This window comes from Arenibacter sp. F20364 (assembly GCF_023015905.1).
Classification (GTDB): Bacteria; Bacteroidota; Bacteroidia; order Flavobacteriales; family Flavobacteriaceae; genus Arenibacter.
On sequence record NZ_JALKBD010000033.1, the window covers coordinates 1 to 49,586 of the forward strand.

The window sequence follows — 49,586 nt, forward strand, 5'->3', positions numbered from 1 at the left end:
ACAGGAGATACGGGAGCCACAGGAACCCAAGGTCCGACCGGAGCCCAAGGCCCAACAGGAGATACCGGAGCTACAGGAGCACAGGGTCCGACTGGAGCCCAAGGCCCAACAGGAGATACCGGAGCTACAGGAGCACAGGGTCCGACTGGTGCCCAAGGTCCAACAGGAGATACTGGAGCTACAGGAGCACAGGGTCCGACTGGTGCCCAAGGTCCAACAGGAGATACTGGAGCTACAGGAGCTCAGGGTCCAACAGGAGAAACGGGTGCTACAGGAGCACAGGGTCCGACTGGTGCCCAAGGCCCAACGGGAGCTACAGGAGCACAGGGTCCGACTGGAGCCCAAGGCCCAACAGGAGATACCGGAGCTACAGGAGCACAGGGTCCAACTGGAGCCCAAGGCCCGACTGGAGCTAAAGGTGATACAGGGGCGCAAGGTCCAGCAGGTCCTGCCGGATCGGATGGTATTGATGGTGCTGTAGGTCCACAAGGTCCAACCGGTGCTCAGGGTCCAACAGGGGCAACGGGGTCGCAAGGTCCTACTGGGGCAACTGGTCCAGCGGGGGATCCGGCTACCGATGATCAAACATTGAGTATTGCAGGCGATCAATTGAGCATATCCGGCGGTAATACCATTACAGTGCCTACGGCCGATGGAACAGAGACTATTGTGACAGCTGGAAATGATATTAGTGTAAGTGGGAATGGTAGTAGTGCTACTCCATATGTAGTTGCTAATACAAGACCTAATATCTTTTATCCTCCTTCCATTGCGGTGGATGCCTCTTCAACAGGCACGGGTAGGACAATTAATCTGCATACTCAATATACGGCTCAATTTGGATCGCCTATGGTAGCAAGTAATTTAGCCCCAGGGGCCATACCAACCTATGCCAATACTGATCTGTATTACTATGTCACTTTTTATGATGATACGGTATTTGATAATGTAAGCGTAGATGAATTTGGGGTAATGACCTATGATGTTATTGCAACACCAACAGATTACAATTCGCTTATCAACGTAGTATTTGTAGTAAAATAGTTTATATAAACCAACTAGGTACAACAGGAGTTTGAAACCAAAACACATATATAGATTTCTTTTTGTCATCCTTGTAACCATATTCTTTGGTGCTAATAGGGCCAATGCGCAGTTTTTGTTGCAGGCACCCAACAGTACCGATGAACATAATTACAAATGGTATGAGGCTTCCGATACTTCTACGGTTTTGGGTACCGATTTTTTTTACGAGGTAACTTCTTCCGGTATTTATTTTGCAACTTATGACGGGACTCTATGTGGATCTAATGCTACTGGTTATTTTATAGTAACAGATTGTTCGAGTCCGGATAATGAGGTAACAATGGATATATCCAATAATGTAAATGCCAGTGCCACCATAAGTTGGTCTCCGGCCGTTAGCGGGGATCAACTTAGGCCTACGGTTATAGCCACACAGAGTGTAGTGCGCTATACCGCCACCGTTACCAAAGCAGGGAACTCCTTTGACTTACCGAATTTTACAGTGGTTTGTTTGCAGCAATCAAGTGTTTTAGTGGATGATTACATCACCGTTAATGAAGATTCATCTGTGATAGTACCCATTTTTGATAATGATAGCAATTTACCCACTACCGGTATTTTGACCACGTCAAACCCCTTTAACGGGAACGTTCTTATTGATGATAATAGCACACCGAATAATCCATCGGATGATATCATAACTTTTGTTCCAAATCCTAATTACAATGGTCCAAGTACCTTTACCTATACCATTTGTAATTCTTTGGGAGATTGTAGTACAGCTACTGTAGATGTGGACGTACTTCCCATTGTTGATGCTTTTGATGATTCTGTGGCTACCTTGGAAAATATGCCCGTGGATATTGATATTTTGGTAAACGACAATGATATCCCTGTCTTGGGAACTATAACTACCACAAGTCCATCCAATGGCAACGTAGTAGTTAATAATAATGGTACCCTTAATGATCTTAGGGATGATACAGTAACATATACTCCCAACAATGGTTATGTGGGCAGTGATCTTTTTACCTACACCATATGCGATGATCAGTCAAACTGTAGTACGGCCAACGTCAATATATTGGTTAATCCACTTGGAATTGTGGATATTGACAGTGATGACGATGGAATTTTGGACAGTTTCGAAGATCTTAATTTGGATGGTGATAATGATCCCTCTACGGACCCAACGGATTCCGATGGTGATGGTATAGCTGACTACCTGGATATTGATAGTGATAATGATGGTTTACCGGATAACGTTGAAGCCCAAACTACTCAGGGGTATATTCCGCCAAGTGGTGTGGATGCCAATAATAATGGCTTGGACGATGCTTATGAAAATAATGGAAATCTTGGCTTGTTCCCAATAGACACGGACGGGGATAGTTTGCCAGATTACTTGGACGAGGATAGTGATAACGATAATGTTCCGGACAGTATTGAAGGACATGATCATGACCACGACGGAATTCCGGATGTAGTTTATATTGGTTCGGATAAGGATAATGATGGTCTGGATGACGGTTATGAAGGTAGTACAACTATAGACACGGATGTTAATGATGAAATTAATGATCCTTATAATGATCTACCCAATACCGATGGGGATGATGAAGTAGATTTCAGGGATAACGATGATGACGATGATGGAATACTTACTATAGATGAAGACGAGAACGGGGATGGAAATTACGCCAATGACGATTTTGATGGGGATGGAATACCGAATTATCTGGATTCAGATTTAATTGTACTGGACCAAGGAGTAGAAGTGTTTAATGTGATAACACCAAATAATGATGGTATCCATGATGTCTTGACCATAAGGGGAATTGAAAATTATCCAAACAATACCATCAAAATATATAACCGTTGGGGAGTATTGGTTTATGCAACCAAGGCCTATAACAATGATTCCAACTATTTCGACGGTACTTCTGAAGGCAGGGTAACTGTTGCAAAAGATAATCAATTGCCGGTAGGAACTTATTTCTATATATTGGATTATACCCCATCCGTCGGAGGAAAGATGACGACCCTTACTGGATACATATACATAAACAGATAAATGATGCCAAATCTTATAAAAAATATACTAGATTCCAATCAGCTGTTGTTGTGCCTGTTTGCTGTAGCCATGTTGGTCAGTAACACGGTACAGTCCCAACAGGATGCGCAATATACCCAGTATATGTACAATACGGTAAGTGTAAACCCTGCCTATGCCGGTTCCCGGGGCCATATCAGTATTGCAGCATTACATAGGTCCCAATGGGTAGGTTTGGATGGTGCCCCAACTACCCAGACTTTAAATTTACATTCCCCTATAGGGTATAGGGGAGTAGGTTTGGGAATTTCTATTGTGAACGACAAAATTGGTCCCACTTCTGAGACTTATTTTGATGGAGATTTTTCATACACCATTTATACTTCCCAAGAAGGAAGGTTAAGTTTTGGTTTAAAAGCCAGTGCACACATGCTGGATATACGTTTCTCCGAGTTAAATCAGGATTATACGAACCCAGGTGGACCTGACCCCACTTTGCAACAGGACGTAGATAATAAATTCTCCCCCAATATCGGAGCTGGAGTGTACTATCATACCGAGAAGTTTTATGCGGGTTTGTCGGTGCCTCGATTTTTACAGACCACACATTTTGATGGCGAAGCATTGTCTACAGCAAAGGAACAGATGAATTTGTATCTGATAACAGGATATGTATTTGATTTGAATACCAACTTAAAATTTAAACCCGCTATTTTATCCAAAGTAGTACAGGGTGCCCCGATACAACTGGATCTTTCGGCCAATTTTATGCTCAATGACAAGTTTATTGTTGGTGCCGCCTACAGATGGGATGCGGCATTAAGTGCCATGGTAGGTTTCAATATTTCCAATAAATTCCTTATCGGAATGGCTTATGACAAAGAAACTACAGAGTTGGGACAAGCAACCTTTAATGATGGATCCTTTGAGATTATTTTGCGCTACGACTTCATCAAGGAGCTAGGTAATTTAAAATCGCCAAGATTTTTCTAAAAATCCAGTGGGGATTCTATTAAAAGAATTTTTTTCTACAATTTTACTCGAAAATGGCCTTGGGTAACATAGATAGCCCATCCATTTTACTCCCCTGATCGTTGGGTTGGCTTCCTGGAAGGCTATTCAATGTTGTGATGTGTATTTTTTTCCTTGGCCCATTTGGTCAATTTTTTTTAATGGGAATGAAGGAAAACCTTCCGAAAGTATTTAATTTTTATGACGCACTTAACCCTTATTTTTAGGGAAAGGTTTTATTTTTACAAAATGGAAGAGGAAAACGTTATTCTTGTTAATGAATCTGATGTTCAAATTGGTCTGATGCCCAAAATGGAAGCCCATGAAAAGGCTTTGCTTCATAGGGCATTTTCTGTTTTTATAATGAACGATCGAGGGGAAACAATGATTCAGCAAAGAGCAGGTCATAAGTATCATTCCCCCCTTTTGTGGACAAATACCTGTTGTAGTCATCAGAGGGAGGGGGAATCCAATATTCAGGCAGGGAAAAGAAGATTGAAAGAAGAAATGGGATTTGAGACCGAACTGAAGGAGTTGTTTTCCTTTATTTACAAAGCTCCCTTTGATAACGGTCTTACAGAACATGAATTTGATCATGTAATGATAGGGCACTACAATGGGGAACCAAATATAAACCCGGATGAGGTGGCGTCATGGAAATGGATGAAACCTGTAGACATTAGGCAGGATATGCTTACCTACCCTGAGAAATATACAGCTTGGTTCAAAATTATTTTCGATAGGTTTTACAATCATATTTCACAATACAATACAGCTATATGAAAGTTAAGGTAAGTAGAAAAGCTCATTTTAATGCTGCTCACAGGTTGTATAGACCAGACTGGAGTTTTGAAAAAAATGATACTGTTTTTGGGTTATGCAATAACCCAAATTTTCATGGGCATAATTATGAGCTGATAGTAAGCGTTACCGGAGAAATAGATGAAGAAACGGGCTTTGTCATAGATATGAAAGTCCTAAAGGATCTTATAAGGGAAAAAATTGAAAAGCAACTGGACCATAAAAACCTCAATGTGGAGGTGGAATGGTTTAAGACCGTGAATCCCACTGCAGAAAATATAGTGGTTTATATTTGGAACCAGCTTAGGCCCTTTATTAAGGCTTCAAACGAGTTGGAGGTTGTACTATACGAAACGCCAAGAAATTATGTAACCTTTTCAGGATAGCATAGCATAGAACTATAATTATCAAACTCAACTGGAAAAAATTACGAAACTTCCTTCCAAACAGATTAATCAAATTAACAAATAGAATACAAATACCTAATACCAAACAGCATGAAATTATATCCTTTAAAATTCAACCCTATTCTTAAAGAGCGACTTTGGGGCGGTACCAAGTTAAAAGATGTTTTGGGAAAACCCATAGAAAATGACATTACAGGTGAAAGTTGGGAGCTTTCTACAGTGGAAGGAGATGTGTCCATAGTAGCGAACGGTGAATTTTCTGGTAATTCCTTGCAGGATTTGATCAACAACTACCCTGAAGAATTATTGGGTAAAAGTGTTTATGCCCGATTTGGTACCGAGTTCCCAATTCTTATCAAATTTATTGATGCCAAACAGGATTTGTCCATCCAATTGCATCCCAATGATGAATTGGCCAAAAAACGCCACAATTCCTTTGGAAAAACGGAGATGTGGTATATTATGGACGCGGATGAAGGTGCGGAGTTAATAGTGGGGTTTAACAAAGATGTAACCAAGGAAGAATATGCTAAGAGCATTGAGGAGGATACACTATTGGGCCTTTTGAACTACGAAAGTGTAAAGGAAGGGGATACTTTTTTTATAAACACTGGTAAGATGCATGCAATCGGTGCTGGAGTTTTGCTGGCAGAGATTCAGCAGACTTCGGATATTACCTATCGTGTCTTCGATTTTAATAGGAGAGACAAGAATGGCAATCTAAGGGAACTACACACCGATTTGGCCCTGGACGCCATAGATTACACTAAGAAAGATGATTTTAAGGTGAAATATTCGGATAAACAGGATAGTGTGAATAATATGGTATCCTGTCCATATTTTAATACCAATATATTAGAGCTGACCAAGGATATGGAATTGGATGTTGAAAAAAGGGATTCCTTTACCATCTACATGTGCGTAGGGGGCAAGGCGACAATTTCAAACGAATTTGGCTCCGTATCCATAAAAAAGGGGGAGACCACTTTAGTGCCTGCACAGTCCAAAAAAATAAATATAATAACAACGAGTGCAAAACTTTTGGAGGTTACTATCTGAAAATGATTACTTTTGCAAAAAAAATTTACCAATGGCAAGTATAAGAGATTTAAAGAAAGACATTAATTACGTTTTAGGAGATATTATTGAAGCGGTGTATTTAGTGGAAGCTTCTGGAAATAAGCAAAATTCAAAAGAAGGTAATGCAATAATAGATAATGCAATAGAAGTCTTTGACGAGTTGATAGCGAAAGTAAACCAGAAGTCAGTGGAGAACAGACCGGCCCATTTAAAATCCGTTAAAGCGGAATTGGAAACCAAAGCAGGTTCTTTAATTGAACAACTTAATAAATTAGGGTAGTATTTCCCTTAATAGGTATTAAAAAAAAGCATCCAATAAATGGATGCTTTTTTTATTGTTCAGTTTCCTTTTTGAGGTTTTCTATATGTTCTTTTAATTCCTTGCCGTATTTGGAATTGGCTACATCAACAGAGAGCGTATTGTTTATGGAATCCAAATATTTTAAGTTGGCATCTGCAACTTCCTTCACGGCGATGTAGGGTGCTACATATGAATCTGCATTGTTCAACGCAAAATTAATGGCATAAAGGTATCCTCTCTTGACATTTTTGTCGGACAAATTTTGAAGGGAATCAAAAGCTGAGGAATCACCTAGGGTTTTGGGATCCATACTCAATCTTGCGTATTCCAAATCCTTAGTGTTGAACTTGGACATTACCTCCAGATATTCCTTTAGCTTGTCATTACTCTTAGATCCCTCAATTTTAGCATTCAGGTCAAAAGTATTCCAATTCGTATTAATGGTTATATTTCCAGGTTCCCCAAAGAAAGTAATTCGGTCATTAATACTGTTGTTGTCCTTTTTGTCCAGATATAAGTAGTATAATTCGGGACTTTTCAATTCGGTGGAAAAGGTAAAATTACCATCCCCGTCTACGACAAGCGAATCTACTGTGACCAAGGTAGTGTCAGCAATGTGCTGTAGGTATAGTGTTCCCTTTTTCAAACCCTTTACATTTCCGGTAACGGTCATCGTATTTTCGGTACTACCTGCACAAGAGGCAATAGTTATTGCCAGTACAGCGACCATTATAATTTTCTTCATAGTAATTTTTTTGAAGCGCAAATATCATTAAAGTTTATGGAATTTTAAACTTTTGATGCAATTTCCATAAGAATTGTACAAAGTATGGCTCCACCTGTACCTACCACATAGCCAAAAACGGCCAATAACACACCGACCGAAGTCAATGATGGGTGGAATTCCGCAGCAACCACTGGGGCCGAGGCAGCACCTCCTACGTTGGCCTGGCTACCCACGGCAAGAAAGAAATAGGGAGCCTTGATCAATTTGGCAACAACGATCAATAAAACCGCATGAATAGTGATCCATACAAAGCCTATGGCAATTAGGCCGGGATTTTCAAAAACCTTGCCCAAATCCATCTTCATGCCAATGGTGGCCACCAGGATGTAGATAAATACACTGCCCAATTTACTGGCACCGGCACCTTCATAGTTTTTAGCTTTGGTAAAGGAGAGTACTATCCCCACTACGGTTGCCAAAACGACCATCCAAAAGAAATTGGAACCTAAAAATGAAAGAAAACTTTTATTATCGCTTACACTTTCATAAGTGCCGGTCAAAAATGAACTGATATAATCCCCCAAATAATGGGCAATTCCAACCCCGGTAAAGGCAAAGAACAGCATCATCATATAATCCTTTAAAGTAGGGACCCTGGTTATTTTCTCCGTGAACGTGGATACTTTTATTCTAAGTTCTTCTATAGCTGAGGTGTCCGCCTTGAGCCAACGGTCTATTTTTTTTGTTTTTCCTACACCCAATAAAATAATAGCCAGCCAAACGTTGGCAACCACTATATCGACCAAAACCATTCCCCCATATTTGTCCGGATTATATTGGTATATTTCCAGCATAGCCGCCTGATTGGCGCCTCCTCCTATCCAACTACCGGCAATAGTGGCCAAACCTCTCCAAGTGGCATCAAAATCGTTTCCGCCAACGGTTTCTGGAGAGAATATGGATATTATCAAAATGGCCAATGGACCTCCAATTATTATCCCAAACGAACCGGTCAGGAACATGATCAACGCCTTAGATCCCAAATTGGCTATGGCTTTAAGATCAATACTTAAGGTCATTAAAATTAAGGCCGCCGGCAGCAAATACCTACTGGCCATAAAATAGAGACTGGAGGTCTCGTCCGATATTAGACCACTACTAGCCAAAATGGAAGGTAGTACATAGCACATGAGAACGGCGGGTACTATATTATAGAATTTGCTCCAAAAACCGGTTTTTATGGAAGAGGTGTAAAATATAAATCCTAGACAAAGGGTAAGAAGTCCAAATACAACAGTATCGTTGGTAATAATTGGTTCGTTCATAAAGAAAACAATTCAATAGGGTTTTACAGTTGCGCCAAATATAATCAAATTAAAATATGCTGTTTTATATAATGGGCCACGCCGTCCTCGGAGTTTTTAAGGGCAAGGTCGCTGGCGATCTGTTTGACTTCATCCCTAGCATTGGCCACTGCTATTCCACGACCCACATTTTGGAGCATTTCAATATCATTGTAGTTGTCGCCAAAGGCAATGACATCGTTTAGACTTTCATGGTCCTGTAGCAAAAGTTTAATGGCGGTTAGTTTGGAAACAGATTTTGGTGCAATTTCAATCAGGGTATCATTGGATCGATATAGATTTAAGGTTTGGGAAAAATTCTTAAAAAGTATTGGAAAAATTACGTCTGTATTTTCTTTGTTCCCCATCAGCATTATCTTGTGGGCGCCCATTTTTCTGTCCGTCCAGTCCTCAATGGTGTCTTTGGTGTCCCTGTAGGTGGGCAGGGTTTTTGTATATTTTATCTCTTTTTGCACCCGCTCAGAGTCTATTTCTACATACCATTCCATTTTGGAATAGAGGCCTAGCTTTATTTCAACCTTGTCGGCCATGTCATAAATTGAAGCTATTTGGGGCATATTGATAAAAGTGGAGAATAATTCTTTTGCTCCATGGAGTACCAAGGCCCCATTGTAACATATGATGGGTTCATTTTCAATACCCAAGTTTTCTTGAATATAGGTCATGGACTGGGGCATTCTGGCAGAAACCAATATAATTCTAAGATGTTCTTTTATTCTTTTGATTTCCGAAATCGTAAAATCGGAGACATTATCCTTATAAGTCAATAGGGTGCCATCCAGATCGGAACATAATATTTTGAAATCCATAGTGGGGAATTGGGTTTGGGTTTTTAGAATTTACTCGGCATCAAAGATATGCTTTAAGTAGAAAATAGGTTGTGGAAATTTTTCAATGGCGCTTGCCCTTATAATCTGAATTACGTAAAAGACCTAATCTTCCTTTTGCTTGGGGGCACGTTTGGCTTCTTTGAGTTCCTTCATTAACATCCATTCTATTTGTCCGTTTACACTGCGAAATTCGTCCGAGGCCCATTTTTCAATGGCTTTCAGCATATCTTCATTTAACCGCAATGCAAAAGCTTTCTTTTTACTCATATGATCTGTTTTTACACCCTTACATAAATTATTGAAAAAACGGTGAAAGGGTTAACGAAAGAATTATATGACTCTTCATTCTTCCTAGGCCAGTATGGTCTGTTCGTTCTCGAACTCGGAATTCAATATTGTATTTTTATGTTATGGGCTTAAAATGTTCTCCCGTACTATATACCAAAGATAGCCAACAGTAGGGAAACCAAACACCCTTGCCCAATATTTGGCTTGTTCTTGTACATAGGAATGGTTAATGATTCAGTGTCCCGGCGTTGACAATGGGAGAAGCATCCTTATCGGAGCAAAGGACCACCATAAGATTACTAACCATAGCTGCTTTTCTTTCCTCGTCCAGGTCAACAATTTCTTTCTTGCCTAAATGATCAAGGGCCATTTCTACCATACTTACGGCACCTTCCACTATTTTATGGCGTGCGGCCACTATTGCCGTGGCTTGTTGTCTTTTCAACATGGCGTTGGCAATTTCCTGGGCATAGGCCAAATATCCAATCCTGGCTTCCAATACCTCTATGCCTGCCATGGCCAATCTTTCCTGAACCTCTTTTTCCAAGGCTTCGCTTACTTCATTGACACTGGAACGTAAGGTAATATCCTCGGTATGGCCCTCATCGGCAAAATTGTCATAGGGATACATACTGGCCAATTTACGCACGGCGGCATCGGTCTGCACACGTACAAAATTTTTATAATCGTCCACTTCAAAAGCAGCCTTATAAGTATCGGTAACCCGCCATACCAATATGGTACTGATCATAATAGGATTTCCTAGTTTATCATTCACCTTCAGCCGCTCACTGTCGAAGTTACTGGCACGAAGGGAAATTTTATTTTTGATGTAAAATGGATTGACCCAGAAAAGACCATTTTTCTTAATGGTACCCATATACTTTCCAAACAGTAGTAGGACCCGGGATCCGTTTGGATTTACCAAAACAAACCCACGTAATGATATTATAAATATGAAGAAGAGGGGCAACGCCAGTGGTACTCCACCAGCTACTAGCACAATGGCAAAAATGAGGAGCCCTAATAATACCAGTAGCATAATATAGCCATTGGCGGGAATAATGTTTTTTTCTTGTTTCATGATAAATTTATTATGATATTAAAATGATATCATAAAGATATGAAAAAATATCAATCGTAAACAAGTCTATGGTAAAAAATAGGTCTTAGGCTTTAATGTCCGTTTTAAAATCTTTTGTTTTCTTCTTTTTCGGGTTCTTGAAAAGCCTTTTAAAAAAACCATCCCTTTTTACGGGGTCACAATCCAGTTGGTTCATCACCTCGGAACTTGGAGCGGGAAATTTTGCCTTGGTTAAGTAATTGAAAGAATTATCAGCGTTCAATTTCTGCATCCACAGCGCAAAAATGGGCAATGCCGCATTGGCTCCCTGACCCAGGCTAGTACTGCTAAAGCCAATTTCATGGTTGTCCAATCCTACCCAGGTTATATTAAGTAGCTTAGGGGTCAAAGCTACAAACCAGGCATCCTTGTTGTTTTGTGTGGTTCCGGTTTTTCCGGCAATGTCGTTCTTAATGCCATAGGTAGAACGAATTCGGGCGGCAGTACCGCTATTCACTGTTGCCTTCATCATCTCTAACATGATTTGGCCCGTTTCTTCCGAAAAGGCTCTTTTTTTAGATACAATTGGTTTAAAGGTCTCGATTATGGAGCCGTTTTCATTGGTAATTTTTTCAATTAGGAATGGAGTTACAGATTTGCCATTGTTCAGAAAACTGGCATATGCACCCGCTAGTTCGTTTATTTTTATCTCGGCTGTGCCTAAAGCCAGCGATGGTAAGGAGGGTAAGGGCGTTGTAATGCCCATTCTCTGTGCTTGCTGTATCACTTTGGGAATGCCTGTTTTTTCCAACACTTTTACCGCTACGGTATTAACAGAATTACTCAGGGCCTGCTCCATGGAGTAATTTAGGTAGGCCTCGTCCTTTTTTCCGGAATTACTAGGGGACCAGCCTTCCATATTTTTATAAGCTACCTCCTGGGCCGAAAAGTAAGTGCATGGCATTATACCATTTTCAAGCGCGGCGGTATAAACTATAGGTTTAAATGCAGATCCTACCTGTCGCCTGCTCTGTGAAATATGATCGTATTTAAAGTGTTTGAAATTGATTCCTCCCAGCCAGGTTTTAACGGCCCCAGTTTTGGGATCCATGGATAGGGAACCTGTATTTAAGAACTTTAGATAGTGCAATAAACTATCTATAGTGCTGGCAGAACCTATTTTATCCTCATTCCAATCACTTAACTGCATTTCTTTTTTTAAGTTCATCGAATCCATTATCGCACTTTCGCTCATGCCTTCATTCTTCATTTTTTTGTAGGGCTCTGAACGCTGTATAATTTTATTGATAAGCTTTTTGTCGCTTATCCAGGGTGCCCGTTTGCCGTAACTTTTTTCAAAACTGTTTTGGAGTCCTTTCATATGCTGTCTCATGGCTTCTTCCGCCAATATTTGCATTTTGGAATCCAATGTGGTGTATATTTTTAGTCCTGAAGTGTAAATATTGTAATCCTGTCCCTTTTCCCTTTGTGCTTTGGCCCAACTTAACATTTGTTTTCTTACCTCTTCCCTGAAATAAGGAGCTATGCCCTCATTATAATCGTATTCCCTATAATTAAGTTGTAATGGCAGTAACTTAAGGCTATCAGTTTCTTTTTGCGAAATAAAATTATTGGAATACATGGACTGCAATACCAAATTACGTCTGTGTAAGCTGTTTTTTGGAAATACGCGGGGGTTATAACCATAGGTGGCCTTTAACATGCCTACAAGGGTAGCGCTTTCCTGCAACTCAAGTTCCTTTGCTGATTTATTGAAGAATTTTAACGAGGCACTTTCTATTCCAAAAGTGTTGTCGCCAAAGGAGACTGTATTCAAATAAAGCATCAGAATTTCTTCCTTTGAATAGATGGATTCCAATCTGGAAGCTATAATCATTTCTTTCAACTTTGATATGGCCAGATTAAATTTTCCGGATCTTTCCCGGGGATATAAATTCTTTGCCAATTGTTGGCTAAGGGTGCTACCGCCTCCGGCAGATTGATCCTGCATCAGTATGGTCTTAAAAGCCACTCGCAGCAGGCTCCTATAATCTATCCCTGAATGATCATAAAACCGCTCGTCTTCAATGGCCACCAAAGCCTTTATTAAGTTTTTGGGGACCATCTCAATTTGTATGGGTTGTCTGTCAAAAAGAAAGTATTTTCCAATAAGAACGCTATCCGTAGAATAGACTTCGGAAGCTCTTTGGTACTTGAAATCCGAAAGTTCCCGCTTATTGGGAAGTTTTCCCCATGCGCCCAAATAAATGCCTGTTATTAACAAGAATATACCACTCCCGACTATCAAAATGGTAATGATTCCCAATCTTAGGAATGGATTTTTTATTTTCTTGAACATCAATTTTTATAATTAAGCCTGCAAGATCAAATTAATAAATTAAAAGGAAGAACTTCTTAACAAATCCTTAATTTCCAATTCGCTATTTTTGCACACTATTTTCAGGAGTTAACGATTGTTTGAATTATTTGGCTTATAAAAAGTCAACATTGCAGGGATATATGAAAAAAATTACGGTATTGTGCTTACTTATTTTTCAACTTAGCTTTGGCAACGATATGGAATGGTCCAAGACGGGACACAGGACTATAGGGGAAGTAGCACAGCAACATTTGACGGGGAGGACCAAAAAGGTTTTAAAGAAGCTTTTAAATGGTCAAAGTTTGGCTTTGGTTTCCAATTATGCCGATGAAATTAAGGCAGATCGTAGCTTTTCCAAATTTGGGCCATGGCATTATGTAAATTACCCGGCAGACAAAAAGTATACAGATGTTCCACCTAGTGAAGAAGGAGATGTAATTATAGGAATTGAAAAATGTATAGAAATTGTTCAGGACAAGAACAGTAAGGCAGATGATAAAGTATTTTATCTAAAAATGTTGGTCCATTTAATAGGTGATCTGCACCAGCCTATGCATGTGGGCAGGTTAGAGGATAAAGGAGGTAATGATATCCAAGTACAATGGTTTGGAAGAGGTACTAACTTACATAGGTTATGGGACTCCAATATGATAGATGATTATGGAATGAGTTATTCGGAATTGGCAAATAATTTACCGGAACTTACCAAGGCCCAGATTAAAAATATGCAGATGGGCAATATATATGACTGGATGGAGGAATCCCAGGATATAGCCAATGAGCTTTATGATTCAGTAGCGGTAGGTGAAAAATTGGGGTATGCTTATAGTTATAAATACTGGGTCACCGTAGAGAAACAATTGCAAAAGGGAGGCTTGCGTTTGGCCAAGGTATTGAACGACTTATTTTCATAGATCAATAACATGAAATTTATTGCGAACCTTAAGGCCTTTAGAGCTTGGGGTCAAGCCTTTAGTAAGGTGCACCACTATTGTTGTATTATTCTTTAAATCAGTGAATTGGTTGAATAGGTTTCTGCTTATAAACGAAAAAAACATCGTTTTTGACCAATTTTTATATTAATTGGCAAAGAAATTGAGTTAGTATTATTGAAGTTGGGTGTGAGGAGACTAACGTAAATGCCTGGTAGGTTAGGGGCAGTATCCAATGGAAATAATAAAGGCATAAAAAAATCGGTTTTCGCAACCGATTTTTTTATTTAATGACCCTAAAGGTAATATTAATTCTTTCCTGTACAGTTTTGGCGGTTTTTGGAATTTGGTGGTACCAACAATGCTGGGTTTCTCCTTTCATAAGAAGTAAACTTCCGTGTTCCAATAATAATTTTTGCTTTAAATCCTTTTTTAATTTATGCTTTAGGTGAAAGTATCGTTCCTGTCCAAGGGTTATTGAAGCAATTATGGGGTTTTTACCCAAAGTCTTCTCGTCATCTGCATGCCAACCATTGCTATCCCTGCCATTTCTATAGAGATTTAATAAACAACTTGTAAAGCGTACATCTATTTCCATTTGCAGCTTATTCCTTAATTCCATTAATTCGTCTGTAAACCTATGTGGATACATGGTAATATTGGAGTAGGAATAGGGTTTGTCGTTGTCCCCAAATAGGGCGGTCAACCTAGGCTGGGGATAGGTTTTGCCAAACACCGTAATATTATCCTGCTGCCAAGGGGTCGTTTCTTTAAGTATCTTAAAATATTGATCCGCTTCGCTTGACTTTAAAAAATTGGGATAATAACTAATATCACTATCAGGGAGTTGAAGTTCGGTTTTGTTGGCAAATAATGGGCTCACGACTGAAGTACACTTTTCAGCTCGTTTCTATATTCTGACGGATTTTGACCAGTAAAGGCTTTAAACGACTTGTTGAAATGCGAGAAATTGTTAAATCCACTTTCAAAACATACCTCTGTTATACTGATGGGCTTTTCTGCCAGTAATTTGGAGGCATGTACCAATCTACACTCATTTACAAACTGCACAAAGGTCTTATTTGTTATTTTTTTAAAGTATCTGCAGAAAGACGGTACTGTCATACTCACCAAATCAGAAATCTCTTCCAAGGTTATTTCTTCCTTAAAGTTTGTTTTCACGTAATTAAAGACAATATTTATTCTGTCATTGTCCTTCACTTCCGTTTGAAGTGAAAAACCTTGGGCATTCAATACTTGATATTCCTTGGAGTTACCCAACTCATTTAAGATGTTCAGAATGGACAGCAGACGTTGAAAATCGGTCTGATATTCCATGATTTCGATTTTTTCTCCAATTTTTTTCTTGGTACTACCGGTGAAGGCCACCCCTCCACTTGCAATTTGAAAAAGGCTTTGAATTTTTCTCATCTCCGGAATGTTGAAAAAGTCGTTACCCAAAAAATCCTGCTTCATTTGTACCACACTTTCGCTTTTGTTGCCAGTAAGTACATCTGTAAATCCACAATGAGGCAAATTGGATCCAATCAAAATCAGATCGCCATCCGTATAATAGGAAACATGGCTTCCAATTTGTCGTTTTCCGGAACCTCCGTTAACATAAACCAGTTCAATTTCAGGGTGATAATGCCAAACCCCTATTTTATTAGGGTTGTGTTCATCAAATTGTTGATAGGTATAAGAATGACCGAAATCAGGTTCTATTACCTCAAATGCAGGTTTAGGTATCATATGATAATTTCATTAGGTATAGTAAAGATACTATAGCTATTTTGGACAATTCTGTGCAAATTTAACTTAAATATGTCCAATATTAACCCCTTAACATTTATTTAATATTGCATGATGGTAAAATAGAATAGAAACTGGAGAATTCTGGAGTAGTGGGAGGAGTAAACCCGGTCTATATTTGCCTTATAAATGATTTATTAATATTAAATCCTAAATGTTATGAAAGCAATTTTAAAATTAACAGCAGTGGCAGCCTTATTACTAAGTAGTACTGTGGCAATGGCCAACGATCCAGGAATGTACTTGACAACAGTTAAAGAGGCAAAAAGATTGGTCCTTAAATTAAATAAGCAAACTGAATCTTCTATCTTGACTTTGACCGATACGGATATGCACCAAATATTCGTAGAGAATATTAAGGAAGACGAAGATTACACTAAAAAGTTCGACTTATCAAAATTGGAAGAAGGTCTTTACTACTTAAAGATGGAAAGCCTTATCAGGACTGTAGAGTTTACTATTAGTGTTGAGGATTCCGAGGTAAATGTTATTGCTCGTGACGAGGTAACAAAACCATTCTTCAGGAAAAATGGAGATGTACTTTATTTAAATTACTTGAACCAAAAGCTAAATCCTGTAGTTATCAATGTTGTGGACAGTTCTAACAGACTTGTATTTACACAAAAATTTGATAAGGATTTGGTTGTAGGAAAGGTTTTTAACTTTACCAATGCTGTAAAAGATGAATATACAGTATCTGTAAGTGAAGGTACCACTACTTATTTCGAAACTATTTCTGTGAACTAAATTACCTAAAGTAAATATTACAAAGCGTAAAAAAATAGGGGCCATTTGGCCCCTATTTTAATTTGCTATTGTACGTATTTTTTAAGTCGCTCCCTTTTATATTCCGGAAGGGAATCATTGTTTATCGCTTTTTGAAGCAGCACAGGGTCTTTTTGCTTTGCAAGTATTATTTGAAAGCATTCCTTAACGGTAAGCGTGTTTTTGGATCTTTCCAGCAATTCAATTTGATCTCCTTTTTTTACCATGCCTTCCTCTAAAATACGGACATAGGTTCCGGAATACCCATAATCTATGAATTGTTTTAAAATTTTGGCATCTCCAAAGCGAACACCCAACTTATAACAGGGCTCTCTGGGTTGTGAGACCTGAACCACAGCGTTTCCAATTTTATAGATATCGCCTATTCTTATTATAGATTCATCCAAACCTTCAACGGTAAGATTTTCTCCGAACATCCCCCAATCCCAATTTAATTCAGGATAAATTCCTTTCCAATACGGGTAGCGATCTGATGCAAATAGATAACAGGCTTTGTTAATTCCGGCATGATGCTCCCTGTCTATAACCGTATCCTTATGAACATCAATTTTGCCTAGAAAAAGCGATTCGTCCTTAGGATATTTAAATATCCCTGTTTGCTCCTCCCTTCCATTCCAAAGAAAGGTGGTGGCTTTTCCGATATTTGTAGAGATAATTTTCATGTTATAAAGATAGAAAACCATCTTAAATAAATACGATGGTTCAGTATGTCTTGGAAGGGAATACTCAATCCATTTCCTTATCTATATTTTTTGTTATGTTATACCCAATAAAGAGCGCGACACCAGCTAGAAGAAAAATACTTCCGGGGAAGGCCACTTCTTTTCCAACATTTAGGTTTTCACTTAAAAATCCTGCCACAATGATACCCAAACCAATTCCCATGAGCAATAAGGCTAGATTTAAAATCAGAATCTTCCATATTGGGGCAGTTCTTTCCCTTTTTCCCCTAATAAAAATACTGGCGTCCGCACCTTTTTCTATAAGTGCAAGGCGTTCCTTGTTCCTAGTAGAGAAATAGAGGTAGGATATTCCAAAAATTACAATAAATAGACAAATAAAAACAAATCCTGGTCCTATCATTTTGTTGAATTTTAATTGATTAATTTTAATGTGTTTTAGCGTATGACGATACATTATTAAGGATGGTTACAATTTTTTCTGAATATTTTCTTGATAATTTTGTAACCCAAAGCTTAAGAGGTACGTCATATGTCCAATATGTCCACATACGACGACCAACAAATAATAGACCGGATTTTAAGTGGTAATGCCAATAGTTTTGCACTGTTAGTGGATCGCTACAAGGATTTGGTATTTTTATTGGCTTTACGGATGATGAAAAATAGGGAGGAAGCGGAGGAAGTTGCCCAAGATACCTTTTTAAAGACTTATAAATCCTTAAATAAGTTTAAGGGGGAATCAAAGTTTTCCACTTGGATTTATAAGATTGGATATAATACTTGTTTGGATAGATTAAAAAAAAGTAAAAAAGAGCAACATTTGGTGCGGATCGATCAGTTTACTGTCAACCAAATAAAAACTTTGGATTCAGCCTTGGAATATATGGAACTTGAGGAACGAAGGAAGGTGATTCAAGATTGTTTGGATTTGTTGCCAAGTGAGGATAGTTTTTTATTGACCTTGTTTTATTATGATGGAAGGTCATCGGAAGAGATTTCCAAGATTGTAGATCTTACAACGACCAATGTAAAAGTTAGGTTGTTTAGAAGTCGAAAAAAATTGGCAACAATTCTCAAGAATCGACTGGAGCCTGAAATAATTGAGAACTATGAAAGATGATACCATAGAAGCGGAACTGGACAAATTAATGGGCAAGATTCTCAAGGATGAAGCCTTGGATCCGCCTTCACTGGATTTTACGGCTGGAGTAATGGCTTGTATTCAGGCGGTGAAGGATAATCCTACTACTGTATATGAGCCTTTGATTTCCAAAAAGGCTTGGGGAATTTTAAGTGTTGGACTTTTGCTGGTCTTCGTATATCTATTATTTAAGGAAGATTCTAGCACGGGTAGTATGTGGCTTAATAATTTTGAAATACCTCAATTGAAACTTCCCAACGTATTCGTTAGCTTGCCCATCATCGCAATTTCGGATACTTTGGTATATGGTATTTTGGCTTTCACTATATGTGTATATGTACAAATTTTTGTTCTAAAAAAATATTTGGATAGACGGTTTTAGTGTAGGCTCCATTATATTTCAATATAGTAATACGCCCAGTACATTAGAACAAATTGAAGTGGAATTCTCAGTATTAGGATCCACTTTGGGATTCCTGCAGATTCTTTTTCACCCCTTAACATATAAAAGTGGACCAAAAGAAACACGACCAACATTAGAATGATGCCGATTACAGCCATATTTTTGGTGGTTGGAAAGCATAGAGCCAGGCCCAATAGAATTTCGGCCATGCCACTAAGGGATACTAGAAGTTTGTGATTGGGCAAGTATCTGGGCATAATCCGTAGATACACTTTGGGAACAATAAAATGCATTGTTCCGGCCAATACATACATAGATGCTAAAAGGTAGAGGTGCCACGGGTAGTCCATTTGGTAAAGGTATAAATAAAAGAAGCTGAATTACTAGGGTAATTCAGCTTCTTAATTTTTAAAAAGCAAGTGATTACTTCACCATTTCATAGCTTCTTTTAATGAACTTTGTAAGTTCTTCGCCTTTTAAAAGACCTTTGGACAAACGTGCCAGGTCTAGGGACTGGTTAATAAGCCGCTCCTTCTTTTTGGCCGTCTTTGTATTTAGTATTTCAGAAACCAACTCATGATTGGTGTTCACTACCAAATTGTACATTTCGGGCATATTTCCCATACCGAACATTCCACCGCCACCTGTTTGCTGCATTTCTTTCATACGTCTCATAAATTCTGGTTCCGTGATAATGAACGGAGAGGAACTGCTATCCATGGCTTCCAATTGAATGGTATAGCTTTTATTGTTGATAGCGGTCTCAATATCGGTTTTTAAGGTCTCTTTTTCCTCATCGGACAATTTGGAGATTTGGGTATCCTCTTTTTTGATTAGATTGTCCAAATGATCTGCGTCCACACGTGCAAAGGAAATTTTCTCCTTAGAGGTTTCCAGTTTTTGCATTAAGTGCGATACTATTGGGGAATCTAACAATAACACTTCAAACCCTTTGGCCTTGGCCGCCTCTATATAACTATGCTGCTCTTCCTTGTTGGAGGCATAAAGTATTACCAATTTATCATCCTTGTCCGTTTGATTGGCCTTTAACTTCTCCTGTAGTTCTTCAAAAGTATAGTAGGTCCCGTCTACAGTTGGATAGAGAGCAAATTTGTCCGCTTTTTCAAAGAATTTGTCTTCAGAAAGCATTCCGTATTCAATGACGATTTTAATATCGTTCCATTTAGCCTCAAAATCTTCCCTATTGTTTTTAAACAGGGAGTTTAATTTATCGGCGACCTTACGGGTGATATAGGTCGAAATCTTCTTCACCGCACCATCGGCCTGTAAGTATGATCTACTAACGTTCAATGGAATATCCGGAGAATCTATAACCCCTCTCAACATGGTCAAAAACTCAGGAACAATTCCCTCTACGTTGTCTGTGACAAAAACCTGATTTTGGTATAATTGAATTCTATCCTTTTGGGTATTTAAATCATTTGTCAGTTTGGGGAAATACAATATCCCGGTCAGATTAAAAGGATAGTCTACGTTTAGGTGAATGTGGAATAAAGGCTCCTCAAATTGCATTGGGTATAGTTCCCTGTAGAATCCTTTATAGTCCTCATCCTTTAATTCCGTCGGCTGTTTTGTCCATGCAGGATTAGGGTTGTTGATTATGTTGTCAACCTCCTTTGTAGGTGCTGGATCTTCTTCTTTTGCGCCTTCCGGTTTTGGGAGTGTCTCCGTGGTTGTCCCAAACTTAATAGGGATAGGCATAAACTTGTTGTACTTTTTAAGTAGGGTGCCAATTTTACCCTCATCCAAAAATTCTGTGGAATCATCGGCTATATGGAGTATTATTTCCGTTCCACGGGTGGTTTTTTTAGCCTTTTTTAAAGTGAAATTAGGAGATCCATCACAGGTCCAATGTGCAGCCGGCTCGTCTTTGTAGCTCTTGGTGATAATCTCAACTTTAGCGGCAACCATAAATGCCGAATAGAACCCAAGGCCAAAATGACCTATAATACCGGAGTCTTTTGCGGAATCCTTGTATTTGTCCAGGAATTCCTCAGCCCCAGAAAAGGCAATTTCGTTTATATATTTCTGTACTTCCTCCTCGGTCATACCCACGCCTTCATCAATAATATGGATCTTTTTACCTTCCTTATCGATCTTTACTTCAATAAGTGGATTTCCATATTCAACTTTGGCTTCCCCTATGGTGGAAAGGTGCTTTAGTTTTAAGGTTGCATCCGTTGCGTTCGAAATAAGCTCCCGTAAAAATATTTCATGGTCGCTGTATAAGAATTTTTTTATGAGCGGAAATATGTTCTCTACGGAAACATTGATCTTGCCTGTGGCCATACTTCTAATTTTTTTAAGTTTTACGACTTACCACTGTCAAAAAAAATACCAATGTTGGCAGAAGTGACAAACTGACATTTTTTGGAAGCTGTTCTAATGCCCTAAATGTCATTGCGGATAATGAAATTTCAATCATGGCCTTATGATTATTATCAGGAAACATGCGTATATTTTTATTTATATTGGATGGCGCTAAATTTATTTCTCATATTTTAGATTTTATTTAAAAAAAAAAGGGGCGGTTGCTCCGTAAAACTTAATTTTCCAATACATGTTCAATTCAAAAATAACAGGTCTGGGTTACTATGTACCCAAAAATGTAGTTACCAACGATGATTTGTCTAAAATAATGGACACCAATGATGAATGGATCCAGGAGAGGACCGGTATCCAAGAAAGGCGCCATGTTGTTAAAGGTGATGGGGATACCACTACCACTATGGGCGTAAAGGCCGCCAAAATTGCGATAGAACGCTCTGGAATCAATAAAAATGATATAGACTTTATTGTCTTTGCTACCTTAAGTCCCGATTATTATTTTCCTGGCCCTGGGGTCCTAGTACAACGGGATTTGGATATAAAAACCGTTGGTGCCTTGGATGTACGCAACCAGTGCTCTGGATTTGTATATGCCCTGTCCGTCGCAGATCAGTATATAAAAACGGGTATGTACAAAAATATTTTGGTAATCGGATCCGAACTGCATTCCCACGGACTTGATATGACCACTAGGGGTAGGGGAGTTTCGGTAATTTTTGGCGATGGAGCCGGAGCTGCAATCCTTAGTAGGGAGGAAGATACCAAAAAAGGCATACTGTCCACCCATTTGCATTCCCAAGGTGAACATGCGGAGGAATTGTCACTTATAGCGCCCGGCATGGGAAAGCGTTGGGTCAATGATATTCTGGAGGATAATGACCCCAATGATGAGTCCTATTTGCCCTATATGAACGGTCCGTTTGTTTTCAAGAATGCTGTAGTCCGATTTAGTGAAGTGATCATTGAAGGATTAAAAACTAATAATCTGGAGGCAAAGGACATAGACATGTTGGTTCCTCATCAGGCCAATCTAAGGATATCCCAATACATTCAAAAAAAGTTTGGTCTTGACGATGATCAAGTTTTCAACAATATTATGAAATACGGGAATACTACTGCTGCTTCAATACCCATAGCTTTGACCGAAGCTTGGGAGCAGGGCAAAATTAAATCTGGAGATTTGGTAGTGTTGGCTGCCTTTGGAAGTGGATTTACTTGGGGCAGCGTCATAATAAGATGGTAGAAGTTTTAGAAATTGGAATTTATGGGACTATAAAAACAAAACCCGGAACAAATGTTCCGGGTTTCTCTCATTGATAGACTATACTAAACACTAACCATTAACTATAAATATATAGCGTTATCAATGACCAAAATCTTTATGTACTTATTAAAGTACGAATATTCTCTTACCTGCTTACAACTATTAACACACTTTAACTTCAAAATAGCAGTGTGTTAACACCTAATTTTTGGGTGTCGTTCCTAACAAGAAATAAACCAGTAAATTTTAATTGCATTGTGGCTATAGAACTGGGGGAACTATGCCTGGGACAAAATAAGGACTAATTATTTTATTATCAAAGCATGTATGTCACAACTTTATCATAATTTTCTATAATGCGGCTTTAATACTATTGATTTTATGGGGCTAATATGCATTTACAACTGTAATCAGTGAGGAATATGAGCTTAATTTTATGTCTGTAAATTGCTATAAATCAGTGTTTAGTGTAATTTTTGTAAGATTATATGTTATTGGCCTTGTTGCTACTTCCTAATTATTGGCTTATTGGATAAGAGTTTTTAGATTTAAAAATAATTGGAAAGGTGGTTAAGCGATAAAGGGTTATTTGTATCGATAAGCGGTAACTGGGCAAAGAAAGGCTTTGCAAATTTTATGGTGGGAATAGGATTTGTTATCCTTCATTCGGAAGCACATATCCCAAAATGTAATTAAAAGGAAATGTTTTGTAGTAGATCCTTTGCGGTTTACTTTCTTTAAGTCTGCAAATTTACTTTTGGAGCGAATGCCCTAATATAATGTTATAAAATTGTAATTTTGTGGATATGGAATTTTCATCTAAATTATTGGAAAATGCGGTCTATGAGATGTCCCAATTACCGGGTATAGGCAAACGCACGGCATTGAGGTTGGTCCTGCATCTGTTAAAACAGCCAAAGGGGCAAACGGCCAGATTGGCCGATTCCTTGGTCAATTTGAAAGACAATATCAAATACTGTAAAAACTGCCATAATATTTCCGATGTTGAGGTTTGCGAGATTTGTTCAAACCCCAGGAGGGAAGAAAGTGTTGTTTGTGTAGTGGAGGATATTCGTGATGTAATGGCTATAGAGAATACAGGTCAGTTTTTAGGTCTTTACCATGTTCTGGGCGGGAAAATTTCCCCCATGGAAGGAGTTGGCCCTCAGGACTTAACTATTTTTTCTTTGGTTGACAAAGCAAAACAGGGAAAAATAAAAGAATTGATTTTTGCATTAAGTTCTACCATGGAGGGGGATACCACTAACTTTTATATTTACAAGCAATTGGAAGGGTTGGGTATTAAAACTTCGACCATTGCAAGGGGTATTGCAGTAGGGGACGAATTGGAATATGCCGATGAAGTCACTTTGGGAAGAAGTATTCTCAATAGAATTCCGTTTGAGAATTCATTAAAAGTTTAAACGTCATTACTAAAAAGTATGAATAAAAGTGAAAAATATGGTCTTTTATTTGTTAGTTTTGCAAATTATTAATCATAATTAGTGTATTAAATAAGGATATGTCAAAATTTGAGCTAAAATTGCCGCAAATGGGAGAGAGTGTTGCCGAGGCCACATTAACCTCATGGCTGAAAGAAGTTGGCGATACCATAGAGATGGACGAAGCTGTTTTTGAAATTGCCACTGACAAGGTAGATTCTGAAGTTCCTAGCGAGGTAGATGGCATTTTGGTTGAGAAATTATTCAATATAGATGATGTAGTTAAGGTGGGCCAGACAGTCGCCATAATAGAAATAAACGGAAGTGATTTTGATTCTGATCATGATCATGACAGCCATGTTGCTACTGTAAAAGATGATGCTCCCAACAAAGCGGCCGAGGAATTGGAGGTTGCGGTAATGACTGCCAAAGAAAGTGTCAGCGCTCCGGTAATGGATTACAGTAGTACAGATAGGTTTTATTCTCCTTTGGTAAAAAATATAGCGAAGCAGGAGGGAATAACTATCGCTGAGTTGGATACTATTAGTGGTACGGGAAGTGAAGGCAGGGTGACCAAAAATGATATATTGGACTACTTGGCTGGTGGAAAGACAGGCGCAGCTAAACCTTTTGAGGAAAAAGAGGAAAAAATGGTAGAGGATGAAGTGCCCGCAGTCGAAAAAGTGGTACAGTCAAGCAATCTCGCTCCTATTAAAAAAGAGGAAGTAAAGCAAGAAGATGTTAGGCAGGTTCCGGAGAAGGAACAGCCCAGCAATGGGGACGAATATATTCCTTTGACACGTATGGGCAAATTGATCGTACAGCATATGACCGCAAGTGTCAATACCTCTGCCCATGTGCAAAGTTTTGTTGAGGTAGATGTGACCAATGTGGTAAATTGGCGAAATAAGGTCAAGGATGCCTTTGAAAAGAGGGAAGGCGAGAAGCTTACTTTTACCCCCATCTTTATGGAAGCTGTGGCCAAAGCATTGAAAAAGTACCCCATGGTCAACATATCCCTTGACGGAGATACCGTAATAAAGAAAAAGAATATAAATATTGGAATGGCCGCAGCCTTGGCCGATGGAAATTTGATTGTTCCGGTGATTAAAAATGCCGATCAGTTAAATCTGGTGGGTATGGCAAAGGCAGTAAACGATTTAGCCAAGAGGGCCAGAAACAATGCGTTAAAACCGGATGAGGTAAAGGACGGTACTTATACCGTGACCAATGTTGGTACCTTTGGCAGCGTTTTTGGTACGCCGATTATCAATCAGCCACAGGTGGGGATACTGGCTTTGGGGGCTATACGTAAAATGCCGGCCGTAGTAGAAACCAAGGAAGGCGACTTTATTGCTATCAGAAGTAAGATGTATTTGTCCCATAGTTATGATCATAGGGTGGTGAACGGGGCCTTGGGCGGAATGTTCGTAAAGGCCGTTGCCGATTACCTGGAGGCTTGGGACTTAAATAGGGAAGTTTAGGTGGAAAGGTAGCACCGATTCCCAAATTCTAATTACACAATGGAAACCTATTGTACTGTGTTTATATGACACAATACAATAGGTTTTGGTTATATTATAGGAATCTTTCGTTTTTATATGGTCCTTCCGATATATTTGGTTTTTAAACTAATTACATGAAATTAAAAGAGAATCCTCGCGGGCTGATTAAAAAAGTAGTTTTTTACATGGCACTGTTACTTCCCATTTGCTCAGTGGCACAAAAGGCATCCTTGAAATTGTTTACCAGCTGTAATTGTGATAGGAATTATATAAGGCAAGAGCTGGATTTTACCAGTCATGTTCGCGATAGGGCTTTGGCCAATGTTACCTTGTTTATCTATGATATAGTTAATGGTAGCGGGGGGCGTAATTATAATCTGGAATTTCAAGGTTTTGGGGATTATGAGGGTATTACCAATAAAATGACCTATGAAACAACGGCTAATATGACTTCGGACGATGTTAGAAAAGGGTTATTGTCAAAAATAAAGTCTGGGCTACTAAAGTATGTTATGGTGTCGGATCTAGCCGATAAAATTGATTATACCATATCCCAAAAAGGTCTTGCAGAGCGATTGGATATAGATTTTGACGACCCTTGGAACAATTGGATTTTCGAGATTAGGGGTTCATTGAATTTGGATAAGGAATCAAGCAGGAATGAGTTTGAGTATGAAATAGGTTTCGAAAGTGATCGCGTTACCGAAAAATGGAGAATTAGGACAGACGTGCAGATGAATCAATATAGAAGTAGATTTGAAAATGATGGGGAGGAATTTACCAGTAGTAAGGAGGAGTACAGTGGTTATGGCAGTGTAGTGCGCAGTTTATCCGATCATTGGTCTACGGGTATATTTGGGGGTGTCCAACACAATACTTACACCAATATAGATCTAACTTTGGATCTTCGGCCGGCCATAGAGTATAATATTTTTCCATATCGTGAAGTTTTACGCCGCGAAATTGTATTTGCCTATAAAATTGGATATCTCTACAATAATTACATCGAAAATACTATTTTCGGGAAGGATCAGGAATCTTTCTTTAATCATTCTATGAATGTCCAAGTTAGGTTCAGGCAACCTTGGGGAAATATTTCTTCTGTTTTTTCCGCTTCCAGTTTTTTGAACGATTGGAATAGAAATCGACTCCGAATGAACAGTTGGTTATCTGTAAGAATATTAAAGGGGTTGGCCGTCAGATTTTCCGGAGACCTTAAATTTATTAAGGACCAAGTCAATTTGCCTGCAGGTTCGGCATCTATTGAAGATGTGCTTCTACAGCAAAAGCAGATTGCCACCAATTATGAAATGGGGTTTGGGGTCGGATTAAGCTATACCTTCGGTTCGGCCTTTAACAACGTAATAAATACCCGGTTGTAGTGAGACGGCTTTTTAAAGATTGGCCCGTTAGCAACTTGAGGCTGGTTAGTTGCTATAAAAACAATAGTTTTGACGAATAATAATGGTAATTCTTTTTCCGTACATTCAGTAAAACTATATTTGCACAAAGAACCTACAACATGCAATTAAAGCTTACAAGACCAATCTGTTTTTTCGATTTGGAGACCACAGGTACTAATGTTGCCAAAGATAGAATAGTGGAAATAGCTATTTTAAAAGTGTATCCAAATGGAAATAAGGAGAGCAGGACATGGTTGGTTAATCCAGAAATGGAAATCCCTGCCCAAGTGGTAGCTATTCATGGAATTTCTAACGAAAAAGTAGCCAACGAACCTACTTTTAAGCAACTTTCCAAGGAAATTTACAAAATAATCAAGGATAGTGATCTGGGAGGCTACAATTCGGATAGATTTGATATTCCACTTCTGGCAGAAGAGATGCTCAGGGCCGAAATAGATTTTGATATGAAGAATACCGTTTCTGTAGACGTGCAGACCATTTTTCATAAAATGGAGAAAAGAACTTTGGAGGCAGCCTATAAATTTTATTGCGATAAAAATCTAATAGATGCCCATAGTGCAGAGGCGGATACTCTGGCTACCTATGAGGTGCTATTGTCCCAGTTGGACCGTTATCCCGAATTGGAAAACAATATTAAAAAGCTATCGGAATTTACAACTAGAAAACAAGCCGTGGATTTTGCAGGATTTATTGTATTGGATGAAGAAGGGGAAGAGATCTTTTCCTTTGGAAAGCACAAGGGGAAAAAAGTACACGCTGTTCTGGAAAAGGAACCTGGCTATTTTGGCTGGATCTTGAATGCCGATTTTCCCTTGTACACAAAAAAGGTGTTGACCCAAATAAAATTAAGCAAGTTGAACAACAAACTGGGGTAAAGGTTTGGAATTAAATTTGTTATAGGCTAATCTAGAGTATACCTATAATACTTCCCCAATTTTAATTCCCAAAATCAAATGCTAAACAATTCTATAAAATATGAAGATTATTTGTATTGGTCGTAATTATGTGGATCATATAAAGGAATTGAACAACGAAAGACCAACAGATCCGGTCCTGTTTATTAAGCCGGACTCTGCTGTTTTGCCCAAAGAACAGGATTTTTATATACCCGAGTTTTCCCAAGACGTACACTATGAAGTGGAAGTGTTGGTAAAAATAAAAAAAGTGGGGAAGCATATAGACGCCCAGTTTTCCCACACCTATTATGATGAAATTGGCTTGGGAATCGATTTTACGGCAAGGGACATTCAGTCACAATTAAAGGAAAAAGGATTGCCTTGGGAAAAGGCCAAAGGTTTTGATGGGGCTGCGGTAATTGGTAAATGGTTGCCAAAATCGCGTTTTGGAAATGTAAATAATTTAAACTTTCAACTTAAAAAGAACAATCAGGTGGTTCAGGAAGGGAATACCGGTTTAATGTTGTGGAAGATAGATGAATTGATTTCCTATGTTTCCTGTTTTTTTACCCTAAAAAAAGGAGATATTATTTTTACGGGTACTCCTGCCGGTGTTGGTAGAATAAGTGCAAATGATTATCTTTCGGGTACTTTGGAGAATGAACAAATGTTCTCATTAAATATAAAATAGATGATTTACAGTCTGGAGAAGATAAATGAAATGGCAGATGGTGATGAGGAATTCATAAAATCTGTCGTTGCCGTTTTTTTGGAAGAAGTTCCCCAGGATTTGGACGAACTTGAGAAGGCATTAGGGTTAAAAAATTATGATAGTGTATATAAATTGGCACATAAGATTAAGCCTAACGTAGACTTGTTGGGCATGGAGCAAACTCGTGAAATTGCCCTAACAATCGAAACTTTGGGAAAAAAGGAAGAGAATACAGAGGAAATTGAGCGATTGGTACCATTACTTAAAAAGGACGTAGATCAGGTGGTTTCGGAATTGAAAAATGACTTTAAGATTTAATGTTTGCTGAAATAATAACTATTGGCGATGAGATTCTCATTGGTCAAATTATAGATACAAATTCTGCTTTTATTGCCCAAGAACTAAATAAGATTGGGGTTTCCGTTTATCAGATTTCTTCTGTACAAGATGAAAAATCACATATTTTAGAGGCTTTAAAGGAAGCGGAAGCAAGGGCCGACGTAATAATTATGACCGGCGGACTTGGTCCTACCAAAGATGATATTACCAAGCATACCCTGTGCGAGTATTTCAATGATACTTTGGTGGAAAGCCAGGAAGTGTTGGCCCATGTAGAGGCTATCTTCAGAAAACACTTGGGAATACCCTTGTTGGAGGTCAATAGAAATCAAGCGTTGGTGCTTTCCAAGGCAGATGTGCTTCATAACGAATTTGGCACAGCACCGGGAATGTGGGTAAGAAGTAGTGGAAAAGTCTATGTTTCATTGCCCGGGGTGCCCTTCGAGATGAAAAATTTAATCACTTCAAAAGTGATACCTAGAATTGTACAGGATTTTAAACGGCCATATATTATTCATAAGACGATCATTACTTATGGTATTGGGGAAAGTTTATTGGCGGAGAGGATAGCATCCGTTGAGGACAACCTGCCCAGTATGGTTAAATTGGCCTATCTGCCAAGTCTTGGCTCCGTAAGACTTAGACTTTCTGCCAAGGGTAACGACAGTGAGGGACTAAATGCTATGGTCGATAGCGAGGCGGAAAAAATTAAAAAGCTCTTGGGGGACCTTGTTTTTGGAGAGGAAGGGGACGAGCCGGTAGAATCGGTGATTGCCCAATTATTAACAAAAAAGGGGATGAGCTTGGGTACTGCGGAGAGTTGTACAGGAGGTAGAATAGCACAAAAGATAACCGGTATACCAGGTGCATCGGCTTATTTTAAAGGAAGTATTGTGAGTTACGCCACCCAAACAAAAATAGAGGTACTTAAGGTGTCCAAGACCACAATAGACCAATTTTCTGTTGTAAGTGCGGAAGTGGCAGTAGAAATGGCCACAAATTTGCGTAAGCTATTAAAAACGGATTTCGCCATATCCACCACAGGGAATGCCGGTCCAACAAAAGGAGACTCCAATGCAGAGGTGGGAACGGTATTTATAGCCATTGTTTCCCCAAATGCTATAGTAGTGGAGAAATTTCATATGGGAAGTCAGCGTGAAAGAATTGTACAAAAGACTGTAAACAAGGCTTTTGAAATGCTTCAAAAAGAAATTTTAAAATTCTGACAAAGAATTTTGTCCGTCCCATAAAATTAATTTAAATTTGCACCCTGTTTATAACAAAATAAAAGTAGAGAGATGTCAAAAGTTTGTGATGTTACTGGAAAGAGAGCCATGTTTGGGAACAATGTTTCCTTCTCGATTAATAAAACCAGAAGAAGATTTGATGTAAATCTTTCTAAAAAGCGTTTCTATATTCCAGAAGAAGATCGTTGGGTAACCTTAAAGGTTTCCGCTAAGGCTCTAAAGAGTATTAATAAAAAAGGAATTTCCGTTGTTTTAAAAGAAGCAAAGGAAAAAGGATTAATTAAATAATCCTGAAATACTAAGATAATAATGGCAAAGAAAGGTAACAGAATTCAGGTTATTTTGGAATGTACAGAGCATAAAGAATCTGGCATGCCAGGTACTTCAAGGTACATAACCACAAAGAACAAAAAGAACACTCCAGATAGGATGGAAATTAAAAAATTCAATCCTATTTTAAAGAGAATGACAGTTCATAAAGAAATTAAATAATACGTCATGGCAAAGAAAACGGTAGCGAGTTTACAAACAAGTTCAAAAAGGTTGACCAAGGCCATTAAAATGGTAAAGTCGCCTAAAACAGGTGCTTACACTTTTCAGGAGTCTGTTATGAGTCCAGAAATGGTAAATGATTGGTTGAAAAAAAAATAATAACCTAAATTTATTGGTTATAAAGCTACTTTCTGATGAAAGTAGCTTTTTTATTTTTATATCTTTGAAAAAAAGGATTATGCCAAGAATATGAGTTTATTTAAGAAAATATTTTCCACGCAAAAAAAGGAATCTTTGGATAAAGGTCTAGAGAAGACCAAAACCAATTTTTTATCCAAACTTAGCAAGGCGGTTGTTGGGAAATCTAAGGTAGATGATGACGTTTTGGATAATTTGGAGGAAGTTTTGGTTTCCTCCGATGTGGGTGTAAATACCACTTTAAAGATTATAGACCGGATAGAGGCCCGTGTATCTAAGGATAAGTATTTAGGGGTAGACGAACTTAATGCAATATTGAGGGAGGAAATTGCAGGATTGCTGTCCGAAACCAATTCTGGAATAGAAACAGAATTTACTGTTCCTTTGGTTAGAAAGCCATACGTAATCATGGTGGTCGGGGTTAACGGGGTAGGTAAGACTACCACAATAGGTAAATTGGCATATCAATTTAAAAAACAGGGATTAAAGGTGGTGCTCGGAGCGGCCGATACCTTTAGGGCAGCTGCAATAGACCAACTTCAGGTATGGGCAGATCGGGTAGACGTGCCCATAGTAAAACAAAGTATGGGTAGTGATCCGGCCTCAGTGGCCTTTGACACCCTTAGCTCGGCCCTTAAACAGGATGCCGATGTGGTTATCATTGATACAGCAGGCAGATTGCACAATAAGGTTAATCTAATGAATGAGTTGACCAAAGTGAAACGCGTTATGCAGAAGGTGGTAGAGGGTACTCCCGATGAAGTTCTTTTGGTTTTGGACGGATCTACGGGGCAGAATGCCTTTGAGCAGGCAAAACAGTTTACCAAAGCTACAGAAGTAACCTCCTTGGCGGTTACAAAGTTGGATGGTACTGCTAAAGGTGGTGTTGTCATAGGTATTTCGGATCAATTTCAGATTCCGGTAAAGTATATTGGAGTAGGGGAAGGAATGGATGATTTGCAAGTATTTAATAAGATTGAGTTTGTGGATTCTTTTTTTAGCGGCAAAGAATGAAGATAATCCGACGATTACTTAAAGCTGTATTTTTTTTACTACTATTACTGCTTATTATCTATTTTTTGGGCCCCAAGGTAGATAAACCCCTATTGAGCATGGAGCTTCCTGTTATGGAGGACGATTTGACCACACTGCAAAATAAGGTATACGAACGGGAAAAGGTAAATACCAAAATTAAAGCCAATAATGAATCCCAGATTATCTGGTACGATTCCATCCCTACTAGGACAGAGTATTCCATTTTATATCTTCACGGTTGGTCTGCCAGTCATGAGGAAGGAGCGCCCCTTCATAGGGAATTGGGACAGAGATACGGTGCCAATGTATATTTGCCCCGTTTGGAAGGTCACGGTGTTCAAGAAGAACAGGCAATGCTTCATTTAACGGCAACCGACTATTTTGAATCCGCAAAAGAGGCTTTGGCGATAGCCAAGCGGATTGGGAAAAAAGTTATTGTTATGGGCACTTCTACTGGAGGTACCCTAGCTCTTTATTTGGCACAAGGTGACAAGGATATAGCAGGTCTGCTCCTGTATTCGCCAAATGTTAGGATTTATGATCCTACTGCAGTTTTGTTATCGGGACCTTGGGGATTGGAGATAGCCAAAACCATTATGGATAGTGATTTTTATGAATCTGAAGCGGATTCTTTAAAACAGAGTTACTGGACTACCAAATACAGGGTAGAGGCGTTGACACAATTGCAGGCTTTGTTGGATGAAACTATGAAGCCGGAAGTCTTTCAGCACATAGAGCAACCTACCTTTTTAGGCTATTATTATAAAAATGAGGAAGAACAGGATAAAGTGGTCTCGGTTCCTGCCTTATTGGAAATGTACGAGGAGCTTGGTGTAAGTAGCGAATTAAAACGTAAAGTTGCGTTTCCTGAGGTTGGTAACCATGTAATGACATCCTATATTACTTCAAAGGATTTGGAATCTGTAAAGAGGGAAACCATTGGTTTTTTGGAAGAGGTGGTTCAGCTTCAGCCTGTCCAATAGTTCTGTTCCTAATTTATCACATCATTTATTTTTTTCCACAAATCGTTATCAAAGGAGGTTGGCCCCAATTCATCTTCATTGGCAGAATCGCCCATTCGTATGATTACCAAACCCTTGCTGGGTACCACATATAGCTTTTGATCAAAGGCACCCAGTCCGGCTATTAGGTCGTCCGGAGCATTGGGTATTAATTTTCCTGTGAAGAGTTCTTCAGAACCGGGGATCCTAAAATTACTTTTGCCATTTAGCCACCACAGATAACCTTAGGCCTTGTTCAAATCTTGGGAAGTCGTGGTCATATCCCTGAAATAGTTGGGGGAGTCCAGAACTGGAGTGTCTTCCCATATTCCCTTATTGAGGTTCAGAAGTCCAAAACGAGCCATACTTCGGGCATTGCTGAAATAAAGATTAAGGTAGCTCGTCTGTATCCATGATCCCTGCATCCCAATTTTGTCACGTATTTTTTCATTAAAGTATTCCTTGAAATCTTGATTAGCAGCACCGCTAACAATATTGTCCAGAAGTGTGTAGGCGGCATTGTGATAGTACCAAAAGGTGTCCGGTTCATCTTTGTATATGAGGCATTCCTTATCCGTGCAAAAACTGTTTTCTCCATTGTAGTCCAAGCCTGTCGTCATGGTAAGGTGATTTTTTACGGTAATCCGCGCTTCCTGTTCGGGGCTCAGTGAGGACCAGCCCGTCCCCATATAATCGGAAGAGGCGTTGTCTATGGATAGAAGTCCTTCCTTTTGCGCTATTCCCACGGTAAAGGCGGTCAAGGTTTTAGCAGCCGAATTCCAAGTGTGGTTTTTGCTGGCGTTAAAGCTTCCAAAATATTTTTCCAAAACAATTTTTCCATCTTTCAAAATCATAAAGGCTTCCGTTTCATTTGTTTCCAAGAAGTCATAAAGTGACTGCTCAGCACTTGAATTCCAATCGAGTTCCTCAATGGATATAGTTTCCCATTCGGCTGAATTCAATGGTGGAAAATATAGGGTTTCCTTCGGCGGGATCGGCACTTGATCATCATTTCCTTTGGAGCATCCGATTAAACAACAAAAAAGAAACAAATTGAAAATAACAATTTTGATTTTCATAGGGCTTTATGACTTAGGGTTCAATTGGTTATATAGGTTTAACGTTAAAAGAATAAAAAAAGATATATTGGGACTACAATCTTTTTTCAAGTTGTACTTTTGCACTTTATTGGGAAAATATGCGTACTAAGTCACTTAAGAAGAATAGGATTAATGTAGTTACATTGGGTTGTTCCAAGAATGTATACGATTCGGAGGTGTTGATGGGTCAATTAAGGGCCAACAACAAGGAGGTCGTACATGAAGAGGAAGGGAATGTTGTAGTGATAAACACCTGTGGTTTTATTGCCAATGCCAAGGAAGAAAGTGTTAATACCATTTTGGAATATGTTCAAAAAAAGGAAGCCGGTGAAGTGGACAAGGTGTTTGTTACGGGTTGCCTAAGTGAGCGATATAAACCAGACTTACAAAAAGAGATCCCTAATGTGGATGAGTATTTTGGAACCAGTGAATTGCCCAATCTGTTAAAGGCCTTAGGGGCCGATTATAAGCACGAACTTATAGGGGAGCGGTTAACTACCACTCCAAAAAATTATGCATATTTAAAAATTGCCGAGGGATGTGATCGCCCTTGTTCTTTTTGTGCCATACCTATCATGCGAGGTAAACATAGGAGTACCCCCATAGAGGATTTGGTTACGGAAGCTCACAATCTAGCCGCCAAAGGGGTAAAGGAATTGATTCTTATTGCCCAGGATCTTACCTATTACGGATTGGATCTTTATAAGAAAAGGAATTTGGCAGAATTGCTGAACGAGTTGGTGAAGGTAGAAGGCATTGAATGGATCCGATTACATTATGCTTTTCCTACCGGATTTCCGATGGATGTCCTGGAAGTGATGAAACGTGAGCCCAAAGTGTGTAATTACTTGGATATTCCGTTGCAGCACATTTCGGATGCCATTTTAAAAAGCATGCGGAGGGGAACAACTCAGGCCAAAACAACAAAACTGTTGCGGGACTTTAGGGCTGCGGTTCCGGAAATGACTATTAGGACCACTTTGATTGTGGGCTATCCAGGGGAGACAGAGGAAGATTTTCAAACCTTAAAAAGTTGGGTGGAGGAAATGCGTTTTGAAAGATTGGGCTGTTTTACGTATAGCCATGAAGAAAATACGCATGCCTATACTTTGATAGACGATGTTCCCGAGCAGGTGAAACAGCAAAGGGCTTCGGAGATTATGGAGCTTCAGTCACAGATTTCCTGGGAGTTGAACCAAGAAAAAGTGGGTAAAACTTTGCGCTGTATTATAGATCGTAAGGAAGGTAAGTATTTTGTGGGTCGATCTGAGTTTGATTCTCCCGATGTGGATAACGAAGTTTTAGTGGATGCTGCTAAACATTACCTGAAAGTTGGGGAATTTGTTGATCTTCATATTTTTGAAGCTGCAGATTTTGACCTTTATGGGGAGCCAGTTCAGGGATAATTGCTTTAATATTAAGTGCAATTGAATGCGCCGGCCTTTGGAATAATACCTTGGCCCCTTATGGCAACCTATTTCTTAGATTTTGAAGCTTAGGTTATTTCCTTTAAGTGGGATATACATCATATTTTTTTATATTTTAGTCGAATAACAGACCAAAATATGAATCGCAGATCCTTTATTGCAGGTGCAGCCACTGCAAGTGTTGCAACAATCTCATTGGCCAATACCTTGCCAATGGAAATTCCAAAGAAAGAAAAAAGATATCAAAACGGACAAAGTCCGTGGCCGATCTGTTTGGATACGGCTACTATAAGACCTGCAAAGGGCTTGGAAGAAAAGGTTGAGATTGCCATAGCGGCAGGCTATGATGCCATAGAACCTTGGGACAGCGATTTGGCGGACTACGAGAAAAATGGTGGAGATCTTAAAAAGTTGGGCGCAAAAATAAAGGAGGCCGGATTATTTGTGCCCAGTATGATAGGGCTATGGGGTTGCATTCCCAAGAATGAGGAAGAATTTCAAAAGTCATTACCTGCAACCAAAAATAGAATGAGAATGGCATCGGAAATAGGATGCACCTATGTACAGGCCATACCCAATCAAGTTGGGGAAAATTACGATGTGGCCTTTGTTGCTTCATGCTACCGAAGATTATTGGAAATTGGTATAAAAGAGTATAATGTAATACCGGCATTGGTATTTGTCAAGATGTTCCCGCTTAAGACTATGGGGCAGGCTAGCGCTGTTGCCTTGGATACCAATCACCCCGAAGCCAAGATAATACCGGATGTATATCATATGTATATTTCGGAAGGTGGTTTTGAAGGACTAAGACTTTTGAATGGAGATATATTTGCTATTTTTCAATTCAACGATGCGCCCAAAGGCATGGAAATAGGGGATATGGAGGATAAGCATCGGGTTTTTCCTGGTGACGGAATCCTGCCACTGCCACAGATTTTAAAAGACCTTAAAAACACGGGCTTCAACGGCTGTATTTCCTTGGAGCTGTACAACCCGGAGTACCACAGTATGGATTTGCTGGAGGTGGCCAAGACCGGACTTCAAAAGACCTTGAAGGTTATTAGACAGGCGGGAGTTTAAGTTTTTTCCTTAGAGGTATAACCAGGGGCCTATCGTAAAAGGTAAGACGTATCCCAAGGAGTAGGATAATACCTCCAAGAATCATCTGTGGGGTAATTACCTCGTTGAGAAATATCCAAGCCAGTATTGCGGCCAAGATGGCCTGTGCCAATAGGCTTAGGGAGACTCTTGTGGCCCGCATATGTTGGGTGGAATAGCTGATGGACAACCAGGCCAGTAATTGGCAGACCAATCCCTGGATCAAAAGAACAAACCATCCAATATTCGAGAAGCCGTTAAAAGGCTCCCCAAGCGCAAAGGATAGGATTCCTAAAAAGAGGGAAGAAGAAATAAGGCTTAGGGTCATAAAGTTTATTATGGATATCTTGGCAAGCACTTCTTTACTGATCAGGATGTAGATAGCATAGAAAACCCCGGACAGCAGTCCAAAACTAAAGCCAATATCAAAAGAAAGCTGGGCGAAAAATTTAAACCCTACAAGAGTGATCATTCCTAAGAGTGCCACGACAGTGCCTATCCAAAAATTAACAGAGGGCTTGGGTTTTAAAAAGAAAAATGTACCTATCCCGACCCAAACCGGTGATAGGTTCGTTAATAATGATGCCTGTGTTGCCGTGGATTCCTGAATGGCAATATTCCAAACGGCCACATCAGATCCAAAACATATTCCGCAAAAAAGGGCAAGCAGAAATGTTCTTCGCTCTGGAATTTTCAGTTGTTGGGTAAGTAAGGCATACGGTAAGATAAAGGCCAAGGCGATGGCCATTCTATAGAAAGCGGAAATAAGTCCGGGAGTATAATTTAATTTCACCAATATGGGAAATATGGAAATACAAATTATTCCAATTATCAGGGCGATGCGAGGTTTTGTCATCATTTTTTTGAAATGGACAAAAACAGGAAATAAGAAGATTGCTCGCTGTACTCTTGCAAAGTTTATGTCTTAAAATTTTGTTGCCCTTTACATATTTACAAATTCAAATCCCGCTAGGGGTTCGTTCCGAAGGTCATTTTCAGTTTCGTTCAACACAATACCATGCTCCAAGTAGGCTTTAAGATTCGCCAGCCAGAAGGTCCATCCATTACTGCAGCCGTAATGGATGTTTAATTTACTATCATCATCTGTGGGTATATTGTATTGTTTTAAGGTTAAGAGTACATAAGCTCCATATTTTTTAAGTGAAACCGAAACCTTGCAAACATTGGCAAAGGTAATTTCAATGAAATCCTTGCCGTTTGCCTGTGTTATTTTTCCTTTTTCCTGACCATCCCAATTGTGCCACTCCCAAGTATAGTCGTCACCTGCGGAAATCCTGTCCTCTGGGGCTTTGGTTTTGCCATTGTGGGAGGTATAGGTAGCCTTGCTCAAAAACCAGGAGGTTATTCCTTCTGTGGTACACCAAGCCCAATACATTTTTTCCAAGTCGGTTTTGATGTAAATTTTTTTGGTAAAGGAATCGAAACTTAGTGCTTTCATTTTCGTTGTTTTTTTGCTAGTTCCAGTATGTAGATCTCTCTTCCCAATTGTGCTAAAAATGGAAGTCCAATTTTTTCGTACTCATAGATGTTATCGTTGAAAACTCCATTCTTGTTGGCCAAAAGGGTAGCGGTAAGCATAAATTCCACATTGTTTTTATTATCCTTAATATAGGCGAAATCTGTAATAGTGCCATAGGCATTGCCTACTTTATTATATATTTTGAGATATTTCGGAATGGTATCCCTGGTATCTCCAAACATGAAAAACTTACAATATCCGTCGTAATAGTCCATTTCATTGTAACCAATATTTTTGGGAAGGTCGGACATGGCCTTTAGGAGGAACCTATGCTGGTTGGGACTAAGATTGAATCGCTCATTTTTTGGGAACTGTTCGGGGAAAATGATCCTTTTTAAGACCGCGTTCTGGGCGCGAAGGGGGAAATAATTCTTTAAACTAAAATCGAATGGTTCATTAATTAAGTTATTTTCCTCGTAGTAGCCTTTTCCTTTTTTTATGCTGTTTAAGGCCAAAGGTTTGGCGGGTTTGTTCATACTTGGTTTTAACCAGGTTATTGTAGTATCGTTTAAGTAGACGATCAGGGGCCGTGTAGTAACTTCAAATGCATTTTCCGTTGAGAGGCGATGTGATATTCGTACTGGTGCTATGCCCTTGTCCTTTAAACTTTTGTTTATTCGGTCTTGACCTAAAAATTCTAGTAGTCGGTTGTTCGCCTCGTTGTCACTTACGGCAAAAATCTTGGAAATCTCATTGGCAAATGTTGTTTCCAGGGAGTCACCTTCTATATAAAAATGGGTGTATAAGTCCAGTGAATCCATTTCGTTCAGTTTTTCAAGAGTAAGCACAGCTGTAAGTATTTTAACTGTGCTAGCGGGATAGAAGTAGTTGCTGTCGTTAACCTGGAAATTGTAATCCGTAAAAATGACGCTGTCCCTGATCCTGTCGATTTTGGTATACAATACTTGCAGCTCATATTGGGCCAAGCTGTCCATAACGCGCCGTATTTTTGAATGGGTAGAGGCAAGGGCAGCTCTCAATAAATTAGGATCTTCATACCGGGTTCCACATGAAAAAAGAAGGGTCGTAATTACGATAATTGAAAAAATGAATTTTCTGCCCATAGAATTTATTTCTTAATTTTTGCCTGTTCCTTTGGAGTGTAGACTTCACCGCGATGTGGTTTTAAGGCATCCCTTACCCCGATCATTTCGGATTCGGTTACGACAAGATATGCCATGGAGTGCATATCATTTAAGTCCGCATTTCCCGTGATGTTCAAGGTTAAATTTTGGGCCAAAACATATTCTTCAAGGTGTATTTTATGATGTTTCGCAGTATTTTGGGCAGATTGGCCCCTAAAATCCCAAATTAGTTTTATATGTCTTTCCTCCATAGAATAAAATTAATAATAAAAGGAATAACATATGCGGTAAACTGTCTTATAAGTACCAAGTAATTTTATTGGGAAATGAGAACTTGCATAATGCTGCTTAATTGCTAAATTTGCGGAATGGATTTTTGCGAAATAAAGCTGGAAAAAGTCTCAAGATTTTTATTGAGTGCGGTATTGCTCTGCACTTTTATATCCTGTGATTCTCTTTTTAAGAAAAAAGAAGAGAAAATTCCTGTGGCTAGGGTAGGGGAAACATATTTGTACAAAGAAGATTTAAAAGCGCTGCTTTTGACCAATATGTCCAAGGCGGACAGTACCTCGTTGGTGAATAATTATATTAATAATTGGGCCTATAAACAATTATTGCTTTCCAAAGCCAAAATAAATCTTCCCGAGGAGAAGCTGGAGAATTTTGAGCAACTGGTTTCCAATTACAGAACGGATTTGTATACAGGGGCCTACAAGGAAGCATTAGTCCTACAATCGCACGATACTGCGGTAACCAGTGCCCAGCTCACAGAGTTTTATGAACGTGAAAAAGAAAATTTTAGGCTTAAGGAACGGATAATGCAGTTGAGGTTCGTGGAATTGCCCATACAATATTTGGACAAGGATTTGGTAGCAAAGAAATTAAGGAATTTTAAGGAGGAGGATAAACGCTATTTGGATTCTATAAGTGTGCAGTTTAGAAAGGTCAATTTTAACGATTCTATCTGGGTAAGTGTTTTCCGGGTAATGGAGGAAATTAGTCCGTTAACGGCTGAAAATCAGGACAAGTACTTAAAAAAATCACAATTTTTTGAATTACAGGACTCTTTAGGGGTATATTTGGCGAAGGTAAACGATATGTTGGAAATCAACGATATTGCCCCTCTTCCTTATATCGAGCCTACTATTAAACAACTGCTTTTGAATAGAAGGAAGTTGGATTATATGAAAAAACTGGAAGTTGAGGTAATCGATGAAGCTATTAAAGAAAAAGAATATGAAGTTTATGAACAAGGTAATTAATTCAGGTTTTTCCCTTTCTATTTTATTGTTAACAGGGATGGTTAGTGCACAGGAATCGGAAAATCTTCCAGATACCCAAGTAGAACCACAAGAAGTAATTGTTGAGGAATCGATGATTACGAAAAACGATTCAGTCAACAATTTTGAAAGGATAAAATTGGACGGAATTGCTGCTGTAGTGGGCGACTATGTTATACTGGAATCGGATATAGAGAAAACTTTAATAGATCTTAAAAGCCAGGGAGCCTCTACAGCAGATGTAACAAGGTGTGGTCTTTTGGGCAAGTTAATGGAAGATCGTCTGTATGCACACCAGGCAGTTCAAGATAGTATTTTGGTTTCGGATGATGAGGTAAATGCCCAGGGTGACCGTCAGTTACAGCAATTGGTGTCACAGATCGGCTCCATGGAAAAAGTATTAAATTATTATAAGAAAGATGACGAGGCCAGTTTTCGTGAAGAACTTTACAAGATCAATAAGCTGAGAATGCTATCCGAAAAAATGCAGAACAAAATTGTTTCGGAAATAGAGATTACCCCAGAAGAAGTAAGACAGTTCTTTAATAAGATCCCAGTAGATGAAAGACCGGTTTTTGGAGCAGAATTGGAGATTGCCCAGATCGTTAAGGAACCTAAGGCCTCCGATGAGGAAAAACAAAAGGTAATAGATAAACTAAATGGTATTAAGGCCGATATTGAGGAAAATGACGCTAGCTTTAGCGTGAAGGCCATTTTGTATTCGCAGGATCCAGGATCTAAATCCAAGGGTGGTTTTTATAGTATGACGCGCGAGACCCCATTTGTTAAGGAATTTAAGGATGTGGCGTTTAGTTTAAGGGAAGGGGAGATTTCGGACCCATTTGAGACTGACTTTGGTTATCACATTATTTTCGTTGAAAAAATTCGTGGTCGAGAATTGGATCTTAGGCATATTCTTATAACTCCGGAGATATCCCAAAAGGAATTGGATAATGCAAAGAAGGAATTGGATAGCATAAGGAAGGGCGTACTGGATGGTAAATTTAGCTTTGCTGCAGCGGCCTTAAACTTTTCCGATGAAAAGGAAACAAAATTTGATGGTGGCTTGTTAAGAAACCCACAAGATTATAGTTCCCGTTTTGAGCTTACTAAAATGGAACCATCCCTGTATAACCAAGTGAGGGATATTAAGGATAATGAAATTTCTATGCCTATCATGGAGAATGACCCAAGGGGAGGTGGTCCCAAATACAAGATTATGAAAATCACGAATCGTTATGATGAACATGTTGCCGATTTTGCAAAGGATTATATAAAGATTCAGGAATTGGCACTTAGGGAAAAGCAGTATAATGCCATCAAAAAATGGATGGACGATCATATTGAAGATACCTATGTTAGTGTCAATTCCGGAAATAAGGATTGTGATTTTGCAAATAATTGGGTAAAGGAATAAATGCATGTCAGACGTAACGGCAATTAAAGATCTCGTTGAAAAAAATAAGGTACTTAAACAAGAAATAGCTAAAATTATTATTGGGCAGGAGGAAGTGGTGGATCAAATACTGCTTTCTATTTATACAGGCGGGCACTCCTTACTTATCGGGGTTCCAGGTTTGGCGAAGACCCTCATGGTCAACACGATTGCTTCAGCCTTGGGATTGGGATTTAAAAGGATTCAATTTACTCCTGATCTTATGCCGAGTGACATCCTGGGGAGTGAGGTTTTGGACCAAAATAGAAACTTTAAGTTTATAAAAGGGCCTATCTTTTCCAATATTATACTGGCCGACGAAATAAACCGTACTCCTCCCAAAACTCAAGCAGCTCTTTTGGAAGCTATGCAGGAAAGAGCCGTAACCATTTCGGGAAATCAGTATAAGTTGGATTTGCCCTATTATGTTTTGGCAACCCAGAATCCGATAGAACAAGAGGGGACTTATCCATTGCCCGAAGCGCAACTGGATAGATTCATGTTCGCCATAGAATTGAAATATCCTTCCATTGCAGAGGAAATTAAGGTGGTAAAGGAAACAACTTCCGACCTTAAGCACGAAATTGTTCCCTTGTTTACGCCTAGTGAAATAATGGAGATCCAGCATTTGGTCCGTCGGATTCCAGTGCCGGACAATGTGGTGGAATATGCAGTTAAGCTAGTAAATAGCACAAGACCTAATCAAGATAATGCATCGGAATTTGTAAAGCAGTTCGTAGATTGGGGGGCAGGTCCCCGAGCTTCCCAGAATTTAATTTTGGGTGCAAAGGCCAATGCCGCCGTGAACGGTAAATTTTCTCCGGACATCGAAGATGTCAAGGCCGTGTCCTTGGGAATTCTGAGGCATCGGATTATTAAAAATTACAAGGCAGAGGCCGAAGGAATTTCTGAAGAGGATATAATCCTAAAGCTATTGTAGTTGGGGTTGACAGCCTGGAAAAATTTCAATTTTCACAGGCTTAAAAAAATGATTTTTTTTGCATTTCCATTCCTAGAAGGACAAACTTTTTTACAATTACATAAAATTGGCGTATTCTTGGCGTATTCTTGGATTAAAAGTTTTATAAACGTAAGGTATTTTCTTAATTTTGGAGAATAACTTAAACTAAAAATTTATAGATAATGGCATTCGATATTGATATGATTAAAAAGGTGTATGCCAACATGTCGGAGCGTGTTGATAAGGCACGTGAGATTGTTGGTAAACCTTTGACCCTTTCAGAGAAAATTTTGTATTCCCACCTATGGGATGGCACTCCTAATAAGGCATTTACAAGAGGTAAGGACTATGTTGATTTTGCACCAGATCGAATCGCTTGTCAAGATGCCACTGCGCAAATGGCTTTGTTGCAGTTTATGCAAGCAGGAAAACCAAAAGTAGCCGTACCTACGACAGTTCATTGCGATCACCTTATACAGGCAAAAAGTGGAGCTGTTGCGGATTTGAAAGTGGCCAATACGTCCAGTGCCGAAGTCTTTAATTTTTTGGAATCCGTTTCCAATAAGTACGGGATTGGTTTTTGGAAGCCAGGTGCCGGTATTATCCACCAAGTTGTTCTTGAAAACTATGCATTTCCTGGTGGAATGATGATAGGAACCGACTCCCATACGGTGAACGCCGGTGGACTGGGAATGGTTGCTATAGGTGTTGGTGGTGCGGATGCCGTGGATGTTATGGCAGGAATGGCTTGGGAACTGAAGTTTCCAAAATTAATTGGAGTAAAATTAACAGGTAATATCTCTGGCTGGACATCTGCCAAGGACGTTATTTTAAAAGTAGCCGGTATCCTAACTGTAAAAGGTGGAACAGGTGCTATAATAGAGTATTTTGGTGAAGGTGCTAAAAATCTATCCTGTACAGGTAAAGGAACCATATGTAACATGGGTGCCGAAGTTGGGGCAACCACTTCTACCTTCGGATACGATGCGTCAATGGAAAGGTATTTAAGGGCTACGGATAGAAACGATGTTGCGGATGCTGCAAATTCAGTCAAGGATTATTTGACTGCCGATCCCGAGGTATATGCCAATCCGGAAAAGTATTTTGATGAATTGATCGAGATAGATTTAGATACGCTTAGGCCTCATCTTAATGGCCCGTTTACCCCAGATTTAGCTACTCCGGTAGGACAGTTGGGAGAAAAAGCGAAGGCTAACGGATGGCCTATGAAAGTGGATTGGGGACTTATAGGGTCCTGTACCAACTCCTCTTATGAGGATCTGACCAGGGCTGCCTCCATAGCTCAACAGGCCGTTGATAAAAAGGTAAAACCAAAATCCGATTTTGGTATCAACCCAGGGTCTGAGCAAATCAGATTTACAGCGGAACGCGATGGTCTGTTACAGATATTCGAAAATTTGGGAGCAACGGTATTTACCAATGCCTGTGGTCCTTGTATAGGACAATGGGATCGTAGTGATCTAAAAGGTGAAGAGAAGAATACTATAGTGCATTCCTTTAACCGTAACTTTTCCAAGAGGGCGGATGGAAATCCAAATACCCACGCTTTTGTAGGTTCGCCCGAGATGGTGGCGGCTATAGCTATTTCTGGTAGATTGGATTTTGATCCTATGAACGACACCTTGATCAATGAAGACGGACAAGAAGTAAAATTGGACGAGCCGATGGGAATTGAATTGCCTCCTAAGGGATTTGAAGTGGAGGATGCAGGTTACTTGGCGCCAATGGAAGATGGTTCCGGGGTTCAAGTAAAGGTAGATCCCAAATCGGAGCGGTTGCAATTGTTGGAGCCATTTACTCCTATAAAACCAGAGAATCTTCAAGGAGCTAAATTGTTGATCAAGGCATTTGGTAAATGTACTACGGATCATATTTCCATGGCGGGTCCTTGGTTGCGTTTCAGAGGTCATTTGGACAATATTGCCAACAATACGCTAATTGGAGCAGTCAACGCCTTCAATAAAAAAACAAATTTTGTAAAGAATCAACTTACAGGAGAATATGTAGGTGTTCCTGATGCACAAAGGGCATATAAGGCAGCTGGTATAAAAACAGTGGTTGTGGGAGACCATAACTATGGTGAAGGATCCTCACGGGAGCATGCAGCTATGCAGCCAAGACACTTGGGCGTAGCTGTCGTCATCGTGAAGTCTTTTGCACGTATCCATGAAACGAACCTTAAGAAACAGGGTATGTTGGGTCTTACCTTCGCGAACGAAAGTGATTATGACTTGATTCAGGAAGATGACACCTTCAACTTTGTAGATATAAAGGATTTTGCTCCTGAAAAGCAAATTACTTTGGAATTGGTGCATAAAGATGGTAGCAAGGATACTATTAAATTGAACCATACCTATAACCAATCACAGATAGAATGGTTTAATGAAGGCTCCGCACTTAACGTTATAAAGAAGGAGAACGCGGCCTAATTTAGAGCTGTAAATACTTTATAAAAACTCCTGATATTCATCAGGAGTTTTTTAGTTTTGACAAAAGGATAAATTAAATGAAAATTCGCAAAAAAACTGTTTTGAACATTGCTATAATGGCTTTAATTCTATCTTTTTTTGTAACGCCTCTGGGCGATTATAGCAAGGTGCTGCTGAATAAATGGTTCTCATTTTCCCCGGAAGTAACCAAGGAGATCAATAGGGGACAGATTAAGGATTACGATTGGAAACTTAAAGATGGCAATTGGAATTTTTTCAATTTTGAAAAGTCCAAAGGCCGTGTTGTCTTTATCAATTTTTGGAGGTCTTGGAATATCCCTAGTGAGGCTGAAGTTGAAAGTATCCAAAAATTGTATAACGATTACAAGGACAAGATAGATTTTTATATCATTACCAATGAAGAAAGGGAACCTGTGGAGAAATTTATGGCCGACCATGGTTTTACCTTCCCGGTTACCTATTCCATTGTAGGGGATCCCATGCCCGTAGACGGTTCCAAACCACCGCGGTCCTATTTGTTGGATAAGGATGGAAGGATTGTAATTAGTAAGGAAGGTGTGGCAGATTGGGATAATGATAAGGTAAAGGCCATTTTGGACGAACTTATTAGCAAATAGATACGATATGGTGCCTCCAAAAAAATGGATTGTTAACGGTGTATTTGTTCTTGCAGTTCTGATACTATTGTTTACTCCGATAGGTTTTAAAGTTAAGGTTTTTGCCAGTAAATTGTTGTCCACTAGTGCTGCTATGGTAAAGGAGGGGATGCAGGTTCCTTTGGATTCATATCAATGGAAATTGACCGATATGGAAAATAGAGCATTCGATTTTGAAGCTCAAAGGGGAAACGTAATTCTTGTGAACTTTTGGGCCACATGGTGCCCTCCATGTGTAGCGGAAATGCCAAGCATGCAGGAACTTTATAATGATTATGGCGATAAAGTTACGTTTATGTTTGTAACTTCTGACGACCATCAAAAAGTAATGGGCTTTTTAAAGAGAAAGAATTTGGATTTACCGGTGTACTATCCTGCTTCCCAGACTCCTAGTACACTTGAATCCAAACTTCTTCCAACTACATACATTATTGACAGGGACGGTAAAATTGTAGTGGCGGAGACCGGGGCAGCAGATTGGAACAGTAGCAAAACGAGAAACCTAATAGATGGCTTGTTGAGCAAGTAGTGATTGGAAGGCCCAGTATTATTTTTCTTTTGCTTTGAAATATTTAAAGGGGACGATTAACATTCCAAAACATTCCCCATCCTTTTTCCCTAAATGCTTATGATGCATTTTGTGTGCTCTCCTTACCCCTTTTGCATACCAATTATTCGCATTTCTGAATATTTTGAACCTTTGGTGTATAAAAATGTCATGAACAAGGAAATAAGCCGCTCCGTAAGCCAAAATGCCAAAACCTAATGGCCATCCATACCAAAAATTGGTTTGGGAACCCAGCCAAAAGAAAGTAATGCTAACGGCGGCGTAGAACAAAAAAAATGCATCGTTTCTTTCAAACCATGAATCGTGGTCCTTTTTATGGTGATCCTTGTGCAGTGACCACAAGAAACCATGCATAATATATTTATGGGTAAACCAGGCCATAAATTCCATAAAGGAAAAAGTAGCTAAGAAAATTAAAACCCAAATCGACATTTTCATTTTAAACCAATTTTAATTTATAGTTAATATACGATTTTACCAATAACCTAAATTTTTGTGGATCGGAAACCCGTATTCTAGTACTCATGATCTTCGACGAAGGTGTGTCCTGCAATTTTTTCAATAACTTAAAATAATATTTATATGCCGTGTAAACTCCAAACTTAGCTTCACGTGGTAGATGGATTATTCCAGAATATCCCAATTTAAAATCGGCTTTTATTTCCTCCACGATTTTGTTTTTGTCTTCTTCGGTCAGGTTGTTGAGATTGGTATTTGGAAAATAAGTTCTGTTCAATTCTTCAAAATCCGTTTTTAAATCCCTTAAAAAATTTACCTTTTGAAAGGCAGACCCCAACGCCATAGCGGAAGGTTTCAGCTTTTCGTAGGATTCTTGATCTCCTTTAACAAAGACTTTTAGGCACATTAAGCCAACAACATCGGCGGAGCCATAGATATATTCTTTATATTGACTATCTGTAAGATGAATCCTTTTTTCTAAATCCATTCGCATACTCTTCATAAATGAAGTGACTAGGTGAAGCGGGATGCCATATTTATAAAACGTGTGTTGAAACGAATTTAGAATGGGATTAAGGCTTATTTTTTGATCTAGGGCATCCTTCAAATCCTTCTCAAATTTATTCAATAAATACGATTTATCATAATCGTGAAAGCTGTCCACAATTTCATCGGCAAAGCGGACAAATCCATATATATTGTATATATCCCGTCTAATGGATGGTGCCAACATTTTGGTGGCCAAAGAAAAGGAGGTACTGTAATGTTCGGTGACGATCCTACTGCATTCTAGGGAAACAGCATCAAAAATTGACTTCATAACTAAGTTTTTTGATGTTTAACAATAAGTTCTGAGACTAATTTTCCGGAAATTAGGGCTGGTGGCACACCTGGGCCCGGAACGGTAAGCTGGCCTGTAAAAAACAGATTATCCACTTTTTTACTGTGTAATTTTGGCCTAAGAAAGGCTGTCTGCAAAAGGGTATTTGCCATGCCATAGGCATTTCCCTTGTAAGAATTGTATTGGTCAATAAAATCATTTACACAGAAGTCTTCTTTAAAAAGGATGCTATTTTCTACTTTTTGTCCGGTAAGTTTTTGAAACCTGTTTAAAATAATATCAAAATACTTGTTTCGAAGTTGTTGGTTGTCTTCCAAATCCGGTGCAATGGGAATTAAAAAAAAGCCTGTTTCGCAACCTTCCGGTGCCATACCGGAATCAGTAATCGACGGAAAGTTGGCATAGAAGAGGGGAGCATCGGGCCATTTGGGGTCATCGTAAATCTCTTTGGCGTGTTGCTCAAAGCTGGTATCGAAAAATAGGTTATGGTGGGATACGTTTTGTAGTTTTTTATCAAACCCCACATAAAATAATAAGGACGAGGGGGCAAAGGTCTTTTTGGTCCAATATGCCTCGGAATATTGGCGAAATTTCGGGTCCAACAATGTTTCTGAATGGTGATAATCGGCGCCACTTAGGACAACATCTGTTTTAATGGTATTTCCATTAACTTTAATACCTGTGGCCTGGCCCTCGGCTACTTCAATCTTTGTTACCGCCTGATCCGTGTAAATTTTGACTCCCAATTCCAAGGCCAAAAGCTCCATGGCCCTAATCACTTGGTACATTCCGCCTTTGGGGTGCCAAGTGCCCAGTCCGAAATCGGCAAAATTCATAAAGCTGTAAAAGGAGGGAGTTTTGTTGGGTTTGGCTCCTAAGAAAAGTACAGGAAATTCTAGGGTAGAAATCAGTTTTGGGTTTTTAAAGCGCTTACGGACCTCATCACTTATAGATTTAAAGAACTGGTCCAGACGCACAATGGTATCTTTGCTTACCAATTCAAAAGGGGAAAGGCCCGGGCGGAGTACTATCTTGTGAATGGCAATTTCATAATTGTCCTGTGCTTTTTTGATGAATTTGCGCAAAGGTTCTGCACTGCCTTTTTCTATCCGTTCAAATTCCTCACAAATTTTCTCCATGCTATCCCCAATGGTAATAGTATCGTCGGAAAAGAAAATTTTATAGGCAGGATCCAACTTGTCCAATTGATAGTAGTCTGATGTTTTTTTTTCAAAATCATTGAAAAAACTCTGAAATATATCTGGCATCCAGTACCAACTTGGCCCCATATCAAAAGTAAAACCATCCCGGACAAATTGCCTTGCTCGGCCCCCAACAGTCTTGTTTTTCTCGTAAATAGACACATCGTATCCCTGTTTTGCCAAATAGCAGGAAGCAGAAAGGGATGCAAACCCAGATCCGATGATAATAACTCTTTTGTCCATAGGTATTTATATATAATTTATGGCACGTCAATTTCACCAAATGCCCGTTTATGAAAATAAGGCTTATTTTCTAGATATGTAAGTCAATTTTTCAAATTGATCACTTATTCAATTGCTTTGCCGTCTGTTATGGGATCAAGAACAAAACTTGGGTCTGAAGTGAATAATTTATTTCTTTGCACTTTAAATTTAAGGGATGGACAAAGGAACCGATTTATCGTTATT

The 49,586-nt window shown here is 39.1% G+C and carries 51 protein-coding genes and 1 pseudogene; 32 read left to right on the forward strand and 20 right to left on the reverse strand.

The window, feature by feature from the left end:
• The 7 genes and pseudogenes from MWU84_RS24350 to MWU84_RS19900 form a co-directional block, all read left to right on the forward strand.
• A pseudogene (locus MWU84_RS24350) lies at positions 1 to 1,044 on the forward strand (hypothetical protein); the annotation flags it as partial.
• Between the two features lie 31 nt (positions 1,045 to 1,075).
• A complete protein-coding gene (locus MWU84_RS19875) occupies positions 1,076 to 3,100 on the forward strand; it encodes a gliding motility-associated C-terminal domain-containing protein (RefSeq protein WP_246904945.1) in 2,025 nt (674 codons plus the stop codon).
• 3 nt (positions 3,101 to 3,103) lie between these two features.
• The gene (locus MWU84_RS19880) at positions 3,104 to 4,072 is read left to right on the forward strand and encodes a type IX secretion system membrane protein PorP/SprF (protein WP_281502594.1); all 969 of its coding nucleotides are present in this window, start codon (positions 3,104 to 3,106) and stop codon (positions 4,070 to 4,072) included.
• Positions 4,073 to 4,339: 267 nt separating this feature from the next.
• Complete coding sequence (gene idi / locus MWU84_RS19885) at positions 4,340 to 4,873, forward strand: isopentenyl-diphosphate Delta-isomerase (protein ID WP_246905036.1); 534 nt, start codon at positions 4,340 to 4,342, stop codon at positions 4,871 to 4,873.
• Entirely contained in the window at positions 4,870 to 5,277 is a 408-nt protein-coding gene (locus MWU84_RS19890; RefSeq protein WP_246904946.1) for a 6-carboxytetrahydropterin synthase, read from the forward strand. Before idi ends, MWU84_RS19890 begins: the two co-directional genes overlap by 4 nt.
• A 111-nt stretch (positions 5,278 to 5,388) precedes the next feature.
• Positions 5,389 to 6,357 (forward strand): type I phosphomannose isomerase catalytic subunit, encoded by a 969-nt coding sequence (locus tag MWU84_RS19895; RefSeq protein ID WP_246904948.1) that lies wholly within the window; start codon positions 5,389 to 5,391, stop codon positions 6,355 to 6,357.
• 31 nt (positions 6,358 to 6,388) lie between these two features.
• On the forward strand, positions 6,389 to 6,658 hold the full coding sequence (locus MWU84_RS19900) for a hypothetical protein (RefSeq protein ID WP_072865545.1): 270 nt from the start codon (positions 6,389 to 6,391) through the stop codon (positions 6,656 to 6,658).
• A gap of 52 nt (positions 6,659 to 6,710) precedes the next feature.
• Here the strand turns inward: MWU84_RS19900 and MWU84_RS19905 are convergent, their stop codons facing one another.
• From MWU84_RS19905 to MWU84_RS19930, 6 genes are all read right to left on the reverse strand, one after another.
• Positions 6,711 to 7,424 carry a DUF4369 domain-containing protein gene (locus MWU84_RS19905; RefSeq protein WP_246904950.1) on the reverse strand — a complete coding sequence of 238 codons (714 nt, stop codon included), beginning with the start codon at positions 7,422 to 7,424 and terminating at the stop codon, positions 6,711 to 6,713.
• 44 nt (positions 7,425 to 7,468) lie between these two features.
• Positions 7,469 to 8,731, reverse strand: coding sequence for a DUF819 family protein (locus MWU84_RS19910; RefSeq protein ID WP_246904952.1), 1,263 nt, complete (start codon positions 8,729 to 8,731; stop codon positions 7,469 to 7,471).
• A gap of 44 nt (positions 8,732 to 8,775) precedes the next feature.
• A complete protein-coding gene (locus tag MWU84_RS19915) occupies positions 8,776 to 9,579 on the reverse strand; it encodes a Cof-type HAD-IIB family hydrolase (protein WP_246904954.1) in 804 nt (267 codons plus the stop codon).
• Positions 9,580 to 9,702: 123 nt separating this feature from the next.
• Positions 9,703 to 9,867 carry an Arc family DNA-binding protein gene (locus MWU84_RS19920; protein ID WP_072865552.1) on the reverse strand — a complete coding sequence of 55 codons (165 nt, stop codon included), beginning with the start codon at positions 9,865 to 9,867 and terminating at the stop codon, positions 9,703 to 9,705.
• 247 nt (positions 9,868 to 10,114) lie between these two features.
• Positions 10,115 to 10,972, reverse strand: a complete 858-nt coding sequence (locus tag MWU84_RS19925) for an SPFH domain-containing protein (protein ID WP_246904957.1) — start codon at positions 10,970 to 10,972, stop codon at positions 10,115 to 10,117.
• Positions 10,973 to 11,057: 85 nt separating this feature from the next.
• On the reverse strand, positions 11,058 to 13,310 hold the full coding sequence (locus tag MWU84_RS19930; protein ID WP_246904959.1) for a transglycosylase domain-containing protein: 2,253 nt from the start codon (positions 13,308 to 13,310) through the stop codon (positions 11,058 to 11,060).
• A gap of 161 nt (positions 13,311 to 13,471) precedes the next feature.
• Here MWU84_RS19930 and MWU84_RS19935 point away from each other — a divergent pair, with 161 nt between their 5' ends.
• Positions 13,472 to 14,245: a S1/P1 nuclease gene (locus MWU84_RS19935; RefSeq protein ID WP_246904961.1), complete on the forward strand. Its 774-nt coding sequence runs from the start codon at positions 13,472 to 13,474 to the stop codon at positions 14,243 to 14,245.
• 301 nt (positions 14,246 to 14,546) lie between these two features.
• Here the strand turns inward: MWU84_RS19935 and MWU84_RS19940 are convergent, their stop codons facing one another.
• Together MWU84_RS19940 and MWU84_RS19945 are read right to left on the reverse strand one after the other, a co-directional pair.
• Positions 14,547 to 15,146, reverse strand: a complete 600-nt coding sequence (locus tag MWU84_RS19940) for an alpha-ketoglutarate-dependent dioxygenase AlkB (protein ID WP_246904963.1) — start codon at positions 15,144 to 15,146, stop codon at positions 14,547 to 14,549.
• Positions 15,143 to 16,015 (reverse strand): AraC family transcriptional regulator, encoded by an 873-nt coding sequence (locus MWU84_RS19945; RefSeq protein WP_246904965.1) that lies wholly within the window; start codon positions 16,013 to 16,015, stop codon positions 15,143 to 15,145. The genes MWU84_RS19940 and MWU84_RS19945 overlap by 4 nt, the downstream gene beginning before the upstream one ends.
• Before the next feature lie 219 nt (positions 16,016 to 16,234).
• Here MWU84_RS19945 and MWU84_RS19950 point away from each other — a divergent pair, with 219 nt between their 5' ends.
• Positions 16,235 to 16,822, forward strand: coding sequence for a hypothetical protein (locus tag MWU84_RS19950; protein WP_246904966.1), 588 nt, complete (start codon positions 16,235 to 16,237; stop codon positions 16,820 to 16,822).
• A gap of 65 nt (positions 16,823 to 16,887) precedes the next feature.
• Here MWU84_RS19950 and MWU84_RS19955 read toward each other — a convergent pair whose 3' ends face one another.
• Together MWU84_RS19955 and MWU84_RS19960 are read right to left on the reverse strand one after the other, a co-directional pair.
• A complete protein-coding gene (locus tag MWU84_RS19955) occupies positions 16,888 to 17,523 on the reverse strand; it encodes an MOSC domain-containing protein (RefSeq protein ID WP_246904967.1) in 636 nt (211 codons plus the stop codon).
• Between the two features lie 64 nt (positions 17,524 to 17,587).
• Positions 17,588 to 17,944 (reverse strand): DUF6249 domain-containing protein, encoded by a 357-nt coding sequence (locus MWU84_RS19960; RefSeq protein ID WP_246904969.1) that lies wholly within the window; start codon positions 17,942 to 17,944, stop codon positions 17,588 to 17,590.
• A 138-nt stretch (positions 17,945 to 18,082) separates the two neighbouring features.
• On the opposite strand from MWU84_RS19960, the gene MWU84_RS19965 reads away from it, so the two are divergent.
• Positions 18,083 to 18,664 carry a sigma-70 family RNA polymerase sigma factor gene (locus tag MWU84_RS19965; RefSeq protein ID WP_246904972.1) on the forward strand — a complete coding sequence of 194 codons (582 nt, stop codon included), beginning with the start codon at positions 18,083 to 18,085 and terminating at the stop codon, positions 18,662 to 18,664.
• Entirely contained in the window at positions 18,654 to 19,067 is a 414-nt protein-coding gene (locus MWU84_RS19970; RefSeq protein WP_246904975.1) for a hypothetical protein, read from the forward strand. The genes MWU84_RS19965 and MWU84_RS19970 overlap by 11 nt, the downstream gene beginning before the upstream one ends.
• An 11-nt stretch (positions 19,068 to 19,078) precedes the next feature.
• Here the strand turns inward: MWU84_RS19970 and MWU84_RS19975 are convergent, their stop codons facing one another.
• Together MWU84_RS19975 and htpG are read right to left on the reverse strand one after the other, a co-directional pair.
• Positions 19,079 to 19,438 (reverse strand): DoxX family protein, encoded by a 360-nt coding sequence (locus MWU84_RS19975; protein ID WP_246904977.1) that lies wholly within the window; start codon positions 19,436 to 19,438, stop codon positions 19,079 to 19,081.
• Between the two features lie 73 nt (positions 19,439 to 19,511).
• Positions 19,512 to 21,398 (reverse strand): molecular chaperone HtpG, encoded by a 1,887-nt coding sequence (gene htpG / locus MWU84_RS19980; protein ID WP_246904978.1) that lies wholly within the window; start codon positions 21,396 to 21,398, stop codon positions 19,512 to 19,514.
• Positions 21,399 to 21,669: 271 nt separating this feature from the next.
• On the opposite strand from htpG, the gene MWU84_RS19985 reads away from it, so the two are divergent.
• The 13 genes from MWU84_RS19985 to MWU84_RS20045 all read left to right on the forward strand — a co-directional run bounded on the left by MWU84_RS19985 (position 21,670) and on the right by MWU84_RS20045 (position 32,974).
• On the forward strand, positions 21,670 to 22,680 hold the full coding sequence (locus MWU84_RS19985) for a beta-ketoacyl-ACP synthase III (protein WP_246904980.1): 1,011 nt from the start codon (positions 21,670 to 21,672) through the stop codon (positions 22,678 to 22,680).
• Between the two features lie 827 nt (positions 22,681 to 23,507).
• Positions 23,508 to 24,125, forward strand: coding sequence for a recombination mediator RecR (gene recR, locus MWU84_RS19990; protein WP_246904981.1), 618 nt, complete (start codon positions 23,508 to 23,510; stop codon positions 24,123 to 24,125).
• 98 nt (positions 24,126 to 24,223) lie between these two features.
• On the forward strand, positions 24,224 to 25,627 hold the full coding sequence (locus MWU84_RS19995; protein ID WP_246904983.1) for a dihydrolipoamide acetyltransferase family protein: 1,404 nt from the start codon (positions 24,224 to 24,226) through the stop codon (positions 25,625 to 25,627).
• 155 nt (positions 25,628 to 25,782) lie between these two features.
• Positions 25,783 to 27,030 carry a DUF481 domain-containing protein gene (locus tag MWU84_RS20000; protein WP_246904985.1) on the forward strand — a complete coding sequence of 416 codons (1,248 nt, stop codon included), beginning with the start codon at positions 25,783 to 25,785 and terminating at the stop codon, positions 27,028 to 27,030.
• A gap of 140 nt (positions 27,031 to 27,170) precedes the next feature.
• Positions 27,171 to 27,947: a 3'-5' exonuclease gene (locus MWU84_RS20005; protein WP_246904989.1), complete on the forward strand. Its 777-nt coding sequence runs from the start codon at positions 27,171 to 27,173 to the stop codon at positions 27,945 to 27,947.
• 100 nt (positions 27,948 to 28,047) lie between these two features.
• On the forward strand, positions 28,048 to 28,659 hold the full coding sequence (locus tag MWU84_RS20010) for a fumarylacetoacetate hydrolase family protein (RefSeq protein ID WP_246904992.1): 612 nt from the start codon (positions 28,048 to 28,050) through the stop codon (positions 28,657 to 28,659).
• The gene (locus tag MWU84_RS20015; protein WP_246904994.1) at positions 28,660 to 28,998 is read left to right on the forward strand and encodes an Hpt domain-containing protein; all 339 of its coding nucleotides are present in this window, start codon (positions 28,660 to 28,662) and stop codon (positions 28,996 to 28,998) included.
• Positions 28,998 to 30,245 carry a competence/damage-inducible protein A gene (locus MWU84_RS20020; RefSeq protein WP_246904997.1) on the forward strand — a complete coding sequence of 416 codons (1,248 nt, stop codon included), beginning with the start codon at positions 28,998 to 29,000 and terminating at the stop codon, positions 30,243 to 30,245. Before MWU84_RS20015 ends, MWU84_RS20020 begins: the two co-directional genes overlap by 1 nt.
• Before the next feature lie 72 nt (positions 30,246 to 30,317).
• On the forward strand, positions 30,318 to 30,554 hold the full coding sequence (gene rpmB, locus MWU84_RS20025; protein ID WP_031444792.1) for a 50S ribosomal protein L28: 237 nt from the start codon (positions 30,318 to 30,320) through the stop codon (positions 30,552 to 30,554).
• Positions 30,555 to 30,575: 21 nt separating this feature from the next.
• Positions 30,576 to 30,758 (forward strand): 50S ribosomal protein L33, encoded by a 183-nt coding sequence (gene rpmG / locus MWU84_RS20030; RefSeq protein WP_031444791.1) that lies wholly within the window; start codon positions 30,576 to 30,578, stop codon positions 30,756 to 30,758.
• 6 nt (positions 30,759 to 30,764) lie between these two features.
• Positions 30,765 to 30,917, forward strand: a complete 153-nt coding sequence (locus MWU84_RS20035) for a DUF4295 domain-containing protein (protein WP_246905000.1) — start codon at positions 30,765 to 30,767, stop codon at positions 30,915 to 30,917.
• A 90-nt stretch (positions 30,918 to 31,007) separates the two neighbouring features.
• The gene (gene ftsY / locus MWU84_RS20040) at positions 31,008 to 31,970 is read left to right on the forward strand and encodes a signal recognition particle-docking protein FtsY (protein ID WP_246905003.1); all 963 of its coding nucleotides are present in this window, start codon (positions 31,008 to 31,010) and stop codon (positions 31,968 to 31,970) included.
• Positions 31,967 to 32,974: an alpha/beta fold hydrolase gene (locus MWU84_RS20045; RefSeq protein ID WP_246905005.1), complete on the forward strand. Its 1,008-nt coding sequence runs from the start codon at positions 31,967 to 31,969 to the stop codon at positions 32,972 to 32,974. Before ftsY ends, MWU84_RS20045 begins: the two co-directional genes overlap by 4 nt.
• A gap of 263 nt (positions 32,975 to 33,237) precedes the next feature.
• Here the strand turns inward: MWU84_RS20045 and MWU84_RS20050 are convergent, their stop codons facing one another.
• Positions 33,238 to 34,071 carry a serine hydrolase domain-containing protein gene (locus tag MWU84_RS20050; protein ID WP_246905007.1) on the reverse strand — a complete coding sequence of 278 codons (834 nt, stop codon included), beginning with the start codon at positions 34,069 to 34,071 and terminating at the stop codon, positions 33,238 to 33,240.
• 119 nt (positions 34,072 to 34,190) lie between these two features.
• Here MWU84_RS20050 and rimO point away from each other — a divergent pair, with 119 nt between their 5' ends.
• Together rimO and MWU84_RS20060 are read left to right on the forward strand one after the other, a co-directional pair.
• Positions 34,191 to 35,498, forward strand: coding sequence for a 30S ribosomal protein S12 methylthiotransferase RimO (rimO, locus tag MWU84_RS20055; RefSeq protein WP_246905009.1), 1,308 nt, complete (start codon positions 34,191 to 34,193; stop codon positions 35,496 to 35,498).
• A gap of 159 nt (positions 35,499 to 35,657) precedes the next feature.
• The gene (locus MWU84_RS20060; protein WP_246905011.1) at positions 35,658 to 36,602 is read left to right on the forward strand and encodes a sugar phosphate isomerase/epimerase family protein; all 945 of its coding nucleotides are present in this window, start codon (positions 35,658 to 35,660) and stop codon (positions 36,600 to 36,602) included.
• On the opposite strand, the gene MWU84_RS20065 is transcribed toward MWU84_RS20060, so the two are convergent.
• The 4 genes from MWU84_RS20065 to MWU84_RS20080 all read right to left on the reverse strand — a co-directional run bounded on the left by MWU84_RS20065 (position 36,583) and on the right by MWU84_RS20080 (position 39,496).
• The gene (locus MWU84_RS20065) at positions 36,583 to 37,479 is read right to left on the reverse strand and encodes a DMT family transporter (protein ID WP_246905012.1); all 897 of its coding nucleotides are present in this window, start codon (positions 37,477 to 37,479) and stop codon (positions 36,583 to 36,585) included. The genes MWU84_RS20060 and MWU84_RS20065 overlap by 20 nt on opposite strands.
• Positions 37,480 to 37,563: 84 nt before the next feature.
• Positions 37,564 to 38,079: an SRPBCC domain-containing protein gene (locus MWU84_RS20070; RefSeq protein ID WP_246905014.1), complete on the reverse strand. Its 516-nt coding sequence runs from the start codon at positions 38,077 to 38,079 to the stop codon at positions 37,564 to 37,566.
• A complete protein-coding gene (locus MWU84_RS20075) occupies positions 38,076 to 39,224 on the reverse strand; it encodes a serine hydrolase (protein ID WP_246905015.1) in 1,149 nt (382 codons plus the stop codon). The genes MWU84_RS20070 and MWU84_RS20075 overlap by 4 nt, the downstream gene beginning before the upstream one ends.
• Before the next feature lie 5 nt (positions 39,225 to 39,229).
• Complete coding sequence (locus MWU84_RS20080; RefSeq protein WP_246905016.1) at positions 39,230 to 39,496, reverse strand: hypothetical protein; 267 nt, start codon at positions 39,494 to 39,496, stop codon at positions 39,230 to 39,232.
• A 117-nt stretch (positions 39,497 to 39,613) separates the two neighbouring features.
• Between MWU84_RS20080 and MWU84_RS20085 the strand changes: the two genes are divergently transcribed.
• From MWU84_RS20085 to MWU84_RS20110, 6 genes are all read left to right on the forward strand, one after another.
• Positions 39,614 to 40,507, forward strand: coding sequence for a peptidyl-prolyl cis-trans isomerase (locus tag MWU84_RS20085; RefSeq protein ID WP_246905017.1), 894 nt, complete (start codon positions 39,614 to 39,616; stop codon positions 40,505 to 40,507).
• The gene (locus MWU84_RS20090; RefSeq protein ID WP_246905018.1) at positions 40,491 to 41,942 is read left to right on the forward strand and encodes a peptidylprolyl isomerase; all 1,452 of its coding nucleotides are present in this window, start codon (positions 40,491 to 40,493) and stop codon (positions 41,940 to 41,942) included. The genes MWU84_RS20085 and MWU84_RS20090 overlap by 17 nt, the downstream gene beginning before the upstream one ends.
• 4 nt (positions 41,943 to 41,946) lie before the next feature.
• Positions 41,947 to 42,900, forward strand: a complete 954-nt coding sequence (locus MWU84_RS20095) for a MoxR family ATPase (protein WP_246905020.1) — start codon at positions 41,947 to 41,949, stop codon at positions 42,898 to 42,900.
• Between the two features lie 203 nt (positions 42,901 to 43,103).
• Entirely contained in the window at positions 43,104 to 45,371 is a 2,268-nt protein-coding gene (locus tag MWU84_RS20100; RefSeq protein ID WP_246905022.1) for an aconitate hydratase, read from the forward strand.
• A gap of 77 nt (positions 45,372 to 45,448) precedes the next feature.
• Positions 45,449 to 46,009, forward strand: a complete 561-nt coding sequence (locus tag MWU84_RS20105) for a TlpA disulfide reductase family protein (protein WP_246905024.1) — start codon at positions 45,449 to 45,451, stop codon at positions 46,007 to 46,009.
• A gap of 7 nt (positions 46,010 to 46,016) precedes the next feature.
• Positions 46,017 to 46,577: a TlpA disulfide reductase family protein gene (locus MWU84_RS20110; protein WP_246905026.1), complete on the forward strand. Its 561-nt coding sequence runs from the start codon at positions 46,017 to 46,019 to the stop codon at positions 46,575 to 46,577.
• Between the two features lie 18 nt (positions 46,578 to 46,595).
• Here the strand turns inward: MWU84_RS20110 and MWU84_RS20115 are convergent, their stop codons facing one another.
• The 3 genes from MWU84_RS20115 to crtI are packed head-to-tail and all read right to left on the reverse strand — an operon-like array spanning position 46,596 to position 49,361.
• A complete protein-coding gene (locus MWU84_RS20115; RefSeq protein ID WP_246905028.1) occupies positions 46,596 to 47,054 on the reverse strand; it encodes a sterol desaturase family protein in 459 nt (152 codons plus the stop codon).
• 1 nt (position 47,055) lies between these two features.
• Positions 47,056 to 47,895, reverse strand: coding sequence for a phytoene/squalene synthase family protein (locus MWU84_RS20120; protein WP_246905031.1), 840 nt, complete (start codon positions 47,893 to 47,895; stop codon positions 47,056 to 47,058).
• Positions 47,896 to 47,897: 2 nt separating this feature from the next.
• Positions 47,898 to 49,361: a phytoene desaturase family protein gene (gene crtI / locus MWU84_RS20125; RefSeq protein ID WP_246905032.1), complete on the reverse strand. Its 1,464-nt coding sequence runs from the start codon at positions 49,359 to 49,361 to the stop codon at positions 47,898 to 47,900.
• Positions 49,362 to 49,586: the final 225 nt, after the last annotated feature.

Coding starts and splice junctions, on each gene's coding strand:
- MWU84_RS19880 (WP_281502594.1), top strand. CDS start 3,104: ATGCCAAATCTTATAAAAAATATACTAGATTCCAATCAGCTGTTGTTG.
- idi (WP_246905036.1), top strand. CDS start 4,340: ATGGAAGAGGAAAACGTTATTCTTGTTAATGAATCTGATGTTCAAATT.
- MWU84_RS19890 (WP_246904946.1), top strand. CDS start 4,870: ATGAAAGTTAAGGTAAGTAGAAAAGCTCATTTTAATGCTGCTCACAGG.
- MWU84_RS19895 (WP_246904948.1), top strand. CDS start 5,389: ATGAAATTATATCCTTTAAAATTCAACCCTATTCTTAAAGAGCGACTT.
- MWU84_RS19900 (WP_072865545.1), top strand. CDS start 6,389: ATGGCAAGTATAAGAGATTTAAAGAAAGACATTAATTACGTTTTAGGA.
- MWU84_RS19905 (WP_246904950.1), bottom strand. CDS start 7,424: ATGAAGAAAATTATAATGGTCGCTGTACTGGCAATAACTATTGCCTCT.
- MWU84_RS19910 (WP_246904952.1), bottom strand. CDS start 8,731: ATGAACGAACCAATTATTACCAACGATACTGTTGTATTTGGACTTCTT.
- MWU84_RS19915 (WP_246904954.1), bottom strand. CDS start 9,579: ATGGATTTCAAAATATTATGTTCCGATCTGGATGGCACCCTATTGACT.
- MWU84_RS19920 (WP_072865552.1), bottom strand. CDS start 9,867: ATGAGTAAAAAGAAAGCTTTTGCATTGCGGTTAAATGAAGATATGCTG.
- MWU84_RS19925 (WP_246904957.1), bottom strand. CDS start 10,972: ATGAAACAAGAAAAAAACATTATTCCCGCCAATGGCTATATTATGCTA.
- MWU84_RS19930 (WP_246904959.1), bottom strand. CDS start 13,310: ATGTTCAAGAAAATAAAAAATCCATTCCTAAGATTGGGAATCATTACC.
- MWU84_RS19935 (WP_246904961.1), top strand. CDS start 13,472: ATGAAAAAAATTACGGTATTGTGCTTACTTATTTTTCAACTTAGCTTT.
- MWU84_RS19945 (WP_246904965.1), bottom strand. CDS start 16,015: ATGATACCTAAACCTGCATTTGAGGTAATAGAACCTGATTTCGGTCAT.
- MWU84_RS19950 (WP_246904966.1), top strand. CDS start 16,235: ATGAAAGCAATTTTAAAATTAACAGCAGTGGCAGCCTTATTACTAAGT.
- MWU84_RS19955 (WP_246904967.1), bottom strand. CDS start 17,523: ATGAAAATTATCTCTACAAATATCGGAAAAGCCACCACCTTTCTTTGG.
- MWU84_RS19960 (WP_246904969.1), bottom strand. CDS start 17,944: ATGATAGGACCAGGATTTGTTTTTATTTGTCTATTTATTGTAATTTTT.
- MWU84_RS19965 (WP_246904972.1), top strand. CDS start 18,083: ATGTCCACATACGACGACCAACAAATAATAGACCGGATTTTAAGTGGT.
- MWU84_RS19970 (WP_246904975.1), top strand. CDS start 18,654: ATGAAAGATGATACCATAGAAGCGGAACTGGACAAATTAATGGGCAAG.
- MWU84_RS19975 (WP_246904977.1), bottom strand. CDS start 19,438: ATGGACTACCCGTGGCACCTCTACCTTTTAGCATCTATGTATGTATTG.
- htpG (WP_246904978.1), bottom strand. CDS start 21,398: ATGGCCACAGGCAAGATCAATGTTTCCGTAGAGAACATATTTCCGCTC.
- MWU84_RS19985 (WP_246904980.1), top strand. CDS start 21,670: ATGTTCAATTCAAAAATAACAGGTCTGGGTTACTATGTACCCAAAAAT.
- recR (WP_246904981.1), top strand. CDS start 23,508: ATGGAATTTTCATCTAAATTATTGGAAAATGCGGTCTATGAGATGTCC.
- MWU84_RS19995 (WP_246904983.1), top strand. CDS start 24,224: ATGTCAAAATTTGAGCTAAAATTGCCGCAAATGGGAGAGAGTGTTGCC.
- MWU84_RS20000 (WP_246904985.1), top strand. CDS start 25,783: ATGAAATTAAAAGAGAATCCTCGCGGGCTGATTAAAAAAGTAGTTTTT.
- MWU84_RS20005 (WP_246904989.1), top strand. CDS start 27,171: ATGCAATTAAAGCTTACAAGACCAATCTGTTTTTTCGATTTGGAGACC.
- MWU84_RS20010 (WP_246904992.1), top strand. CDS start 28,048: ATGAAGATTATTTGTATTGGTCGTAATTATGTGGATCATATAAAGGAA.
- MWU84_RS20015 (WP_246904994.1), top strand. CDS start 28,660: ATGATTTACAGTCTGGAGAAGATAAATGAAATGGCAGATGGTGATGAG.
- MWU84_RS20020 (WP_246904997.1), top strand. CDS start 28,998: ATGTTTGCTGAAATAATAACTATTGGCGATGAGATTCTCATTGGTCAA.
- rpmB (WP_031444792.1), top strand. CDS start 30,318: ATGTCAAAAGTTTGTGATGTTACTGGAAAGAGAGCCATGTTTGGGAAC.
- rpmG (WP_031444791.1), top strand. CDS start 30,576: ATGGCAAAGAAAGGTAACAGAATTCAGGTTATTTTGGAATGTACAGAG.
- MWU84_RS20035 (WP_246905000.1), top strand. CDS start 30,765: ATGGCAAAGAAAACGGTAGCGAGTTTACAAACAAGTTCAAAAAGGTTG.
- ftsY (WP_246905003.1), top strand. CDS start 31,008: ATGAGTTTATTTAAGAAAATATTTTCCACGCAAAAAAAGGAATCTTTG.
- MWU84_RS20045 (WP_246905005.1), top strand. CDS start 31,967: ATGAAGATAATCCGACGATTACTTAAAGCTGTATTTTTTTTACTACTA.
- MWU84_RS20050 (WP_246905007.1), bottom strand. CDS start 34,071: ATGAAAATCAAAATTGTTATTTTCAATTTGTTTCTTTTTTGTTGTTTA.
- rimO (WP_246905009.1), top strand. CDS start 34,191: ATGCGTACTAAGTCACTTAAGAAGAATAGGATTAATGTAGTTACATTG.
- MWU84_RS20060 (WP_246905011.1), top strand. CDS start 35,658: ATGAATCGCAGATCCTTTATTGCAGGTGCAGCCACTGCAAGTGTTGCA.
- MWU84_RS20065 (WP_246905012.1), bottom strand. CDS start 37,479: ATGATGACAAAACCTCGCATCGCCCTGATAATTGGAATAATTTGTATT.
- MWU84_RS20070 (WP_246905014.1), bottom strand. CDS start 38,079: ATGAAAGCACTAAGTTTCGATTCCTTTACCAAAAAAATTTACATCAAA.
- MWU84_RS20075 (WP_246905015.1), bottom strand. CDS start 39,224: ATGGGCAGAAAATTCATTTTTTCAATTATCGTAATTACGACCCTTCTT.
- MWU84_RS20080 (WP_246905016.1), bottom strand. CDS start 39,496: ATGGAGGAAAGACATATAAAACTAATTTGGGATTTTAGGGGCCAATCT.
- MWU84_RS20085 (WP_246905017.1), top strand. CDS start 39,614: ATGGATTTTTGCGAAATAAAGCTGGAAAAAGTCTCAAGATTTTTATTG.
- MWU84_RS20090 (WP_246905018.1), top strand. CDS start 40,491: ATGAACAAGGTAATTAATTCAGGTTTTTCCCTTTCTATTTTATTGTTA.
- MWU84_RS20095 (WP_246905020.1), top strand. CDS start 41,947: ATGTCAGACGTAACGGCAATTAAAGATCTCGTTGAAAAAAATAAGGTA.
- MWU84_RS20100 (WP_246905022.1), top strand. CDS start 43,104: ATGGCATTCGATATTGATATGATTAAAAAGGTGTATGCCAACATGTCG.
- MWU84_RS20105 (WP_246905024.1), top strand. CDS start 45,449: ATGAAAATTCGCAAAAAAACTGTTTTGAACATTGCTATAATGGCTTTA.
- MWU84_RS20110 (WP_246905026.1), top strand. CDS start 46,017: ATGGTGCCTCCAAAAAAATGGATTGTTAACGGTGTATTTGTTCTTGCA.
- MWU84_RS20115 (WP_246905028.1), bottom strand. CDS start 47,054: ATGAAAATGTCGATTTGGGTTTTAATTTTCTTAGCTACTTTTTCCTTT.
- MWU84_RS20120 (WP_246905031.1), bottom strand. CDS start 47,895: ATGAAGTCAATTTTTGATGCTGTTTCCCTAGAATGCAGTAGGATCGTC.
- crtI (WP_246905032.1), bottom strand. CDS start 49,361: ATGGACAAAAGAGTTATTATCATCGGATCTGGGTTTGCATCCCTTTCT.